The sequence below is a fragment of the Amycolatopsis sp. NPDC049868 genome (assembly GCF_044461365.1).
In the GTDB taxonomy this organism is placed as follows: Bacteria; Actinomycetota; Actinomycetes; order Mycobacteriales; family Pseudonocardiaceae; genus Amycolatopsis.
The window spans coordinates 114343-170814 of the sequence record NZ_JBITKV010000015.1; the positions used below are offsets into that span (position 1 = coordinate 114343).

Consider the following 56472-nt stretch of genomic DNA (forward strand, 5'->3'; position numbering starts at 1 on the left):
AAACTGGAGCTCGTCAACGTGCTCGGTCACTTCGACGACGCGCCCGCCATTGTGGACAAGGTGTGCGCGATCCAGAAACGCGGTATCGTTGACGAGTACTCGTTTCACCTGCTGGCGGGGACCGCGCTCGCACGAATACACGCACGTCAACGACAAGCCGTATCTCACCTCAAGGACGCCGAAATCATCAGTCCGCACATGCTGCGTGCCGACCCCTATGCCCGCCGAGCCATCTCCCACCTGCTCGCCGAACCCAGTTACGAAAGCGTCAATGCCACCGTGCGTGGCCTCGCCTATCGGATGGGGACTGTTGTGCCGTTGGCGTAGCTCCAGAGATGGAGGAACACGCCTGTGGCTGAAGTAGCGCCCAACTGCTGCTAGGTGCAGGAGACGGCCGGGATGGGGGTCGCCTGGTTGAGCCATTGGCGGACTGGACTCGGGATGGGACTCATCTGGGCCGCCATCATGGTGGCGTGGTCGTCCTCGCCGGCACGTCTCTGGTCCGGTGAGGGGCACCTCGAGGTCCGTGATGCTGTCCACTCCTCGACCTCGACGGCTGGAGGTACGTGGTGGAGCCCAGTCGACACACCAGCAGTGGTGAGGTTGTGGTGACCGAGCCGCTGACAATCGCGTGCCCGTCTTCGAGACTGAACGTGACTCCTGGGACCGCATGCGGGCTCACGTCCGCGGCCGCGACCTCGACTCCGAACGCCACGACTTTCCCGCCGAGCCGGTCGAACACCACCTGGTCCAGCTCTGGCCGGCGGTCCAAGTCGCCGCCATCGACCATCGACTCGACGACCACGTCGGCTTCCCGCACCGCCACAGCTGACCCTGCAAGAGCCGCTGAGCTTCAGAAGGATCATGTCGGTAGGTTGTGGCCACCAGGCACCGTCCGTCAGGGCCGTGTGATCGATCGAGTCGAAGCACGCCTCGATGTCTGCGTCCAGCGCCCACTAATAACTGCGGGAGCCGAGCATGTGAATCTCGGCGATCGTGTCGTCCGTCCGCCGCATCGGCCGGAAACCATATGAGGCCGGCGTAAAAGAGAATTGCTGGCTTGTCACCCTTGAAGGATTGAATTAAGCGACAGTGATCACCAGGTCAAGTTCGCGGCAAGCACGTTCACGACAGTGAATACCGACGCGGCGTCTCGTCGTATAGTTGGTGTCTTAGAGTCTTGGAGGGCAGTGTGCAGAACATGTCGAGGTAATTAGCTTACTGCAAATCGCGTAACGCATCCCTGCCGGATGCGAAAACTGGATCGTTAGGCACGTGCAGTAGCACATGCTGGAGGCCCTGAGATTGGAGCGTGCATGCGAGCCTTGGGTGAGCTTTCTGAAGTGTTACGTGAATCTGGTTCGGGAAGACGGTCGCGACATCGCGCGCGGCTGGGCAAGCCATGCGAGGGCTGCCGTGGGGCGCTGTTCGCCTATGCGCTGCAGTTGGCTTGCAACGACGATCGGCAGGCCAGGCAGGTGATGGCGCAAGCTTGGGCTCACCTGGGGTCTCGTTCTGGTGTACGTGCTCTCGAGCCGGCTGTGGTGCAGGCATGGCTGCATACACTGGTTCGTCATATTGTCAAGGGCGGGCGGCCTGCGCGAAGATCGGCATCAGGCTCGAGTGGGGGCACTGCGGCAGGGCCAGTGTGCGCTATGGTTGTGAACCCCGATGAAAGCTTGCAGGAGATGTGCGACGAGGGAGTGGAGTTCCCCTGTCTGTGCAAAAATTCGGGCTGCGAAACCGGCAATGGCTCGAATATGTGGTGACGGAAGTCCTACGCTAGATTTCTGGGTCTCGTACCCGAACGGCAGGGAATTCATCGGAGCGCGGCTGCTGAAGGCTGTGAGCGCCTGGCATTAATAATGCTGCGACATGCTATTCAATGGTATGGTAACTCTTGGAGAAAGAAGAAATGGACTACCGGTTCATTTACTTAATCTTGGTAAATCTATCACTTCCGATAGTGCCGGACTCCGATCGCCGTCCCATGCTGCTCGATGACACTTCTCTTCGGAGGTACGGGTTCGACGCTCTGGCGCAGCTTCGGCTCATTGCTGCAATGGAGCATCACTTCGGGATTACGGTCTGTCATGCCGAACTGCAAATGATGAACACGCCACTGAAAGTTGTCGCCATAGTGGAGAGAAAGCTCGCGGCCGAAAGGGGCGAGTGAACAAGGTAACGACGTTCTGTCGATTTTGCGTCAATACGAGTGCTGATGAGACAAGTTCCGGCGCGATTCCCTGATACTTTCGACGTTGCGGGCACGTTTCGTGCGACCGGATCGTTCGACGACGATGCCTTAATGAGCCTCGGTACCCACTGGCTTCGACGAGCGGCTGCGCCACGATGTGGCCGCACGGCCATCGGCCACTGCGTGGAAGAACTGGTTGAACGACTCCTGACTCTGATCTTGAAGCGCAACCATGTGATAGTGCTTCGGTGTCCTCTGATCACCTTCGCAAGACGGCTTTCCATCCCGTCGCGAGCCAGTTGGTAGCAGGAGCCGAGATGGTCAACCGGGCGTGGGGCGCGCCCTGTGTTACCGCCATCTTCGCGGGCGAAAGCTCCAGCGAGGGCGGCATGGAAGAGCTTGATGCGGAATTCGCCCTCACTGGAGACTTTACTTTCTAGTTGATCTGATAAACCAAAACGAAGCCACAGCTATCGATAGCGCTGCTGCCGCCACGAAGATCGGCACGGCGATTCCTGGCGGAACGACCTTCGAGGTCAGCAAGAAGGTGGCGATCGCCATGACGGCGAGGGCCGCCAGTGACGCGCTCCGCTCAGCTTTCGACCTGGATCTGCCGGTCTCACGTAAGATCGACCGTGCAAGGAAGGATTTATGTCTCGACATTTGGCACTTCGCGTACTTCGTGATCAACAGGTCGCAGCGGCGGCGATCCCGGTGCCGATACCGAAGCCGGCTCCGACCGGACCACCCAGTATTCCGCCACCCACGGCGCCGGAAATCGTGGCGGCCGTGCCACACAAGAAACTTCCCCAGCTGAAATACGGGACGAGTCCGTCCTTGGTGGTGAAACTGAACTCGTCCGGTCCTTCGACGGCGAACTTCCCGGTGATCTTTCCGCCGGATTTAGTGGTCAAGGTTGGCGGAACATCCTCGACAGTCTTTCCTGCTTGATCAATGACCCGCAGGTGACCGTCGGTCGTCGCGGTCAGCCGATAGGGCTTTTCGAAGGTGATCTGAAAATGGGCCGTCAGGCCTTCGGTTGAAATCATCCGCAACGCATAGGAGCCGTTATCGTTGAGGTCCGCCCGTGCGACCGCTGATGCCGTGGTAGCGGAAGCAATTCCGGTGCTGATGTTCGATAGCAAGCCTGCAGTCGCGATTGCCAGTGCGATGGTCACGACACGCCCACCACTCTTTACTCTTTTCACGGCTTCCTTTCGAGTTTGCTGGTTACCTTGTCAGCATCGTGCGAGCAAGATCTGGGCGTAAGTACAAAACCCCACGCTGTGCCCGTGACTATTTCACTCTGGGTGCGAGCGGCGAACTCGTCGAACAGGGGCGACGCGTGTGCGGTGCTGGTAGGCGGGCGACCGGCACCCTACGAGAGGTCGCTGCATGTTGTTGCCTGGTCGAGCAGCCGTGGCCATTTGTCCTGGTTACGGCCGGGGCGACACGACGGGGGACACCGGCTTCATGCAGCATCGTCGTGGTGGCGCGCTGCTCATGGTGTGGTTTCCTGGGACCTACTACGACGGGAAGTTGACCCTTGGGTGACAAGCTGCTCGTTGGCAAGCCCGAGATAGTCGAAGCTAGCCGACTCGCCGGATGCGGTGTTGTGTGCCGATGGCCCGGTACGGTCGCTGGTCGCTGGTCGCTGGTCGCTGGTCGCTGGTCGCGTTGTCGCTGGCGCCTGCGCGGGCATGACGCGGTGAACTGTGGCCGGAACGGCTTCGCTCGGCTGTGCGCTGGGCTCCGTGGCTTGCCGTTGCCACGGGGTTAGCTGGTGCTGGCGGTGGAGGTGTCACCGTGGTTGCGACTGCACGGCGCGACTTGTCTGGAGCGCGCTCGTTCTGCCACGCCTATGGCCGCGGCGAGGAGGAGCACCGGATGAGCCCGAACGGCCGTATTCGATCGTGGCCGCACTGGAGATCGGCTGCACCCCCTAGACCGCGCTACTGGATGCGATCCGCCTGGCGCCAGGCGCGGATGTCGCGGAGGCGACTACCGCGCAGATCCGCGGGGCCGCGGAACACCTTGTCGCCGCGGGCCGTGGCGCGAAGGCGTTTCGGAGATCTTCGTGGTGCTCGACGCTGGTTATCACGCTCAGCGTATCGCCTACCTGCTGGGCGATCTGGCAGTGCAGATTCTTGGCCGGATGCGCTCGGAAGCTGCCGCCCTGGGTGACGGTCCTCGCCAAAGTCGGCAGCAGAGCCATCCCGTACCTCGGATGGGCGCTGCTCGGATTCGACATGCTCGACACAGTCAAGTTCACCGGGGGCGCGGCTGGTCGAGATCCCAGCCGGCGCAAAGCGGTACGTCATTCCGATCGCCACTCCCCGGGCCGCCACTGTGCCACTGCCCCCGACGATCGTCATGACGGTGACCAAGCGGGTCCTGGTCTCCCTGGATGGAACCGAAGAACGCAAGGTGGCCGTGGCGTCGTGATCTTGAGTCAGTTTCACTGTCCGTGATCGGCGTGACCCCTTTGCTGGTCATGTCGGTGGAGGACGAGTTCGCGGACAAGGATCGAAGTTGGCGCGCCTGTACATCTGCGCTTCATCATTTTGATGCGGTTGAGGGGGTCTTCGACCGCGCCGGACCTGTATGGCAGCGTCAGTCCATCGAGGGCAGCGCCGCAGTCACGTTTGATCCGCCCTGGTGAAACGGCGCAGGTGCGAAAGGTCATTGGCCTCGGCTACTGTGTCGGAGGCCGAGGGGACACCGAAGGAGCCTGCGGAGGAGAAGGTGTTTAGGCTGGTCTCTAACCTCCCTGCACGGTCGCCTTCCTGTTGTATTAGGGACCTTGCCGGGGAGGGGGAGCTCGTCGAGCACGACGTCACGAAGGACGGCCCGGAGGCGGCCGGCATGAAGCGGCGTCAACCAGATGGTTTCACCTCGCGGGAACCGGATTTCAACGGTATCGGCAACCCTTCGAACCCACACCCGCCCGGGCCGACCTCGGCCGCTGCGGCAGGGAACATATCGTTCGCGCCGTGAGCGCGCAGGACTCGGATCTCTGGTCCGTGCTTGAAAGTGTGTGGGGCAAGCAAGCAGATTCACCAGGTTCACGCTCCTTGTCGACTATGATTCAGGGCATCTGGAACCAAGTGCAGAATCGTCTGCTTCTCGCGAAACCGGGAGACTGAAATTACTTGCGATTCTTCCTGGTTCATAGCTGTAGGTCATAACGTGAACGAAACTGCACCGTTTCTGACTGTGTACAATTGCTGAACCCTGTGTGCAATGTCTGGTTGTGTCATATGCGTGCTATGTGTTCCGATAATTTGTGTCAGCAAGTTTTTGATATGCTGTCGAGCTTCGGCGGGGTCGGCACTATTGCGACCGACTTAGTTCTGACAGCTGACATAGTACAAGCGGATGGCTGACTTTGCCACCTTCGAACACTTGATTGATTCAGTGATGATCATTGACTCGGCTCCGCATCGAAAGGTGTTCACGACAGTGAATGCCCGCGTGAAGTTTCGACGTACAGTTGGTCATCTTGCCGTCCGGGAAGGGGTACGCGAAACACGTCGAAGGAATGGGTTTAGTGCAAAGTGCGTAATGCGGTTGAGTCAGATGCAAGAACTGGATCGTTATGCACGCGCAGTAGCACGTGCGAAGCCGAGTGGAGATCGGAGCCTGTATGCGTTTCCTGGGTGAGCTGTCGACTGTAGCGCATGAACCTTGTTCGATGGAGCGGACGCGGTGCCGCACGCGGTTCGCCGAGTCGTGTGCATGCTCCAGTGGGGTGCTGATCGACTATGCGCTGCAGGTGACTCGCGATGGTAGCCGAGCCAGGCAAGTGGTGACACAAGCCAGAGTTCACTTGCTGTCTCACGCGGGTGGCTCCGCCCTCGAGCCGACGGTGATGCGGATGCACATGCTGGTCCATCGTGTTGCAACGGGCAGATGGCCTGCGCAAAAGTTGGCGTCAAACTTGTATGGGAACACTGCGGTGGCAGTAGACGCGGAGCGTGTGACCTCTGGTGGAGGCTGTAGGAGGTTGGCGACGGGTGCGTGGAGTTCTGCCGTCTGTGCAGGAAGACGGGCAGTGGGATCGCCGACGTTCCAAGGGTGTCGTGATCGTACGTCTGCGCTGCATGCGGGCGTCCCATGCTCGAATGATATCGAGTATCTCGGCGCGTGGCTGTCTGGCTTCGAGGATGGGCTGGCCGTAAGAAATTGCGACACTTATTCGATGTTTCGGTAGTTCCTTGGAGAATAAATGAAACGCCAAGTCATTTATTTTATCCCGGTGAACTTATCGCTCCCGATAGTGCCTGGCTTCGATCGGCAACCTATGCGACTCGACGAAACGTCACCTCGGGTGTGTGGGTTCGATGAACTGGCGCGACTGCGACTCATCGCTGCGATGGAACACCATTTCGGCATCGCGGTCAGCCTTGTCGAGGCGCAAATGATGACCTCGCCGCAGGAAATTGCTGGCGTAGTGGAGTGAAAGCTTGCGGCCTTGCTCGGCTAGTGCGGCAGTTGCGCTTGAGTGATCTTGGCTGGTGAGGAATTTGGCCGGGTGCAGTTGCCATGGTCGAGGGTGAGTGAGCGAGCGGTGTCGAATCTGGCTGAGCTGCACCGGCGGTGGAGGTCGTCGTTCGGCAGGTCGGAGCCCTATCGTCGGGCTGAGGAAGCTATCGCAGCGTCCATGAGTGATCTGCCGCGGAAGAATGGGTGGCTCAGATCGATCTGGAGGCAGTTCCCCGTGTCCGCTCATCGGTCGTCTGGTTGACGATGAGCGCGAATGCTTGCCCAGTCGCGCGATCCTCGGCGTGGTCGCGCCGAACTCGGACCCGCACAACTCGTCGTCAGCCTGTTCCGGAACAGCAACAGGTGTCGGCTGCAGGTTGCTGAGGAAGGACCGGCGCTTCGCGTCGTTGGGTGCGCAAGATCCCCAGGAGCTTGCTGATCGTGGGTGTTGTGGTGCTGTGATACTCCGGCCGGGGATGAGCGCTTCGATCGCGGCGGCGATCACCACGGCGAATAGTGGCGTCAACAGCGGCCAACGAAGTCGATCCCAAACACTCATTGCCCGGCGCTTTTGTCAAGGAAATACCGGGTTTCCGGCGAAGGCCTGGCGAAATATAAAGTCCGCACCGGTAGAAAAGATTGTTGTCGATCCGTCGTGCGGATTAGCCAACTTACCTGGCGATCGCGCCCGGTAAAACCAGCAACTATTTTATGGAGTTATACGTGGCCGGGGTAGTCGATAGAAAGTCCAGGTTGGAACGAGCCCTTGAGGAACAGCTACCGGAAAGTGGTTTCCCTGCTGGCGTCGGCGTCCCGTCCGCGATCGCTCTGGTGTTGTTGACGGCGCTCGCCATTCTGTCGTGGCTGCTGCTCGGAGTGCAAGATTCCGGTCCAGTACCGGATGCTGTAACCAAGAGCCAGCAGGAGCTCGTGGACGGCACGGGTCAGGCCATTGGCGGTGCTATCAGCCAGAACGTCGGTGATCTTCGGGCTGTGACTGCGGTGCCAGCAGTTACCCCGAACGATCTGCTTGCCAGGCTGGCCAAGCTGCGCAAGTGGCGCGGTGCTGTCGTCATGAATGCGCGAACGCGGACGCTGCTTGCGTCAATCGGTGACCAGGTTCCCGTCGAGCTGCTGCCACGGTCGTTCGCTGACACGACTGTCATCCCGGTCGCCAGCACCGATGGCACAGCGCTAGCCGTAACAGCCATTGCTCTCCCTGGCGACCAGGTACTGGCCGTGACGAGAGGCGTATCGCTGCCCGACGTGGCTCTTGGCAGCGACCTGCACCAGGCGCTGCTGCTCACCACCGCGACCGGCGAGATTGTCGACTCGCACGGCAAGCGTCCCGGCCCGCCCGAAGTCGCGGCGACAGGATTGGTCAGGCGAGCCAGTGTTGACGCAGCTGCCGGTAGGCGGGAGGCGATATTCGGCGTACCAGTACAGAGGGCCGGCGGTACCGAGCACGCGGTGGTGACCTACACGCCGGTACGTCTGAATAGCCTCGGCGCATTCGGGCTGTCCGTGGTCGGTATCGCGTACGTGCCGGCCGCTGGGCCTGCGACAGACGGTGATGGTCTGGTGCTGGGAATTGTCTTGTCAGGTGTCGCGATTGTCGGCTTTCTGCTGATCAGGGGGACGCTCGTGCTGCCGACCAAGCGCCTGCGTGCCGACGCACTCAGAATTGCGGGAGGCAACTTGACCCTGCCGGTGCGCCAAGCACGCATGCCTGAACTGCGTCGGGTCGGGGCTGGTTTCGAGCACTGTCGGCGCACCATGACCGGAATCTCCGCGGCGCCTCACCGACGTCTGCACGCGCTGTCAGCGCGGCTGACGGTCATCCTTGTTTCAGTATCCGTGCTTGGTTGGAGCGTGGGCGTGGTGCTGACCACTGGCGGCCAGGATGCGTTGGCCCCGGCCTCTGTGGTGACGAGCATTCGCGATCTAGCGGCGAGTAGCGCCGCGGCCGCTCAGCACGGCCTCAACGATGGGCTGGCCGACCTCAAAGCGATCACTACGTTCACCGACGGTCTGACTTCGGAGGCGGTGCAGCCCGTGCTCGAGCGAGTGCACGAGGCGCAGCCGCGCTACCGCAGCGTATACCTGGCCGGCAAGGACGGCGCTGTCGAGCGCTACGCAGGCCGTGCACCGCTACGAACGCTGACTCCGCCGCCGCCTGGGGCAGGAGTCCGACAACACTTCGATCACGGCCGGGTCGCTGTGCTCTACGCCCATGTTCCGCTGTCGGCGGGTCGAGCATTGATCGCCGAGTTTGACACTGACTGGCTCGTCGAGCTATTGGGGAGGACGCCGGCCAAGACCCGTCTGCTCGACGCGGGACTACGTACGCTGGCCGCGACTGGCGGCTACGTTGCGTTTGAGCAACCGTCGGAGGCCATCGTACGGCGGGTGGTCGAAGATGCCCGCGCCGGTGAATCGGCCGCCAGAGTAGTGGATCGCTTTGACGGCACCGCAGTAGTCACCGCGATCGCGTTGCGTACAGGCGCGACTGGTGAGCACGCCTGGTCGGTCGTTGCCGAGTACGCGGTCGACGACCTCGCGCTGGCCGCAAACAAGATGCGGCGTAACGCGCTCGTTGTGGCGTTTGTCGCGGTATTGCTCGCCTTGCTGGTGTTCGGCTGGCACCACCTCGTACTGGTCAGGCCGCTGCGTGCACTCGCTGCCCAGGCCGATGGGCTGGTCGCGGGCGATCACAGCACCGTGCTGTATCCGCAGCGCCATGACCAGATCGGCACCATCGCGTCCTGCCTGGAGATCAGCCGCCAGGGCCTGGCTGACGGAATCGACCGGTTGGGTCCTATTCGCGGACCACAGGCCACCGCATTGGAGACCACCGAGTTGATCCACCGGACCGACGACTCCCCCGCTACGCCCGCGATGGATCAGATCGAGGTCACGCAGCCATGACCACAGCCTACTGTGTGCTGTTGCTGGTGTGCGTGTGCCTCCTGGCCGGAGGTGTGATCGAGCAGCGCAAGCACTACGTCAACCTGAGCCGGATCGAGCATCGCGTACTGGTCAACGGGATCCGCGGAAAGAGTTCTATCACTCGGTTGTGTGCGGGCGCGCTACGCGCTGGGGGGCTGGTCACGGTTGCGAAGACCACTGGCACTGCCGCCAGGCTGATTCATCCCGATGGCAGTGAGGAACCGGTGTACCGCAAGTTCGACATTGCCAATGTGGTTGAGCAGATCGGTGTCGTGCGAAAGGCGTCGGCATATCGCCCCGACGCACTGGTAATCGAGTGCATGGCCGTGACGCCCGAGTTGCAGGAAATCAACCAGCGCAAGCTGGTGCGCTCGACCGTCGGCGTGCTGTGCAACGTCCGTGAAGACCACCTCGCCGCGATGGGACCGACCCTTGGCGACGTCGCGCGGTCGCTCAGCAGGTCGATGCCGATCGGCGGCATCTGTGTCACTGCGGAGCGAGAGCGGATTGACATCATCAAACGAGAGGCTGCCAAACGGAACTGTGAGCTGATCATCGTCCGACCAGAGTCGGTGTCCGACATGGAGATGGCTCGATTCAACTGGATCACCTTCAAGGAGAACGTGGCGGTCGCGCTAGCCGTAGCCGAACTGCTAGGTGTCAGTCGCCAATCCGCGCTTGCCGGCATGTGGTCAGCTCCGCCGGACCCGGGGGTGCTTGCCGTCCAACGTTACCGGCACAACGACGCCGTTCTTCGCGTCGCGAACGTTTTCGCCGCCAACGACCCGGAGTCAACGCTGATGAACATCGAACAACTTCTCGCGCGACGCGCGATCCAACGACCACTTCATGTCGTGATCAACTGCCGGCCGGACCGGATCGAGCGCAATGCCCAGATGGGCGGCCTCGTCGCTGACATTGACCCCGAGCGGGTGGTGCTGATCGGCGAGCCGACACGCAGCGCCCGGCAATCAATTTCCAAGCAGTGGCAGGGAGATCTGGCTGACCTCGGTGGGAACCGTAACCCCGCCGAACTGGTGGAGGCGATTGCGGCCGACGTTCGTACGGAAATTTCGATCGTGGCGATCGGCAACGTTCATGGCCAAGGCGAACTCCTGCTTGGGCAACTGGCGAAGCTCAGTATCACCTCCGTCGAGGGGCCGCGGTCGTGACCGGACTAGGACTTAACGGCGAGTTGCCGCCCGAACTCGCAACGATCGGACTTGCCATCGGCCTGGCGTTCTCACTGCTGTGCTACCTGACGACCAACCTGTCGCCCGGCGGCATGATTACGCCGGGCTGGCTCGCTCTGACGCTGGTCGAGGACTATCGCAAGGCGGGGATCGTTGCGGCCACGACCGCATTGACGTTCGGTGCTAGCAAGGTATTGCAACGGATTGTGATTCTCTACGGCAAACGTCTGTTCGCGGCCGTCGTGCTGACCGGCGTCCTTCTGCAGACCACCCTGGTGGTGCTTATCCAACGAGACTACCCGTTCTTGTTCGATCATCAGACGCTCGGCTTCGTAGTGCCTGGCCTCATTGCCTATCAGCTGGTTCGGCAGCCCCCTGCCACGACCTTGCTGGCCACCGGCATCGTCACGTTCGCCAGCTACGGACTGCTCGCCAGCGGGGTCCTACTCGGCATCGTGCCCACCGTTTGAGGAGACCGGATGACAACACCACGCATGACGGTGATCAAGGTTGTTCGTGCGGTTGCGTTCATCGCGACGCTCGCGCTTGCCGCGTGGGGCGTGCAGCACCTAGCTAACCACGGCAGCGACGCGGTGCCTACTAAGGAGGCTCCCGTCACAGTTGTGACATACCAACGTGATGGCGCGGTCGATGCTGGACAAGCCCTTCGCTATGAACGGCTGACTGGGCCGAGTCGCACGATCGTGCGCGACAGTTCCGGCGCAGTGCTCATGACCCTTACCGACGGGACACGCACGGTGCTGCTCACCGGGCCCCGGCGAACCTTCGCCGAACCCCAGGCCACTGACGCCTCCGTGGTGACTTCGGCCTGGGTACGCCTGCTCAGCACCGAGTGGAGGGCAGGAGACGAGCAGGCACCGTGGTTCGGCCCCTGGTTTGCGCAGATTCGCGCCGACCGAAGCCCGGACGTCCTCGCCGCAACTCTGCAGTACCAGGATGGCGCAGCTGACGAGCGCGATGCCCGTGGCATTCGGTTCCGTGGTGATGCTGCCTTCAGCCTCACAGCGGCGGACTTCGCCGACTATCTCGGAGTTCCGTGGAGTTTCCCCGACGGTATCCTGCACAAGTCGTCCGTCCGCGACTACGGGACAATCGATAGCTCAGGTTTCATCCGACTCGTCTACGGATATCGATTCGGTTACCCGCTTCGCGGCGGCAACTCCGTGGGGCCCGGCCTGCCACGCCGGGCCAGTGCCATCGCTGAGCTGAGTCCAGGCACGATTCTGATTCCTAATGCACGCACAACGGCGACCGACTACGCCGCACTACAGCCTGGCGATCTACTCTTCTTCGACGTGGAACCTGCTGACCCCGAGCTTGATCACACTGCGATCTACCTAGGCATCGACACTGAGGGCCATCACCGGTTCATCTCCAGCAGAGAGCGTGCCAATGGGCCCACGCTGGGTGACATCGGCGGCGCTTCCGTGCTGGATTCAAATGGTCTGTATGCCCAGTCCTGGCGTTCGGCACGCCGGATCTGATCGACGTGGTAGGTCCGCACGCTGCGACGTCCAGGGGAGAACTACCGGTCGGGTTACATCGGTGGAGCAGAAGATGAGACCCTAGCTGGCCGGATGAGGGCTCGTGCTCCAGTTTTGCTCCAGCTACTGAACAGTAACTGAAGTTCGCCACGTCAATTTCTCAAAGTGAGAACGAGAAAACCGCCTTAGCTTGGCAAAGTTGCCAGGTGGACGGGCGCTCCCAATGAGCGGCGGTCTCGCGGATCGGCGTCCGCAGGTATCGGTCCAGGTGATGGTCGCCGGCCCCGCGTCGGTGCAGAGCCCGACGCCCATGACGGCGTGATGCCAGGTGCCGTAGTCCCATCGCACGGGTTCGGAAGAGAAGTTGTGGACATCCCAGTAGTCCACCGCCAAGAGCTGGCGGCCCTGAAGCCCGCTCAGCCTTGCCTCGAATCGCGCGCGCAGATCGTCAACCTGCTCCGTCGTTTTCACGCGATGATCCTTCCCGGTTATCCGGTCAGACGCACCGTAGTTATGGAGGACGAGGTACCGCCGCAACAGTCACCGAGCGTCCGGTCATGCCGCTATGAGGACCCTTAGGGCAGGCGGCTGGACCCGACCACACCGCCCGGTCGTCGCAGCCGTCAGGCTCACACCTAGCTGAGGAAATGCTACGAAACTGAGACTGACCACTGTCGTCTCCGATTGGGCTCCGTTGCCGACGTAGAGCCTGACATAGGCCGACACGCAGCGACACTCAGCTCTGACGGAAATGGGGTGCTGACCTGCGCAAACTGGTAGAAGCTGGTATCCAATGGCACGGGCCGACATGTCGGAGCTGCGGTCTCATAATCCCTTGGCCGTCGGTTCGAGCCCGACCCGGCCCACCACGTCAGTATCATTGCCGACCTGCGGGGATGTTGGTCCTTCGGCGGCAATTTCGCCTCGGCGTTACTCGTGACTGGTCTCCGTTTGCTCCGGTGTGCCGATAGTAGGAGAAGTGCTTTGCGGAGCCGGTTGGTGGCGTAGCAGCCTTTCTCGTCACAACCAGATCGCCGTGCCCGGAAGAGCGCGATCCCGGCTGCTGTGCGCTCACTCCCAGCTGGATTCCGTCGGTGTGTTCCAGGGGTGCGGAACCGGTCAGCGGGGCGAAGACGGCGCCGAGGCTCATCGACCTCGCTGGAGACGGTTTTCCGTTGCTGGAGAACGGTTTTCAGGCTGTCGGCGCTTCTGGGCAGGATCTTGTCCGCGGCGGCGGTGCCAACAGGGGCAGCTCCGCCCCTGTTGGCGTCACATCACTCACGGGTGGTCGTCGGACACGCGATCATCCTCTTCGCGTGTCGCCGACACGCTCCCAGCCTGTTCGCAACCGCAGTCCTGGTAGCCTCTGTGCACTTTGCATGGGGGAGATGAGCGCAAGATGCCAAACGTGGAGTGCCTCGGCTATCTGAGAGCCGGTCGAATCGCAGTGTTTGTCGCCGCGTCGGCAATGCTATGGCTGGTCGGGTGTTCGTCGGACAAGTCTGGTTCGGCGCCGCAAGGCAAGGTCGCCGAGGGCGTGGCCCCGTCGTCCGCTGACCCGGCTACCAAGGCATCCACTCCGGACGCTTTGTGTGAACTTCTCACATCGGCTGACCTGTCGACACTTGCCGGAGAGGTGTCCGATCCGAAGTCTTTGGCTGTCGGCGGATTGCCCGCGTGTCACTGGGATACGCCTGCCGGGGGTCGCGTCCAGGTGATCGGTGCGTCAGCGGAGAAGTGGGCAAAGCAATTGCCTGCGGCAATAGAGCAGGTGAAGAAGTCGGGACTGCTCGACGATCCGGAGACGGCTCGCAAACTGGAAGCAGCTCGCGACCTGATCGCCTCAGGCAAGGAGATCGCGCCGGATCGTGCCTGTGAGCTGTTTTCTACGCTGCTGGAGGTTCAAGGACTACCGGCCGGCAGCTCCCGCACCGTGAATCTGATTCCCACTCGGGAGAACCCCAAAGCCATCAACGGACAAACCTGTAGTGGAGGAAGATTTACGTCCGTCCAGCTCGTCGCGCCGAACCTGAGTGGATCCGACGATGAGGCCTCGAAACTGTCGAGCGTGCTGACGAGGGTACACGAACGCAACCACGGCTAAGCGCCATCCAGCCGCGGTTGCGTGCAACATGGCGGCGCGTTTCCACCTTATCGAGAATCCCGACGTCGAACTCCTCCACCTGCGGTGCCGATGTCATAGTCGAGGAACGGCACGAACTCGTCCCAGGCGTTACGTCACAGCCTAATCATCGCCCGATATTTCGCCCCCATTTCTCTTCGAGTTCGTCCAGTGCGGCCCTCGCGGCGTCGGGATCGGGGCCGTATAGATGGGTTTGATATCTCGTTTCACCGCATCCCAATCCCGGCGAGAAGCGAGCCGGAAGGTGTTCCGGATCAAATGGACGATGCACGTTCGGACGATGGTTGCGGCCACACGTTCGTCACGACCTCCGTTGCCACGGGATTCGGGTCACTCGTGCTGACTTCGCCGTCACCGGACTTGTCGGAGGCGCCTGCGAAGATGGCGGCATGACGGAAGAACCCCTTGAGGTTGATTCGGATCGCCGGTTCCGGCTGGAGACGCTGTGCGATGTCGTCCAGGCTGAGCTGGCGGCAGCCGGGTTGCCGGTGGCCCCCGGCGGCCTTTCGACCGGCGTCGCCGGTACGGTCGTGTCGGTCGACTTGCCCGATCTGCGCGGAGTGCTTGTCGACTGGCGGGAGCACGCGATCCTTCTTGACGCGGGGCAGGAAGCCTGGGCCGACGACCCGCATCGGGAAGGCGAGGAATGCGCCGCGTTCTCGCAGTTGATGTCTGCGATCGGCGAGGCGATGGCCGAGGCGATCCGGAAGATCCTCACTGCTGCCGGGCTTGAGGTAACTAGCACTGACAACGACTACGCACCTCACGAACTCCTGGTCACCCGCAGAGTGACCCCGTCGGTGTGGAGCGCGCGACGGGATGCCCAGTTCACCCGGCGGCATGACTCGATGCTCGCAGCCTGGAACGCGCGGAACGCTGCTCAATGCCCGAACCCCGACTGCGAGACCCACCACAGCAAACATTAACGAGACTCGAACCCCTGACACACGCCCAGCCAGTCAGGTCCAAGCAGGCGCTGACCTGCGATTTTCGAGACTCTACTGGTCCGCTGGAGCAGCTGTGGCCAACCGCCCACCTCGGCAGGCACGGTTGCCTTGTTCCTCAATAGAGCGTGAGCGCCTTTCTTTCGGTGGACTGCCGCGGCTTCCGGCAGACGAGGAACAGGCTTCCCTCGTCCCACGGCACGTCGAGCCGGCCCGGGTGTTGCCCGTACCCGACGGCGCGCACCGATTCGACTACGAATCCAGCCCTCTCCGCGAGGACCGATATCTCTCCCAAGGAGAAGTAGTGGACGTACGCTGTGGCCCGCCGGCCCGCCTTCCCGTAGATGACGTCGCGCCGCTCGCCGAGTCCGGCGTCGAGGAGGTGTGTTCCCCACTCGTGCCGGTCATGGAGGTTGAACACGTCCAGTAGCAGCACACCATCGTCTCGCAGCAGCCGGAACAGTCCGCTCAAGGTGGCGAGTCGCAGCTCGACGGTCGGCAGGTGCCCGAACGACCACAGGCACAGCGCGGCGCTCATCCTGTCCGGCGGCGAATCATCGAGGTCGTCCAGGGACTGCGCCGTCCGGATCCCACGCTGCGCCGCACGAGCCATCATCCCCGGGGCGTTCTCGATGCCGGTCAGCTCGACCGGGGTCGCGAGTGCGGCGGCGATCTTCACCTCGCGCCGACCGGTACCGCATCCGAAGCTCACCACCCGGCACGGTGACTCCAGCCGCGCGAGCCGCTCGATCACCAGACGGTCGATCGCGTCGCAGTAGAGCCGGCGTTTCGTCGTTCCGGCGTCGAAATCGTCGTATCCGTGGGACTCTTGGTCGAAGTAGTCGAGGCACATGTGGACGAGATTCTGTGGTGTGAATCCGTCCACATTGGTCACGAAGTTGTAGGCGGCCTTCACCGGTCGGCTCCTCTCAGCCGCGGCGCCGTGGACGCGGGCCCGGCGCTTTCGGACAGATACGGCCGCCCACGAAGCGCGGCCAGACCGCCGACACAACCCAGCAGCCCGGCGACCGCGGCGGCGATCTGTGGTTCGACGATCTGCGCGGCCATACCGATCAGCCCTATGGCGACTCCTTGACTCAGCATGAGCCCGGCCCCCGCAAGAACCATTCCGTGCCCGCGCAACCCTTCGGGCAGGTTCTCTACGTACACCTGGTCCGCGGCGATCGTGTAGGCGCTCGCCGCGCCGGCGACGACGAGCGCGGCGAGGACCACCGGGAGCGGAGGATCCACGACCAGCGCGCACAGTGGAAGACACATGCCGACGGTCAGCCACGGGACCAGCCGCTGTCTCCGGCGTGAGCTCAGGAATCGTCCGACCAGGATGTCACCGGGAACCATGCCGCACGCCGGTGCGCCCATCAGCAACCCCACCGCCACGGTCCCGGCACCCAGGTGCTCGGCGTAGGGCGCGGCGAGCGCCCCTGGACTCATCGCGCAGGCAACGGGAACCCACTGCAGAGCCAGCAACCGGCGCAGCCTCGGGCGAGCGAGGATGACTCTGTTGCCCCTCCAAGTCCGCCTGACCGTCCCGTTCGGACGCTCCACCGACATAGCCGGTCGTGACTTCATCCCCAGCGCGACGACGACGGCGGACACCGCGAAGGTGGCGGCATCGATCGCCAGCGCGGTGCGTGGTGTGACCGCCAGAAGCAGGAGCCCACCGAAACCGAATCCCGCCACCTGGCCGACCTGGACGGTGATCGACATCAGGGAGCGTCCGATGACATAGCCCTCCGGCCCGAGCAGATCAGGCAGGACCGACTGGCGCGCGCCCCGGAAGACCGTGGCCACCGTCCCCGAGCAGAAGACCAACACGAGCAACATCGCTACCGGCATGCCCGGCAGGATCATCGGCACGACACAGCACGCACGCGCGCAATCGCCGAGGATCATGACCCGCCGGGGCGGCAGGGAGTCGACGATGGCCGCGAACGCGGTGATGGCCAATACGCTGGGCAGGAAGCCCGCTGCGGTTGCGGCCGCGGTCAGCAACGGGGAGCCGGTACGGTCGTAGACCAGTACCGCCACCGCCACCTTGCTGAGGATGTCTCCGGCGATCGACACGACGTGTGCGACGAACAACGCGCGGAACTCGCCATTGCGCAGCACGTCGCCATACGTCGGCCCGCGTGTCACTCGGCTGCCTCGACCTGCCGGGCGGACGGCCCTGTGCCAAGGGAGCCCTTGCGCTCGGTGAACCGAAGCCGCAGCCCGCTCGGGGTGATCTCCCTGCTGGCATCCGGCGTGACGACACATCCGGGGACCGCGTTGATGCGGAACCTGCGCACGACCATGGCCGTCAGCAAGGTCATCTCGATCATGCTCCAGGCCAGGCCCATGCAGATCAGCGGTCCGGCCCCGAACGGTGCGTACGCACAGTCCGGCAGGTCTTCGGTCTCCCCGCCCTTCTTCCAGCGGTCCGGCTTGAACGTCTCGGGATCGCTGAACCAGCGCGAATCGCGGTGGATGACATACGGGGCGACCATCATCATCATGCCGGGCAGCACGTCGTACTTCCCGACCGTCGTGCGTCGCACCACCTGCCGTCCGGACAGCCAGTTGGGCGGCCACAGCCGCAGTACCTCTTTGACAACCTGCTCCGTGAACGTCAGTTTCCCCGACTGCTCCCACCGAATGTCCGGACCATCCGGCAGTACACGTAGCGCTTCGGCCGCCACCCGGTCCTGAACGCCGGGATACTCGGCCAGGAGATGGAAGATCCACGCCATGCCCGGAGCCGGCGCGCCCTGGGCGGCCAGCATTGTGGCGATGAGCGTCTCGCAGATCAGCTGGTCGTCCAGCTGACCAGACCGTCCGGTGGGCGTCATCACGATGCTGAGCAGATCGTCCTCGGCCGACCGCTGCTCGGCGCGGCGCCGATCGATCACCGTCTGGATCCGCCGTTCGAGTTCTCGGTTGGCCGCGGCCACCTTGCGGTTGCGCCGGGTCGGCACCCACGGTGGTACATCCACCGGGCTGGCGATGACGGGCAGCAGCGCCCAGAACAGATCCTGCTCGCCGCCCGCCACGATCGCGGCGTCGGTTTGCCCGAAACAGAGTCGCGCTCCCAGCTGTGAGGTCAGTTTGCGCATGTCCGGCACGACGTCCAGCGTGCCGTCCGCCGCCCACGTATCGAGGTGCTCGGTGATGGCGCCGGCCAGGATCGGAACCTTGGCCTGCAACGCCTTGGGCCGCATGCCACGCATCCGAGACGCCCGGGAATGCGCCCACTGCTCCTGGAGCTTGGGGTCTTCTTTCTGCCTGCGGTGGAGAAAATTTCGGTCCGGCACGAAATCCTGGTACGTCCGGCGGTAGACCTCGTCGGCCGCTCCCGGGGCCGCCGCGACGGCGATGCGCCGGTCGAACATCCAGACGTCGCCGAACTCACGGCTGGATTCGACGATGAAACCTAGCCGGTCTTTCTCGTAAGCGGAAATATTCCCGCTCAGCAGCTTTCCCCTGGGTCCTGGCGGAAGCATTACGATCTCCCCTTCGAATGCGGCGACAATCGAGTGTTCGCGTCGAGTGCGGTGGGCGCCCACCGCACTCGACTACCGTGGTACGAGAACTACCTGTCGGCTCAGTACTTGTAGAAACCGGCCATCGTGGCGCGGCCGGTGAGACGGGCAAGGGTGAACTTCAGCGTGGTCATGCGATACCTCCTGATATGAAAGGAATTTCTACCGCGCCAGAGAGAAGTTCCGGAGCTGCCAGTGAACTCCTCGACGCTCCGATGACGGTAGGCCGCAGTGGTTCGTCCTCGCCAAGCTTTTTCGCCACAGCGAAAAAGTGCAGGCCCAGCGTCCGTACGGCAGTCCGATGGCGAAAGTTCCTCAATCTGTTTGGTGCTCCAGCTACAGTTCGTGAACTTGGTGTCATCGCTGGTAGTGGCTTGGTGCTGGTGACGGCGTCGCCGTTGTGACCACCCAAGGGTGACGAGAGTGTCTTGATCATTTTTTTGGGGGCTGGGGGCCGGCGACGCATCCGGCGACACTGGCTGACATGCCGGATCTGCGGTCTCGTAATCCCTTGGCCGTCGGTTCGAACCCGACCCGACCCACCGCAACTGTCCAATAAGGACACAAGAGTCCGCCATGTTCGGCTTATTCAAGGGGTAGGGCAAAGGTGGCGGGAGCCAGGCATGTCGCGAAAGCCACTTTCGAGACGTCTGATGTCCCGAAAGTGGCTTTCGCGACATGGCCGCGCGCCCGACCTCGTCAGAACGGCCAGTCCGCGCTCCGCCCCGCTTCGAGGAGCGGGATCATCGTGAAAGCGGCGTCCGTGAGGCCGCCGAAGGTGTGCCGGTTACCGCGCCCGGACGCCGAGTGGCCCCGCTCGTAGCCCGCGAGGTTCCACGTGTACAACGCCGTATCCTTCGGCACCGCATGGTCGACGTTGCCGGACGAGTGCTGCTCGTCGGTCAGGATCACCACCCTGTCGTGGTAGCCCGGACGCAGGTGGCGTTGGATCGCGCCGACGGTGTCGGTGCCCGCGCCGATGAAGTAGCCGCCGTTCTTCCACCGGTCGAGTCCTCGCAGCAGCGACTCACCTCCGGGCATGCCGAAGGCCTTCGAACCGGTGCCGCCGTAGTAACCGTCCGAGAACGACACGACATCCGCCGTCTCGCAGCGGGCGCCGAGCGCGATCCCGAATATCGCGGCCGCGTCCCAGCGCATCAGTGTGCCGTCCTTGCTGAAACCCGCGTTCATCGAACCCGAGGTGTCGACGAGGATCAGTGTCCTTCCGGCGAGCCGAGGTACGTTCGCCAGCGACTCGGAGATCGCCTTCTCCAGGGCATACGACCAGCGAAGCGACGGCGCCGCTCGATACGCGGAGAGGAACCTCATCGGGAACTGCCGCGACTTCGCGACCTGTTCAGGATCGGCCAGCCGCGCCGCGACACCCCCGGCCACCTCGTCGGACACGCCGGCCTCGTCGAAGTTCCGGAGGTTCCGCAGCAGAGCCATGTAACCCATGGAAGGGATCACGGCTTCCCAGGCACGCGCGTCCATCGGGCCCTGGAGCCAGCCCGCCAAGGACTCCCACGTCATCCCCGCCCGCCGGAGAACGGTTCGCGCGGTGTCGAGTTCGGGGCGGCTGAAGAGGACGCGCCGCTTCTCCTTGTCCCATGCCATGAGTTCCGCGCGGGCGGCGAGGACCGCCAGTTCGGCGGGGATGTCGCGGCCGGGGTTGAACCGGACGTCGACGATGTGCTTGAACAGGGCGTCCTGCACCGGGTCCTTCGGATCCGGGTGGGCCAGGCCGAGGACGTCGGCGAACCGGAAGGCGCGCGCGTCGGAGTCCCACTTGAGGAACGACTTCTCGTTGAAGAGCCGGACGGCCGCGTCCGCGATGCCACGCTTGAGCGGCTTCGGGATCTTCTTGCCGTACAGCGAGGTCCAGTACGCGAGCAGCTCGCCGGGTTCGTCGGCGCGCTGGAGCACCGAGCCGACGACGGCACGGTTCGCGATGGGGGCGGCATACGACGGGGCACCGGCGAGCCGGGCGCGGACGTATTCGGCGGCGCCGACGATCGCGGCGGTACGCATGTTCGCTTCCGTGCGGAGCCAGCGCAGGAACCGCGCGGTCCACTCCGGGGCGGCGAGCGCCGTCTCGTGGACGAGGCCGGCGTACCGCGTGTCGCGCTTGTCGCCGGTCTCGTAGAAGGTGTTCTCGCCGACCATGTTGGTGACGGCGAGCAGGAACAGTTCGGACTTGGTGTCCCGCGCGTAGCCGTCTCCGCCTTCGTAGGTGACGCCGCCGGGACTCGGCTGTGTGCCGGTGGTGTTGAACTTCGACACCCTCGACCCTCGTTTCGTTCGAGGGGAGCTGTGATTCCGGATGAGGCCCGAGAAAAAGTCGGTGACGGTAGCTGTCCAATGCTCTACCGACTGAGCTACCGGCAGGATGGCTGCCGGGCGGGGCTCGAACCCGCGACCCTTGGGTAATCGAAGTAACCGTCGCCTGCGCACCGGGCACATCCGAAATCGTGGCTCCCGAGAAATAGTCGGTGACGGTGACGTATCGGAGAGGAAGTAACCGTTACCTGCGCACCGGGAGTGCTCACTCAACCTAACAGAGCGCTCGTGCGCACGTCTCCGGAATTACCGGCCCGCCGCCTCAGAAGCGGGGAAGCTCCAGCAGGTTGTCCTTCCAGATCCCGTCCGCGCGCGTGCGGAGGAATTTCGGGCCGAAGGTCGGCTTGATGATCTCCACGGCCACCCGGCGGATCCCCTCGTCCACGTAGGCCTTCCCGTCGTCGTCCTCGAGCCACGCCACGATCGCCGAAACGAAACTCTCGCCGGTCTCGCCGCTGCCGGGGTTGATCCAGCGCAGTTTCGTGATGCTCTCGTGGAACTTCCCACCTTCGAGCCGCGCTGCGATGATCTTGATGGCCATGGTGCTTACCTCTTCGGCTGGGTCCCCTCGAAGCTAACCGGGGTAAAGCGGTACTCGCCACCTGCCCGCACCCCGTTACGCCGTCCGGCAGCCGTGCCTCGAACGTTACGAGTTCGAGCGCGGGGCGTCGTTCTGAGTCAGATGACGCAGACCGCGCGCGTTCCGCCATGTCACTGTCCTCGCGCCGCCGGGAGCACCGGACGGCGGAGAGGGGAACGGACATGTGCGCTGCCCACAAGAGTCCGGCCGCGGCGGGAATCGCGCTGGCCGTGGTGGTCTTGGCCGGTTGCGCGCCGGATCTGGCACCGGCGGCCCGGCAGGTGGCGGTTTCGCCGTCCGCGGCGGTGGCCTGGATGAACGGCTTCTGCGGCGCGGTCAAGGACTTCATCGACGGCAACAACCAGATGCCGTCGGCGAGTGGCGAGACCGTGGAGGCCGTCAAGAAGAGTACGAGCGATCAGCTCGGGCACTACGCGGAGATTCTGGCCAAGACGGTCGACGGCCTCGGCGCGCTGCCCGCCGCGCCGGTTCCGGCCGGAGACGCGGCGAAGCAGGAGTTCCTCGCGAAGTACACCGCGGCGCGCGACAAGACCGTGAAGGCGAAGGCGGGTCTGGACGCCGCGGGGAAGAACGACACCGCGGCGCAAAGCCGTGCGGTCGAAGGGCTCATCGCCGCCCAGAAGGACACGCACAGCGCGCTCGACCCGGTCGCGGCCGTCAGGAGCGCTCCGGAGCTGAAGACGGCCGCGGCGACCGCGGAACGCTGCCGTCCGTGAGCGGCGTGGCCGTCCTAGCCGACGCCGCCCAGCCGGGAGGCCTCGGCCAGGACGGAGGGCGGCGCGGTGGCGATCACCTGGTCGAGGGTGCCGCGGGCGGTGGTCAGTTCGGCGATCGCGGCACTGAGCCTGGCGCGTTCCCGGTGGAGGTCCAGCAACAGCTCCGGGCAGTCGGCGATGAGCCGGCCGCCCTCGGAACCCATACAGGGCAGCAGATCGGCGATCGTGGTGGTGGACAGTCCCGCGGCGAGGAGGTTGCGGATGTGCTCGACGGTGGTGACATCGTCTTCGGCGTACACGCGATAGCCGCTCGGGAGACGCTCCGGCCGCAGCAACCCTTGTTCCTCGTAGTAGCGCAGAAGACGCTGGCTGACACCGGTCCTGCGTTCCAGCTCGCTGATGCGCACGGCCCCTCCGGAAACTCGCCCTTGACTCTCACATTCATGTGAGACTTTAGCGTCACGGCATGTCCGACCGAAAACTCGAAATCTCCGCCGGCCCACGGGAATGGCTCGGCCTCGCCGTGCTCGTCCTGCCGACCGCGTTGCTGTCCATGGACGCCACGGTGCTGTACCTGGCGCTTCCCAGTCTTGCCGCCGGGCTGGCCCCGAGCCCGGGCCAGCTGCTGTGGATCTCCGACGCTTACGGCTTCCTGGTCGCCGGTTTCCTCGTCACCATGGGCACGCTGGGCGATCGCATCGGCAGGCGACGGCTCCTGTTGATCGGCGCGGCGGCCTTCCTGGTCGTCTCGGTCATGGCGGCCTACGCGCCGTCGGCCGAACTGCTCATCGTCGCCCGCGGCCTGCTCGGCATCGCCGGTGCCACGCTCATGCCGTCCACCCTCGCCCTGATCGGCGACATGTTCCGTGATCCACGGCAGCGTGGGGTCGCGATCGGGCTGTGGTCCGCGGGCCTGTCCGGCGGCGTGGCGCTCGGTCCGGTGGCGGGTGGGCTGCTGCTGGAGTGGTTCTGGTGGGGGTCGGTGTTCCTGCTCGCCGTCCCGGTGATGGTCCTGCTGCTGATCACGGGCCCGTTCCTGCTGCCGGAGTACCGCGACTCCGAGCCCGGTGAACTGGACCTGGTGAGCGTGGCGCTGTCGCTGGTGGCCGTGCTGCCGCTCGTCTACGGCATCAAGCATCTCGCGGAGGGCGGATCGGCGGTGGCGGGCGGGACCGCTCTGCTGCTCGGCTGCGTCGCCGGAATCGTGTTCCTGCGACGGCAGCGGGGGTTGAGCGTGCCTTTGATCGACCTCCGGCTGTTCGCGGAGCGCCCGTTCCGGAACGCGCTGGTCGTCCTCCTCTCCGCGCTCGCCTGCGTCGCCGGGATCTACCTGTTCGCCGCGCTCTATCTCCAGCAGGAAGCCGGATTGTCGCCGATCGCGGCCGGTCTGTGGTTGGTGCCCTCCGCGGCCGCGATGGTCCTCACGTCGGTCGCGGCTCCGGCCCTGGCTCGCCGGATCCCGGTTCACCGCCTGTTCGCTTCGTCGCTCGTGGTGTCGGCGCTCGGCTTCGGCGTACTGGCCCTGATCCCGGCGGAAGAGGGGATCGCGCCGCTGGTCGCCGGTCTTGTGCTGATCTATCTGGGCCAGGGGCCGGTGATGGCGCTGAGCACGGAGATCGTGGTCGGCGCGGCACCACCGGGCCGGGCCGGTGCGGCATCGGCGTTGTCGGAGACCAGCGTGGAGTTCGGGCTGGCCCTGGGGGTCGCGGTACTCGGCAGCGTCGGCACCTTCGTCCAGCGCGGGCACGGTTTCACCGCCGGGCTCGCGGTGGTCGCGGCGATCGGCGTGGTGGTGCTGTGCGGGCTCGCCGTACTGGCCGGCCGGCGACCGGATGCCTGAGCGGTGACGACTCAGGTATCCGCGAGGATCCTCCGCAACCGCGTCAAAGCCCGGTGCTGCGCCACCCGCACGGCGCCGGCCGTCGACCCGACCACACCGGCGGTCTCCTCCGCGGACAAGCCCACGACGATCCGCAACACGACGATCTCCCGCTGCTTGTCCGGCAGGATCCGCAGCAGTTCGCCCATCCGGTCGCTCAATTCGTTGTGCAGCGCGTGTTGTTCCGGGCCCGCGGAATCCGAGATCCCGTCGGGGACTTCGGCGACCGGCTCGGTGCGGTTGCGGGCGGCGGCACGGCGGGCGTCGGCGACCTTGTGCTGGGCGATGCCGTAGACGAAGGCGAGGAACGGCCGTCCCCGTTCGCGATAGGTCGGCAGCGCGCGGAGGATCGCCACGCAGACCTCCTGCGCGACGTCGTCCGCCGAGGCGTACGTCCGTTCCTGTCTGCCGATCCGCGACCGGCAATACCGGATCACGAGCGGGCGGACGGTGGACAGCAGCTGGTCCAGCGCGCGCGGGTCGCCTTTCCCGGCGGCCGCGACGGGTTCGTCGAGGGTGTACCACTGCGACGGCGCCACCTGTTCGGGTTCCGACTCCGCCGGGGCCCCGGGCGCCACCAAGGCGAGTTCCCTGACCATCGCGCGGTTCTTGATCCGGGCGAGGGTGTCTTCGGCGTCGAGTCCCATCCGCAAGGCGTCGAGGAAGGCGCCGTTGGCGCTGTCCAGCCGTCCGACGAACTCGGGATCGTGTTCCGCCAGCCGGCCACGCGCGTGGCGCAGGGTCGCGCCGACCGCCTCGTCCGCGATCCCGAGCACCCCGGCGATCTCCCGCGCCGAATAGCCGTCCATCGTCCAGGCCATGGCGAGTTGCTGGCGTTTCGGCAGCCTCCCCAGCATCGTCAGGACGGTCGACGCCTCGTCGGCGAGAGCGGTGAGTTTGTCCTCCCGGCCGGCGTCGGAGGAGGCCCAATCGGCCCGGACCGCGGTCTGCTCCTTCGCCCGCCGATGCCCGACGCGGCGGACCCACGCCTTCGGATGGGTGATGCCCTGCCAGTCTTCGTAGGCGTTCAGCATCGCCTCCGCGGCCGCGTCGCGCGCCGGGTCCAGCGCGAAGCCCGCCTTGCACAGAAAGCCGGTGAGCAGCGGAAATTCGGCGTGGAAGAACTCCTCGAACCCCTCGTGGCCCATCACCCGCACTCACCGCTCTCAGCCGCCTGACGCGAATGCCCTCACAGGACAGGTGCAGTGAGCGGGCCGCTGAGTGTAACGATTCGGTCAAGGTGATGTTTGCGGTGCGTACCCGGCCGGATACCCGGAAGTCGTTTGACGTGGAAGGGAAAATCGGAAAAAAGGAGGTGATAGGAAAATGGAAATGAGGATGGCGGGTGACCTGAGTGAGGCCGCTTGCCGCGGTGAGGATCCCGAACTGTTCTTCCCGGTCACCGAAACCGGCCCCGGCGCACGTCAGGCTGCCAGGGCGAAGGCCGTCTGCGCGCGGTGCCCGGTCGTATCCGCCTGCCTGGCCTACGCCGTGGACAACGGATTGGCCCACGGCGTTTTCGGCGGGCTGACCGGCGGTGAACGGCGCCACCTGATTCGCGTCGGTAATGCCGCCTGAAACCGCTTGATCGTGTTCATCGAATTTCCACCGTGTTCTTCGTGCGCGCGAAAAGAGGGGCCCGGTTCCGTGAACCGGGCCCCTCTGTCACGGCGATCAGGCGGCGGCGGTCTCCTCGGCCAGCCGCTCGTTGCCCGACTGGGTCTTGAGCGGCTTGTGCTTGAGGAAGGCGACGGCGACGATCACCAGCAGGGCGATCGGCGCGCTGATCAGGAACAACTCGCTGGTCGCCTCCCCGTAGGCCTCGCGGACGACGTTCGCGACCGGTTCGGGCAGCGTCGCGATGTTCGGCACCGCGCCGCCTTCGCCGCCGCCGGGCAGCGGTCCGAGCTTTTCGGTCATCAGCGCGAGCACCCGGTTCGCGAGCACCGCGCCCAGCGCGCTCACCCCGATCGAACCGCCGAGGCTGCGGAAGAACGACAGCGTCGAGGTCGCCGTGCCGAGGTCGTGCGCGTCGACGTCGTTCTGCGACACCAGGACGAGGTTCTGCATCAGCATGCCGACGCCGACACCCAGCAGCACCATGTACGCGCCGAGGACGACGAGGTTCGTCTTCGCGTCGATGGTGCCCAGCAGCCCCAGGCCCGCGGTCATCAGCGCCGCGCCGACCAGCAGGTGACTCTTCCACTTGCCGGTCCGGCTGATCAGCTGGCCCGAAACCGTGGACGACACGAGGATGCCGAAGATCATCGGCAGGCTCAGCAACCCGGCCACCGTCGGCGACTTGCCGAGCGACAGCTGGAAGTACTGCGACAGGAACACCGTCCCGCCGAACATCGCGACACCGACGAGGAAGCTCGCGAGGGTGGTCAGGGTGACCGTGTGGTTGCGGAACAGGGTCAGCGGCAGGATCGGCTCGGCCACCTTCGACTCGACGTAGACGGCGAGGGCGAGGATGACCACGCCCGCGGTCACCAGGCCGACCGTCCACCACGAGCCCCACGCGAACTGGTGCCCGGCCAGCGAAGACCAGACCAGCAGCGTCGAGACACCGGCCATGATCAGGAACGCGCCGAGATAGTCGACCTTCACGTCACGCCGGATCGTCGGCAGGTTCAGGGTGCGCTGCAGCAGCAGGATCGCCGCGATCGCGAACGGGACCCCGAGGAAGAAGCACCAGCGCCAGCCGAGCCACGACGTGTCCACCATGACCCCGCCGATCAGCGGGCCCGCGATGGTCCCGACGGCGAACACGGCACCGAAGATCCCCGAGTACTTCCCGAGTTCACGCGGCGAAACGATGGCCGCCATGATCACCTGCGCGAGCGCGGTGAGCCCGCCCGCGCCGATGCCCTGCGCGACCCGGCTGCCGATCAGGAGCTCGATGTTGCCCGCGAACCCGGCGACCAGCGAACCGACCACGAACAGCCCGAGCGAGAGCTGGATCAGCAGTTTCTTGTTGTACAGATCGGAAAGCTTGCCCCAGAGCGGCACCGTCGCGGTCATCGCGAGCAGTTCGGTGGTGACCACCCAGGTGTAGGAGGCCTGCGAGCCGCCGAGTTCGGAGACGATCCGCGGCAACGCGTTCGCGACCACCGTCGAGGCGAGGATGGCGACGAACATGCCCATCATCAGCCCCGACATCGCTTCGAGGACCTGTTTGCGGCCCATCGAGCCCGCCGGGGCCTCCGGTTCTCGTGGTTCGGTGGATACGGACATGGGGGTCCCCCTTCGTGTTCCTGTGGTGCCGGGCGCGTCAGCGCGCGCGGCCGCCGGGCTCCGGGAGCCCGGCGAGAAGCAGTTCGACGGCGTCGTCCAGCAGATCGAGCGCGGACACCCGGCCGTCGTGCTGGTACCAGAGCATCAGCACGGCGTTGACCGCGCCGCCGAGCGTGGACAGCAGCAGCGTCGGATACAGCTCGGCCTTGGGATCCACGCCCGTGCGGCGGGCGATCGCCTCGATCAGCGGCGCGATGGTGTCGTGGTGCATGGCCACCGCGCGCGAATGCAGGGTTGCGTTTTCCTGGATGGCCTTCATTCGGCCGAGCCACTCTTCGCGGTTCTCGTCGACTTGGGCGAAGTCTTCCTTCAGCGCGTCGACGAAAGCGCGGGGCGTGCTGACTTCCTTCGGCGTGGCAAGGAACTTGTCGATGGTGCGCTGGGTCCGCTCGGCGCTGTCGGCGTACGCGATGACGACAGCGTCCTCTTTGGACGCGAAGTAGTTGAAGAAGGTGCGCGGGGAAACCCCCGCCGCCGCGCTGATGTCCTCGACCGTCACCTGGTCCAGACCGCGTTCGGCGACGAGCCGGACGGCGGTGGTCGCCAGCGCGCGGTGGGTTTCCAGCCGTTTGCGCTCGCGGAGACCTTTGACGGGTTCGGGCATGAGCACCACGATACGCGCAAAGGTGCAGATACTGCAAAATTGCAGTTTGTGAACCGTGCCACTTCCGGTCGGCGCCGGGCCGCCTGGCAGACTGCGGCGGGTGAGCGGAACGGTGCTGGTACTGGGCGGACGCAGCGAGATCGGCCTCGCGGTCGCGGAACGGCTCGCCAAGGGCGGGGCGCGCCGGATCGTGCTGGCCGCGCGACGGAGCGCGGACCTCGGCGCGGAGTCCGAGCGGCTGCTGGCCGCGGGCGCGGAGACCGTCGACGCCGTCGAGTTCGACGCCGACGACCTCGCCGGGCACGGGCCGTTCCTGGAGAAGGTGGTCGCGGAACACGGGCCGCTCGACGTCGTCGTCACCGCGTTCGGGATCCTCGGCGACCAGACGCGCGCCGAGGCGGACGCCGGGCACGCCGTCGCGATCGTCCACACCGACTATGTGGCTCATGTGAGTGTGCTGACGTATGTGGCCAATGTGCTTCGTGAGCAAGGAAACGGCAGCCTCGTGGTCTTCTCTTCGGTCGCCGGGGTGCGGGTCCGGCGAGCGAACTACGTCTACGGCTCGGCGAAGGCGGGCCTCGACGGTTTCGCGAGCGGGCTGGCCGACGCCCTGCACGGCACCGGTGTGCATCTGCTGCTCGTCCGGCCCGGATTCGTGATCGGCCGGATGACCGAGGGCATGTCGCCGGCACCGTTCTCCAGCACTCCCGATCAGGTCGCCGACGCGACGGTCGCCGCGCTCCGGAAGCGCCGGGGAACGGTGTGGGTGCCGGGACTCCTGAGGCCGATGTTCGCGGTGATGCGCGTGGTGCCACGCGCGATCTGGCGCCGGATGCCCCGCTAGGGAGCGCTGCGCGGTCGATCCGGCACTCGGTGTCGCCGCCGCCTGTCTGCTTGATCACTTCGAATGGTCCGAACGGGCTTTAAGACCCGGTTATGACACGTTTCTCAGGTAATTCCCAGCTAACGCGGTGATCCTCGATCGCGGGGGATCATTCACGGAAGCGGGGAGAAGGTCGTGCTGCTCACGTCGCGAGGACGGCGGATCGGCGGCCGCGTCGCACTGGGCCTGGTGTCGACGGCCGTACTGGGGGTCACGGGTTTCGCGTGGACCCAGTTGAGCCGTTTGGACGGAGCGATCGTCACGGCCGACGTGATCGCCCCCTCCGCGCAGGTGCCCGTCGGCCCGGCGGGTGAACCGCTGAAGGTGGCGCAGAACATCCTGCTCGTCGGAATCGACTCCCGGACCGACACCAACGGGAACCCGTTGCCGCAGAACGTCCTCGACGCTTTGCACGCCGGAAGCGGCGACGACGGCGGCGACACCACCGACACCATGATCGTGGTCCACATCCCGGCGGGCGGGGCGGGTGCGACGGCCATCTCCATCCCACGCGATTCCTATGTGGACATCGCGGGCGGATTCGGCAAGCACAAGATCAATTCGGCGTACAGCCGCGGCAAGAACGCCGCGATGAACACGCTGCGCGCCCAGGGGCTGTCCGGTCCGCAGCTCGAGGTCAAGGCCAACGAGGCGGGCGCCAAGCTCACGATCCAGACGATCGAGCAGTTCACCGGGCTGTCCATCAACCACTACGCCGCCGTCAACCTCGCCGGCTTCTCCGCGCTGAGCGAAGCCGTCGGCGGTGTCGAGGTCTGCCTCAACGCGCCCGTGCAGGACAAGTTCTCCGGTGCGTCCTTCCCGGCGGGCAAGCAGTTGCTGTCGGGCCCGCAGGCGCTCGCTTTCGTGCGGCAGCGGCACGGCCTGCCCAGCGACCTGGACCGCATCGCGCGGCAGCAGGCGTTCCTGTCGAGTATGGCCAAGACCGTCCTCGACGCCGGGACCTTCACCGATCCCACCAGGCTGAGCTCCCTGATCGGCGCGATCCAGGGATCGGTCGTGCTCGACCGCGGCTGGGATGTGCTCAGCTTCGCGCAGCAGTTGCGGGGGATGAGCTCGGGGGCGCTGAAGTTCCAGACGATCCCGGTGCAGAGCCTTTCCCTGCCCACTCCGTCCGACGGCGACGCGGTGAAGGTCGATCCGGCCGAGGTGAAGGCGTTCGTGAAGTCCGCGCTGAACGCGACGACCGTCGCCGCGGTGGGGGACTCGACCGGCGGGATCGGGATCAAGCCGGTGGCGGCCACTTCTTCGATCGCCGCTCCGCCTTCGTCGTCGAAGTCTTCCGTGCCGCCGGCGACGGCCGGCTGTGTGAACTGAGGCTTCCCGGCCGCCGCGAGTAGGTGCCCGGAAACTCTCCCAAGATTCTTTTGAACCGCACCGAGCCATCGTCCGTGTCGATGGCGTAGGGGAGTTCCAGAGAGCCTGGAACCCAAGGGTGCAGGGGAGAAAGAAGCATGCTTCGCAACCGAGTTCTGCCGATCGCCGTGCTCGTCACCGCCGGGGCGTTGTCACTCGCCGCCTGCGGCACGCAGAACACCGCGCTGCCGACGGAACATGCGCCGGTCGAGCAGGTCTCCGAGGAGTTGTCCTTCCTCGCCGGGACCGCGAAGGCCAACAACGCGCAGCCCAAGACCGGTGACTGGGCAACGGGTTCCGACGGCACGGCCAACACCGCGGACAAGAACGTCGCAGGCAAATGGGTGCAGCTCAAGGCTTCCAAGGCGGGAAACCTCGATCCGGTGGTCGTCAACGGCGCCGGCCTGACGTTGTACCGCTTCGACAAGGACACCGCGAAGCCGCCGAAGTCGACCTGCAACGGTGAATGCGCCAAGACCTGGCCGCCGGTGCTCGTCACTCCCAGCAGCAAGGTTTTCCTTGCCGGGATCCGGAAATCCGCCGTCGGCACGGTCAAGCGAGACGACGGGACCCTTCAGCTGACCGTCGGCGGCTGGCCCGCCTACCGGTTCGCGAAGGACACCAAACCCGGTGACACGCTCGGACAGGGGGTCGGCGGAACGTGGTTCGGTCTCGCCCCGAACGGGCAGAAGGCGCAGAGCGGGCAGCCGGAGGAGACGACACCGCCGCAGAAGCCGGCTTCCAGCGCGATTCTCTTCGACGGCAAGAACTTCAGCGACGACGAGCCGTCGCAGGGGCTCGCGGGCAAGGGCTGCCGGGACGTCGCCCGGCCGGACGTGACGTCGTCGGTCTCCGCCTCCGGCTCGGTCAAGCTGTGGTCCGAAAAGGGCTGCAAGGGCAAGTCTCTCGTCATCGACGGTGACGTCAGGGACCTCGCCAAGCTCAAGTTCGACGACACGGTCGGTTCGCTCTTCTTCGGTTGACAGACAGCAGAGACGGGAACGGTGTGATGAAGCGTCGGTCTGGCTGGGCGGTTCTGGTGAGCCTTTCCCTCTGTCTCACCGGTTGTGCCGCGACTGTAGGGGGAGCGGCACAACCGGTGGACCCGACGCGGGTCGCCGGGCTCGAGATCACCGACGGCCCCAGCGGTCTCAAACCCGGCGTGGTCGACGCCGGACTTCCGGTCGTCGGTGGTGACGGCGGCGAGATCGACCGGCTCGCGGCCAACGCCGTCGCCGACGTCCAGCGGTATTGGCGCGAGCATCTGCCCGCGACCTTCGACCGCGACTTCCGGCCGCTGACCACTCTCGTCTCCTACGACTCGGGCGGCCGCGGGCGCGAGATCTGCGGTGCCTCGACCGCCGGGCTGGTGAACGCCTTCTATTGCTCGGGAGAAGACGTCGTCGCGTGGGACCGCGGGGAGTTGTTGCCGATGCTCAACGATTCCCTCGGCCCGGCGGCGGTCATGGCCGTGCTCGCCCACGAGGTCGGCCACGCCGTCCAGTTCCGGCTGGGCCTGCCGGCCGCGGCGCCGTCGATCGTCAAGGAGCAGCAGGCCGACTGCTACACCGGGGCGTACCTCCGCTGGGTCGCCGAGGGCAAGTCGCCCATGTTCCAGGTCTCCACCGGTCGCGGGCTCAACGAGGTGCTCACCGCCCTGTTCCAGATCCGGGACTCCGCGGGGGTCGCCTTCGACGACGACGGCGCGCACGGCAACGCGTTCGACCGGGTTTCCGCGTTCCAGTTCGGCTTCACCGACGGGCCCGCCCGGTGCGCGAAGATCGACGAGCGCGAGATCGAAGGCCGGAGCACACAGGGCGGATTCGGTTCGGCCGCGGCGAACGTCCGCCTCGACGACCGCCAGGCCCTGGCCGACCTCACCACCAGCCTGCGGCGGGCCTTCCGGCTCGCGGCCACCCCGCCGACGCTCATCACCGGAGCGGCCTGCGGCGTGACGACGGAGGACGCGCTCGCGTCGTACTGCTCGGAATCCAACCAGATCAACCTCGACCTCGACGGTCTCGTCCGCATCGGGACCCCGCCGCGCAGGGGGCGGCAGGGCGGAATCGGCGACTTCGCCGCGTTCGCGGAGGTCGCGTCGCGTTACACCCTCGCGGTCCAGCAGGAAGGCGGGTTCCGGCTCGACGGGCCGGTGGCCGCGCAGCGCACGGCTTGTCTCACCGGCTTCTGGGCCTCGACGCTCGCGGACGGCGGGGCGCTCACGTTGTCGCCGGGCGATCTCGACGAGGCGATCGCCGAGATGCTGACGCGGAACAGCCTGATCGCCGCGGACGTCCGGGGCCGGACATTGCCTGCCGGGTTCGCCAGGGTGGCCGCCTTCCGCGACGGCTTCTCCTCCGGCACCCAGGACGCCTGCGGCAAGAAGTACCGCTAGCCGCAAGTCCGTGAAGGCCTCCTTCCCTACCCTCAAAGTAGGGAAGGAGGCCTTCACGGACTTGGCCCTCAGGTCACACGAAGGCGCTCTGGCCGGTGATCGCCTTCCCGACGATCAGCGTGTTCATCTCCCGCGTGCCTTCGAACGAGTAGATCGCCTCGGCGTCGGTGAAGAACCGCATGATGTCGTTGTCCAGCACGATCCCGTTGCCACCGAAGATCTCGCGGCCCCAGGCGACGACCTCCCGCATCCGCGAGGTCACGAACGCCTTCGCCAGCGACGAGTGCTCGTCCTTGAAGATCCCGGCGTCCTGCAGCCGCGCGAGCTGCACCAGCATGCCCCACGACGCGGTGATGTTGCCGAGGCTCTTCACCAGCAGGTCCTGCACCAGCTGGAACCGTGCGATCGGACGGCCGAACTGCTTGCGCTCCTTGGCGTAGTCCAGCGCGAGTTCGTAGGCGCCGATCATCACGCCCAGCGCCTGCCAGGCCACGCCGCCCCGCGTCGCGCGCAGGATCTCCGCGACGTCGCGGAACGAGCCGATGCCCTGCAGCCGGTTCGCCTCCGGCACCCGGATGTCGGTCAGGGTGATCTCGGCGTTCTCCACGATCCGGAACGCGAACTTGTTCTCGATCTTGACCGGCACGAATCCGGGTGAGTCCTTCTCGACCACGAAACCCTTGACGTTGTTGTCTTCCTCGTCCCGCGCCCACACGATGACCAGGTCGGCGAAGGTCGCGTTGCCGATCCATTTCTTGGCGCCGTTGAGGATCCAGGTGTCACCCTCGCGCCGCGCCGTGGTGCGCATGCCGCCCGCGACGTCGGAACCGCCGAGCGGTTCGGTCATCGCGAAGGCGCCGATCTTGTCCATCGCCGCCATCGACGGGAGCCAGCGGTCGCGCTGTTCCTGGTCGCCGCCGGAGTAGATGCTGTACATCGCGAGTCCGTTGTGGACACCGAAGAACGTGGCCACGGAAGGATCCGTGCGGGTCATCTCCATCGCCATCATGCCGCTGAGCAGGTGGCTGGTGGCCGGAAGGTGTTCGCCGTAACCCTCGTAGGGCAGCCCGGCGAGGCCGAGTTCACGGAACTTGCCGACGAGTTCGTGCGGGAACTCGCCCTTGGCCCAGTACTCGTTCACGAGCGGCTTGACCTCGGTGCGCATGAAGTCGCGCGTCTTGAGCAGCAGCTTGCGCTCCTCCTCCGGCAGCAGGTCCTCGTAGGCGTAGAAGTCGGCGGTCATGTCAGTTCTCCTCCCTGGCGGCACTGTCCAAAGCGGACAGCACCGCGAGCTGCTTGCGGTCGCGCGTCTCGGCGAGTTCCGAGTACGTGGAGGAGCCGTAAGCGGATTCCACGGCTTCGATGAGCCGTTCCTGTTCTTCGGGGTCTTGCGAAGGCTGACCGAGGCCGGCCCACATCTTCTTCATCGACTTGCCGATGTGCTCGGCCATGTGCCGGTAGCCGCCGGGGCCGCCGCCCAGATGCGAGCCGAGGAACGGCCCGACGGCCGACCAGCGGATGCCGAGCGAGTTCGTCATCACCGCGTCCAGTTCGGACGGTGACACGACGCCCTGTTCCACCAGGTAGATCGCCTCGCGGCTCAGCGCGTTCTGCAGCCGGTTGCCGACGAACCCGGGGATCTCCTTGCGCTCCACCACCGGAGTGCGGCCGACGAACCGGTAGAACTCCACGGCCCGCTCGACCGACTCGGCACTGGTGCGTTCACCGGGCACGACCTCGACCAGCGGGATCAGGTGCGGCGGGTTGAACGGGTGTCCGATGAGGACTCGCGACGCGTCGTCCAGCTCCACCGCGAACGCCGTCGAGGGGATCGCGGAAGACGAGCTGAGCAGCAGCGCGTGAGACGGTGCTTCGCGGACAAGCGTCGCGAACAGGTCCTTTTTGAACTCGACGTTCTCGGGTCCGTTCTCCTGCACCACATCCGCGTCGCGGACGGCCTCCGCGACGTCGGCGGCGAGGTGGACGCGAGAGGCGAGGTCCGCGACGGTACGGCCGAGATGCGGGGCGAACGCCTCCAGCGCGTCTGCGACGGCGTCAGCGAGATCCGGCCGCGGATCCGAGACCTGGACCTCGATGTCGTGCGCGGCGAACAAGGCCGTCCACGACAGGCCGATGGTGCCCGCGCCGATCACCGCGGCGGTGCGGAAAGTCATGACCGTGCTCCCTTCAAGTAGTCGAAGACCGGCTTGACCGGGGCGAGCGTCAGGTCGGTGAGGATGTGGCTCGCGGAAACGACCTCCAGCACCGGGAGATCGGCGAGCGGGGCGAGGACGTGCTGGAACAGTTGCAGCCGCGCGGGTCCGGTCCACGCTTCCTTGACCGTCACGTCGGTGATCTCGGTCCGGACCAGTTCGAACACCCGGGGCGAACCGTCGTAGTCCGGGATGGTCTTGAGCATGAACGTCGGGACGGTGATCTGCGCTTCGGCCTCCCGCACGTCCAGCCGGTGGTGTTTGTAGCCCATGGTCGCGGTCGCGACGCGCTGGCTGCCGTAGTCGAGCGTCCCGACGAGCGCGCCGTTCTCGGCGAACAGCTCCGGCGAGCCGATGGTCTTCGGGTAGGCGCTGATCTCGCGGCCGGACGCGGTGGCCGGGAAGTTGTCGAGGTACATCGCGTGCAGGTACTCGCCGCGCTCGCCCTCGAAGCTCACCGGGATCGCCTGCCCGGACTCGGTGTAGGGCCCGTAACCGCTGACGTCGCCCATCTTCATCACCTCGAACCGCACGAGCGGCTCGTCGATTCGCAGGGGCTCCGGCACGACGGCGCGCAGGGCGTCGGCGTCGGTGCGGTAGACGATGTTGAGGTACTCGCGGTTCGTGAAGCGCGGCACCACCGGTGCGTACGCGGGGTTCGCGAGCGGGGTGGTCACATGCCGGAGAACGTCTTGCCGCTTCATCTCACTCTCCAGTCCACTGTGGAGCGCGGCGCTCGGCGAAGGCCTGCATGCCTTCGCGGACGTCGGCCGTCTTCATCAGCGCCGGCAGCTCCGAACGCTGGGAGGCAAACGCTTGCGCGTCGGGGACGCCGTCCGCCGCGCGGACGATCTTCTTGACCAGTGCCAGCGCCAGGGGAGCGTTGGCGGCGATCCGCTCGGCCAGCTGCAGGGCGACCGCGGCGGCCTCGCCGCTCGAGACGACCCGGTTCACCAGGCCCAGGCTTCCGGCGCGTTCGGCGCCGATCGGTTCGCCGGTGAGTAGGAACTCCATCGCCAGGTGATACGGGATCCGCTTCGGCAGCCGGATCACGCCGCCACCGGCGGCGACCAGCCCGCGTTTCACTTCGGGCAGCCCGAACTTCGCGTCCTCCGCGGCGACGATCAGGTCGCAGCCCAGCGCCAGCTCGAACCCGCCGCCCATGGCCCAGCCTTCGACGGCCGCGATCAGGGGCTTCGACAGCTCGGCCTCGGTCAGCCCGCCGAAACCGCGGCCGGGGATCTCGGGCGACTCGCCCTTCAGCGCCGCCTTGAGGTCCATGCCCGCGCTGAACGAACCGTCCGCGCCGGTCAGGACTCCAGCCCGCAGCGTGGGATCGGACTCCAGCAGGTCCAGCGCTTCGCCAAGGCTTGCCGCGACGGCGGCGTTCACCGCGTTGCGGGCCTGCGGCCGGTCGATCGTGATCAGCAGCGTGCCGCCGACCCGTTCCGTGCGTACTTCGTCGGTGCTCATGGTTTCTTCCTCAGCGAATGGTGGCGAGTTCGCGCAGCACGTCTTCGGTGTCCTGACCCGGCAGGGGAGCCAGGCGCCGGACGGAACCGGGGGTCGCGGAGAACTTCACCGGGATGCCGATGGTGCGGATCGAGCCCTCGCTCGGGTGCTCGACGACGTCGAGCAGGTGGCCGTCACGGACGTACTCGTCGTCCTGCGCGGTGTCGAGTTCGAGGACGGGGGCCATCGGGATGCTGTGCTTCGCGCAGACCTCGGTCCACTCCTCGGTGGTCAGCGCCGGGGCGCATTCGGCGATCATCCCGGCCAGCGCCTCGTGGTCGGCGCCGTCGATCGCGTCGCCGTTGACCCGCGGGTCCTCGGCCAGTTCCGGCCGTCCGGCGGCGTGGAAGAAGTCGCGGAAGTTCTGCGGGTTGTAAGGGATCACGCAGGCCATGCCGTCCTTGGTGTGCACCGCCTGGTGGCCGGGGTTCATCGACGGGCCGAAGCCGGTCGGGCCTTCCGCCGGCTCGAAGACGTGCCCGGCGAGATGCTCGACGAGGTTGAACGCGATCAGCGTGTCCGTCATCGGGATCTCGACCCGCTGGCCCTCGCCGGTCCGGTCGCGGTGCACCAGCGCGGCGAGCACGGTGTAGGCGATGGTCAGCGAGGAGACCTTGTCGCCGATGATCGTCGGCAGGTAGACCGGCTTGCCCAGCGCGCGGTTCGCGACGTCGACCAGCCCGGAGGACGCCTGCACGGTCTCGTCGTAGGCGGCGTGACCCGCGCGGTCGGAGTCGCCGCGAAAGCCCTGTGCGTGGGCGTAGACCAGGCCGGGGTTGCGCGCGGCGAGGTCGGCGTAGTTCATGCCGAGCCTGCTCAGCGCGCCGGGACGCATGTTGGTGATCAGCACGTCGGCGGTGTCGATCAGCTTGAGCGCCTGCTCGCGTTCCTCTTCGTCCTTGAGGTCGAGGGCGACGCTGCGCTTGTTGCGGTTCACGTTCAGGTTGAGCGGGGTCATGCCCGGCGTCGTACGGAACCTGCCCACCCGCACGGTGTCGGCGGGGGACTCGATCTTGATCACGTCGGCGCCGAGATCGCCGAGGATCTGCGCGGCGTACGGTCCCATGACGACCGTCGAGAGGTCGATCACGCGAACGCCGTCCAGTGGTCCGGTGGCGGTGTGAGTCATTTTGCTTCCCTTCGCCGTTGTTCGCTCTACAACCGAAGTTAGGCGCGAATAGCGATAAAGGGAATGATCAAGAAACGAAGAATGGTATGACCGCGGTGGTCATACCATTTATGTCGAAAGCGGTTCGGCGAAGATCTCGCGCACCCCGGCCACCAGCTCGGCGAGGTCGCCCTGCTCGGCGCGGTCGCGCCGCCAGACCAGGGCGGTCTCCAGCTGAGGATGGAAATCGGCGAACGGCAGGATGGTCGCGCCGTCGACCAGGAATAGATGCATCGGGCTGGCCGGATCGAGCATCGTGATCGAGAACGACGAACCATTCGCCACCAATTCGGAAATGCCCGAATATTCGGTTCCGCCGACCTTGAGCCGTTTCTTGATGCCCGCTTTCGACAGGGTGTGGTCCATATCGTCCGAATAGGCCGGAATACTCGCCGACGCCGACGGGATATAGGACAGATCGCGCAATTCGGCGATGTCCACCGTCTCCCGTCCGGCGAACCGGGCGGCCGGGACGACGGCGCCGAGCCGCTCCACCTGCACCGGGACGATCTCCAGCGCGGGATCGGTCACCGGCATCCGGACCAGCGACAACGCCAGCTTGCCCTCGTGCACCGCGGCGACCAGATCGGGGGTCGTACCCGGCCAGCGTTTGAGTTCGAAGCGGTCGTGACAGCGTTCTTCGAGCCGTTTGACCCGTTCGCGCAGGGCCGGGTGCACGCCGGCGGGGATACCGACGAACACGGTGCTCCGCCGGGGTTTCACCGCTTCCTCCAAGCGCCAGGGGATCGCGTTGACCTGTTCGAGGACGTCCCGCGCGATGGGCAGCAGCGCCGAGCCCGCCGCGGTGAGCGTGACGTGATGCGTGCTGCGGTCGAACAGCTTGTGGCCCAGTTCGTGTTCGAGGTCCTTGATGCGCTGGCTCAGCGGGGAGGCGGCCATGTGCAGCTTCCGGGCCGCCTGGGAGAAGTTCAGCTCCTCGGCGACGGCCACGAAATACCGCAGGTGCAACATCTCCACGTGCTCACCCTAACCGCAGGGCCACGGTGAACGCGGCTCCGCCTTCCGGCGCCGGGCCCGCTGTCAGCGTGCCGCCCATGCGGGTGACCAGGCCGTGCGCCAGCGCGAGCCCGATACCCGAACCGACCGGGCGGCTGTCGCGGTAGCGCCGGTTCAGCACCCCGCGCTCGAACGCGACCGGGTAGTCCTCCGGCGCCAGGCCGGGCCCGCCGTCGCGCACCGCCAGCCGGGCTTGGCCGTCGGCCGCGACCAGCGAGAACACGATCGGCGCCCCCGCCGGGGTCACGCGCAGGGCGTTCTCGGCCAACCCGTCGACGACCTGGCGGAGCCGCCGCGGATCGGCGATCACCGGCACCTCGCCGGGCGGCCGCTCGACCACCAGCGTGACGTCCTGCCGCGCACAGCGCAGCCGCCAGACGTCCGCGCATTCGTCCACCAGCGCGGCGAGATCGAGCCGTGCCGCGTCGAGGCTGAACTCGTCCGCACCCAGCCGAGCCAGCTCCAGCAGATCGCTGACCAGGCGTTCCAGCCGTTCCGCTTCGCGATGGATGGTCTGCCCGGCGCGGCGCGCGTCCTCGCCTTCGGCCACGCCGTCACCGATCGCCTCGGCGAATCCGGTGACGGCGGTCAGCGGCGTCCGCAGTTCGTGCGACACCGAAAGCAGGAACTCACGCTGCCGCGCCTCGCTGTACCGCAGGGCGTCGGCCAGTTCGTTGACCGATTTCGCCACGTCCGCGACCTCGGACGGGCCTTCCACCGGAACACGCAGGTCACGCCGCCCGGAGCGCATCCCGCTCGCCACCGACGCGACCCGGCGCAGCGGCCGCGACAGCATCCGGCTCAGCACCAGTCCCGCGATCGCGGCGACCGCCAGCCCGGCGCCGAGCGCGAGCACGATGTTGCGGACCAGCGTCCGGCCGCGGGCCTCGCCGATCTCCGTCGCCTGGACGAGCGCGAACGCGGCCCCCTTGGTGCCCACGGTGCGGACTTCGACGAGGTACTGCTTGCCCTCCACCGACACCGTGCCCGAGCGCGTGAATCCCGTCCGGGCGGCGGCGATCGCCGCCTCCGTTCCCGCGCCGCCGAGTGTCCCGTTCGGACGGCGGACGACGACGTCGATCCCTTGCCCGCGCACGACTTCGGCGACCTTGCCGACGCCGAGCCGGTTCCCGATGCCGGTCTCGTCGAGCTGGCTCGCGACCACGTCGGCCTGCGCCGAAAGCGACTGCCGGAGCACGTCGGTGCCGGTGGTGCGGATGAGCCGGGCCGCGACCAGGCCGGCGACCACCACCGCGACCGCGGCGATCGCGAGGCACACCACGGTGATCCGCAGCGCGAGCGACGTCCGGTTCATCCGGCGTCCGCCGCGTAGCCGATCCCGCGGACTGTCCTGATCGGACTGTGCTCGCCCAGTTTCCCGCGCAGCTGGGCGATGTGGACGTCGACCGTCCGCGTGCCCGCCGACGCCGCGTACCCCCAGACGGAACTGAGCAACTGCTCGCGGCTGAACACCTGGCCGGGCCGTCGCGCCAGATGGGTCAGCAGATCGAACTCGGTCGACGTCAGCGCGATCTCGGTGCCCCCGGCCCAGACACGACGCTGGGTGACGTCGACCCGGACGCCGCCCGCGGTGTAGGTCTCGGCCGGCGACGGCGCCCCGGCGGCCCGGCGCAGCACGGTCCGGACCCGCGCCGAGAGTTCACGCGGGCTGAACGGTTTCGTCAGGTAGTCGTCCGCGCCGATCTCCAGGCCCAGCAAGCGGTCCAGTTCGTCGTCGCGCGCGGTCACGAACAGCACGGGCGTCCAGTCGCCGTCCGCGCGCAGGGTCCGGCAGATCTCGATACCGTCCATTCCGGACAGTCCGATGTCGAGCACGATCGCGACCGGGCGCAACCGCCGGATCGTGGCCAGTGCCGTGCCGCCGTCCGCCTCCACGTGCACGCCGAACCCGTCCCGCCGCAAGTACAGCGAGGCGAGTTCGGCGATCGCGGGGTCGTCCTCGACGACCAGCACCAGCCCGCGTCCCGGTTGTGTCGTCACCGGCCGATCCTGTCACGGGGCCGGGTCGCCGGCCATGTCCTGCTCGATCGAGTCGAGGGTGTGCTGGACGTCGCTCAGCTCGCCCGGCGCCGGGCTCGACGCGGGCTCGTCGTCCGTGCACGCGGCCGTGCCGAACAACGCGAGCGCGGTCAAGCCCGCGGCCAGGAGGCGTTTCACTTGCCCGCCTCGCAGTGCGCGCCGGCGAACGCGTCGAGCTTCTGCTTGGCCGCGGTGAGTTCGGGAATCCGTCCACTGCGCTTGTCGGCACGCTGCTGGAGCCTGTCGGCGGTGTCGTTGTGGCCTTTCTTGCGCTGGCCCTCGGCCCTGGCCTTGAGGTTCGCGACCGAGCCGCGGACCTCGGGGCCGCCGTTGATGCGTTCGGTGAGCTTCGTGGTGCGCTGGGTGAGCTTGGGCAGCCATTCGGCGCACAGCGTTCGGGACTCTTCGGGGCTCAGGGTGATCGGTGCCTGGGCCGAGGCGGCGGGGGCGAGCACGATGAGACCGGCCGCGGTGAGGCAGACGGCGATGGTGTGTTTCAGCATGCGAAGAGCGTGGCGCGGCCGGATACGAGGAATGTGGGGGAAATGTTCGGGTTTGGTAAGCGATACTCGGACGATGGGGCTCAAGACCTTGACCGCCACCGTCGTGGCGACACTGCTGCTCACCGCCGCACCCGCGGTCGCTTCACCCGCGTTCGTCCTGCGTGACGGCGTCAGCGAGCCGGTGTTCTCCTACGAGAAGGCCATCCGGGAGACCGCCTGGGTGGAGACCGGCCAGGACCTCGATCGCGACGGGCAGGTCGATCGCGTCGCCGCCGACATCATCCGCCCGGCGGAACCGGCCGCCCGCGGGCAGCGCGTTCCGGTGATCATGGACGTCAGCCCGTACTTCGAAAAGGTCGGGCGCGGCAACGAGCGGCAGCCGAAGACGTACCTCCCCGACGGCACGCCGTCGCAGTTCCCGCTCTTCTACGACAACTACTTCGTCCCGCGCGGATACGCGGTCGTCCTGGTCGACGTCGGGGGCACCAATCGCTCTTCCGGGTGCTTCGACGACGTCGCGTCCGGCAACGGCGTCGTGAACTGGCTCAACGGACGCGCGCAGGCCTTCCGCACGCCGTTCGGGTTCGAGCGGGTCCGCGCGGGCTGGGCGAACGGATCGGTCGGCGCGATCGGGAAGTCGCAGGACGGTGCGACGGCGATCGGGATGGCGGCGTCCGGGATCGAGGGTTTGAAGACGATCGTGCCGATCGCGGGGGTCAGTTCGTACTACGAGGTCCACAACTCCCACGGCGCCTACTTCGGCTGGGCGGGCGGTGCCGGGTTCTACAACGAGCGTGCCGAGAAGCTGTGCCGTCCGTTCGAAGAGGACAACGCGCGGCGCGCGGGGACGGACGGGAACTTCAACGAGTACTGGCGCGGGCTCGACTTCGTCGCGAAGACCGGCAAGGTGCGCGCGAGCGTTTTCGCGTCCATGGGCTTCCATGATCTCAACGTCAACCCGATCCAGTTCGGGCCATGGTGGGAGGCGCTGAACGCCTACGGTGTGCCACGCAAGGCGTGGCTGCACCAGGCGGCGCACGTCGACCCGTTCGACCTCGACCGGTCGCTGTTCGTGCGGACGTTGCACCGCTGGTTCGACCGCTGGCTGCTCAGCGTCCGCAACGGTGTCGAGACCGAACCCGCGATCCGGATCGAGCACGCCCCGGACCGCTGGACCGAAGAACGCCGCTGGCCGCCTGTCACGCGGTCGCGCGTGTTGTGGCCGTCGGTGCAGGGCGGGCTGGGGGATCGCCCGTCGGCAGGCACGGCGTCGGTGACCGACGATCCGGCGCGCGGGGCGTCGCAGTGGGTGGAGGACCCGTCGCGGCCCAGCCCCGATCGGGTCGTCTTCGCAGGTGAACCCATGCGGGCGGACACGCGCGTCGCCGGGACCGCCACCGTGACGGTGACCGCCCGTTCGGACAAGCCGAGCGCGCGGCTCGGCGCGGTGCTGGTCGACTACGGGCCCGCGACCGTGCGGAACACGAAGTTCCCCGCGCTCGGCACGAAGAACCTGACCACCCGCTCCTGCTGGGGCGCGGGTACCGCCGCGGACACCGGCTGCTTCCTCGACACCGTCGCCGATCTGACCACTGTGGACAAACAGATCGTGGCGACCGGCTGGGCGGACCTCGGCCACCACCGGTCGCTGTGGCGGGGTGAACCGCTCGTGCCGGGCAAGGCGTACACGATGACGTTCCGGCTGAGCAGCCTCGACCACGTCGCCCCGGCGGGGCATCGGCTGGCGCTCGTCCTGGGCGGGACCGATGGGGACATGTTCGATCCGGCGCTGCCCGCGCTCGGGGCACGGGTGACGTTCGAGCTGGGCGGGACTTCGCTCTCGGTGCCCATCGCCCGCGTTTAGTCCTCTGAATGCGCGAGGGGAAGGGTGTCGCGTGGCTAAGGTCGGCGTCATGAGCCTGCCCGACTATTGGCTGCGCCGGCCGGTCATGCCGACGTCGGCCGCGTTGCGTGAGCGGTTCGACGAGATGCTGGACGAAGCGATCGCGGCGGGCCCCGACCGGCCCGCCGGCTATCACGTCGACGCTCCGAAATGGCAGTTCCTGTGCCATGTCGCCGACCGCGCGGACTTCGTCCTGCATGGCTCGGGCGACCCGGATATCGCCGAATTCGTTCCGCGCCGTCCGCCGGACATCACGGACTTCGGAAGCCGTCACGCGGTGTTCGCGGCGGCCGACGGGATCTGGCCGATGTTCTACGCGATCCTCGACCGCGACAGCGCGCCCGTGTCGATGTGCAACGCGTGCGTGCGGGCCGGTGGTGAGGCCCGCTATCACTTCTCGATCAGCGCGCCCGCCTTGGCACGACGGCCATGGCGGGCGGGCACGGTATATCTGCTGCCCGCCGCGACGTTCGAGCTGGAACCGGCGGACGGGGACATCCGGCCGACCCAGGCCGCCAGCCCGGTACCGGTCCGGCCGGTCGCCAAACTCACCGTCCGGCCGGAGGACTTCCCCTTCCTCGGCGACGTCCACGGCCACGTCGACGCGGAGCTGCTCGCCAGGGCGGCCGCCGCCCCGGACGGCTTCCCCTGGCACGAACCCCGCTGAGGAGAACGTATGGCGAAGATCCAGCGCATTTCCGTCCACGGCCACACGAGCGCGAGCCCCGAAGCCGTCTACGCCCTCCTCGTGGACCGCGAGCACTGGCCCGACTGGTCGCCCATGGGCGCGTTCCGCCTGCTCGAAAAGGGGGACGACAACGGTCTCGGCGCCATCGGCGTCTTCAGCACCAACGGCGTCAACAGCTGCGAAGAGGTCATCGCGCTCGAACCCGGCAAACGCTTCGGCTACTCCCTGAAGAAGGGGCTCCCGGTACGGGACTACCGCGCCTACGTCGACCTCACCCCCGAGCGGAACGGCACCGGGATCCACTGGCATTCCACGTTCACCGCCAAGATCCCGGGCACCGGCTGGTTCTATCGCCGGTTCCTCGGCCACTTCATCGGGCGCATGGTCGAGAGCCTCGTGGCGCGGGCTTCGCGCGGCGCACCATAAAGTAGGCGCATGGCAGCCCCACGACGCACGCAGGAGGAACGCAGCGCTGCGATGCGCGTCAGGCTGCTCGACGCCACGATCGACTGTCTCGTCGAGTACGGCTACGCGGGCACCACGACCACCCGCGTCGCGGATCGCGCCGGGGTGACCCGCGGCGCGCAGGTGCACCACTTCCCGACCAAGACCGACCTCGTCACCTCCGCGATCCGGCATCTCGCGGCCAAGCGCACCGAGGTCGCGATGGCGGAGATCGACCGGCTCAAGGCCTCGGCCGACCCGGTCGGGGACGCGTTGCAGCTGCTGTGGGAGATGCACCAGGGCCCGGTCTTCTCGGCGACCGTCGAGCTGTGGGTGGCGTCGCGGACCGACGCGGAACTGCGCGCCCAGATGGCGGTGGTCGAGCCGATCGCGACGAGCAGCCTGGTCGAGTTCGGCAAGGCACTGCTGCCGGACCATTCGGCGCATCCGGAGTTCCTGCACGCGGTGTACACGGCGATGGACGTCGTCCGCGGCATCCTCATCGCCAGCTGGGCGACCCGTGACCAGGCCGAACTGGAGGCGCGCTGGGAGCGTGGCCGCCGTCATCTGATCCTGCTGTTCGAGGCGTTGATGCAGCCCGCCCCCTCTCGCTAGGCGTGTTACTCTCCCCGGGAGAGTGAGGAGGTCACGTGCTCGGAAACCCGTACGACCCCGACTGCCCGACCCGCGCGCTGCTCGACCGCATCGGCGACCAATGGACCGTGCTGATCGTCGGCGTGCTCGGCGACGGCCCGCTCCGGTTCACCGAGATCGGCAAACGCGTGCGCGGTATCTCGCAGAAGGTCCTCACCCAGACTCTGCGCAGCCTCGTCCGCGACGGGATCCTGACGCGCACCGCGTACCCGGAGATCCCTCCGCATGTGGAGTACGAGCTGACCGCGCTCGGCCGCAACCTCGCCGAACCGCTCGACATGCTCGACAAATGGGCTCGTGTCCACATGGGCGAGGTGCTCGACGCCCGCAAGAACTACGACGGGCAGCTCACCGCTTGACCGAACAGCCGGTCGAGGTGGTAGTCCACAGTGGACACCGCCTCGTCCGGCGTGCGGTGCTTCATCACGATGTTGGTGCCCTGCGAATCGGCGAGCGCCCAGAGGATCGCGGACTCGTGCATCGGATCGGCCGACTTGTCGACATCGCCCGCGTCCTGGCCCTGGCGGATCAGCACGGCGAACAGTTCGAACAGCTGCGGTACGCCTTCGGTGAGCGCGACCCCGAAGGAGGGGTCGGAAATCGAGCGGATGAAGAACGCGACGCCCATCAGCCAGTCGCCGCGGCGGCGCTCGTCGAGCGGCAGGATCTCGAGCATGATCGCGCGGATGATGGCCTTGGGTGTCGACGGCAGTTCGCCGGCCTCCAGCTGAGCCTTGATGCGCTCTTCGTACACCTGCGATCGGCGTTCGACGGCGAACAGCAGCATCTCGTCCTTGGTCTTGAAATAGTGCTGCACCAACCCCATCGACATGCCCGCCTCGGCGGCGACGTGCCGCAGGCTGACTCCTTCGAGGCCTCGCGTGGCCGTCAGCCGCGTCAGCGCCTCGGCGATCTCCACGCGTCGCGCGGCGTGATCCACCTGCTTCGGCACCTTCACCATCCGTTCCGCCGTTTGCAATGCGATCGCATTGCCACTACTGTCCCACGCTATTACGATGCGATCGCATTGTAAACGAGCTCGGGGGTGAACTCGGTGGAAGCCGAACGGGGGAAGGTGCGGCTGAGGCCGCCGCGGAACGCGCTGGACCAGCGGGTCGTCGGCTGGTGGCGGCTGCAGGGAACGCTTTTCTGGGGCGCGCCGGTGCTGGTGCTGGTGGTGCTCGGGCTGCTCATCGCGCCCGCGCGGTTCTGGCTGCTGACGCCGGCGGTGGTGATCGCGGTGATGGGCCTCGTCTGGGTGATCGCGATGCCGCTCTGGTGGTTCAAGGTGCATCGCTGGGAGGTCACGGAGACGGCGGTGTACGCGCGCTCCGGGTTCTTCTGGCAGGAGTGGCGCGTCGCGCCGATGTCACGGATCCAGACCGTGGACACCCTGCGCGGGCCGCTGCAGCAGGTGTTCAAGCTCGCGACCGTCACGGTCACCACGGCGTCGGCGCGAGGCGCGGTCAAGATCCGCGGGCTCGACCACGAACTGGCCGCGAGCCTGGCGGAACAGCTCACCGAAACGACGCAGGCGACGCCAGGGGACGCGACATGACCTCGGGCGAATTCGAGGGCTGGAGCAAACTCGACAAGCGGACGCTCGCCGTCACCGCGGTGATGATGACCGGCGCGGCCGTCGGTGCCGCGATCCCGACCACGGCCGCGATCGTGGGCGGCGGTGCGAGATTCTGGGTGGCGCTCGCCTGGGTCGTGGCCGGCGGGGTGGTCCTCGTCGCCGGCGGCGTGCTGGCGGACCTCTTCTACTGGAAGGGGGTTCGCTACCGGGTCACGCCGGAACGCCTGGAGACGGCGTTCACGCTGGTCTTCCGCTCGCGGAAATCCCTGCAGCGCGAGCGGATCCGCAACGTCGATCTGACGGCGAACCCGCTGCACCGGCTGTTCGGCGTGGCGGTGGTGACCATCGGCACCGGCTCGCACGAGTCGGGCGGGCAGGGCCGGATCAAGCTCAACCCCGTCTCGCGCGCCGAAGCCGAACGGCTGCGCGCGGATCTGTTGCGCCGCGCGGAAATCGCGGAGACCGACGAGGACGCGCCGCTCGCGGAACTCGACCGGAGCTGGATCCGCTACGCGCCGATGTCGTTCCTCACGCCGACCTTGGGGCTCGCCGCGGGCGGCGGGCTCATGCAGGTCTCCGAATGGGCGGGCCTGCAGAAAGGCCTGATCGACTGGGTGATCGGCCTGTTCCGCGGTATCCCGCTGGTGGTGGCGATCCTGATCCTGCTGGCGATCGCGATGGTCGTCGGCCTGATCGGCGCGCTGGGCCTGTGGGTGGAGATGTGGTGGAACTACCGGCTCGACCGCGAACCCGGCGGCACGCTCCGGGTGCGCCGGGGCCTGTTCACCACGCGCTCGATCTCGATCGAGGAACGCCGGATGCGCGGCATCGACCTCGTCGAGCCGCTCGGGAACCGGATCTCCGGCGCGGCGCGCGTCGACGCGATCGCCACCGGTATGCGGCAGAGCGACGACAAGGACAAGACCGACTACCACACACTTCTGCCCGCCGCGCCGGTCGCGACGGCCAACCGGGTCGCCGCCGCGGTACTGCGCGAACCGGTCTCGCCGACCGAAGCCGTCCGGCTCACCGGGCATCCGCGCGCCGCGCGGGGACGGCTGCTGCGCTGGTGGATCGGCTCGGTGGTGGTCCTGCTGGCGATCTTCGCGATCCTCGGTTTCCTGCTGACCGGCGTCCTGCTGGTGATCGGCGCCGCGCTCGGCGTCGTGCTGCTGCCCGCGTCGGTCCTGCTGGCGCTGGACGCCTATCGCAACCTCGGGCACGGGATCACCGGGAAGTACCTCGTCGGGCGGCACGGGACCGTGCGGCGGAGCACGTTCGCCCTGGAGCGCGACGGTGTGATCGGCTGGACGGTGAAGCAGTCGATCTTCCAGCGGCGCAAGGGTCTGCTGACCGTCGTGGCGACCACGGCCGCCGGTTCCGGGGCGTACTCGGTGTACGACGCGGGGGAGGAGCAGGGGCTGCTGTTCGCGGAGGAGTCCGTGCCGGAGCTGCTGACGCCCTTCCTGGAACGGGCCTGACGTTTCGGCCGTCACCGAAGCATCGGGTGGTTACCGTCGTGCCATGACCGCATTCGCCGCACTGCACGTCCCCGGTTCCCCGCTGCTCCTGCCGAACGTGTGGGAGTTCGGCACCGCCGCCCTCCTGGCCGCGCGAGGCTTCCCGGCGCTCGGCACGACGAGCCTCGGGGTCTCGGCCGCCGAGGGCGAGCCGGACGGCGCGCCGTCCTCGAAGGACGCCACCGTCCGGCTGGCGCGGCGGCTCGCCGGGCTGGACGCGCTGATCAGCGTCGACCTCGCCGACGGGTTCAGCGAAGACCCGGGCGAGGTCGGCGCGCTGGCGGCGGAGCTCGCCGAAGCCGGCGTCGCGGGCATCAATCTCGAAGACGCGCTAGGCGACCCTGTGCGGCACGCGGCCAAGATCGCGGCCGCGAAGGACCGCGCTCCCGGTCTCTTCGTCAACGCCCGCACGGACACGCATTGGCTGGGAACGCCCGACATCGGCACCGCGATCGACCGCTCTCTGTCCTATGTGGACGCCGGGGCCGACGGGGTGTTCGTGCCGGGGCTCGCCGAGGCCGCGGACGTCGAACGGCTGGTGAAGGCCGTCGGAGTGCCGGTGAACCTGCTGTTCCTGCCCGGCAAGGTCACCGTCCCTGGGCTCGCCGGGCTCGGTGTCGCCCGGATCAGCCTCGGGTCGCTGCCGTACCGGATGGCGCTGGCCGCGACGCTGCGCACGGTGGAGGCCGTGCGCGACGGCGGGGAACTCCCGCTGACCCCGCCGTCCTACGCCGACGTCGCGGCCCTGCTCCCGGAATCTCACTAACCTCGGTGGCATGCACACCTTCGGAGCCGAATTCGCCGTCCCGCCCGGATATTTGAACACGCCCAGCATCGGCATCCCGCCGTCGCACGTGGCCGACGCGGTGGCGGAGGCGGTCGAGCGGTGGCGGCGCGGCGAGGCCCGTCCGGCCGACTTCGACGAACCTGTCGCGCGGACTAGGGCGGGCTTCGGCGCGCTGATCGGAGTCCCCGCGGAACGGGTCGCGATCGGGGCGTCCGTCTCGCAGCTGATCGCGAACGTGGCCGCCGGACTGCCCGACGGCGCCAGTGTGCTGGTCGCCGCGAACGACTTCACGAGCGTCACCTTCCCGTTCGCGGCCCAGGCGTATCGCGGCGTGAAGGTCACAGAAGTCCCGCTGGCCGACTTGACCGAGCGCGTCGAAGGGCACGACCTCGTCGCGGTCAGCGTCGTCCAGTCCGCGGACGGCGCCCAGATCGACCTCGCCGCGCTCCGGGCCGCGGCCGAGGCGGCGGGCGCGGCGGTCCTGCTCGACGCCACCCAGGCCGCCGGATGGCGGCCATTGGACCTCGGCTGGGCCGACTGGGTGGTCGCCGCGAGCTACAAATGGCTGCTCGCGCCGCGCGGGGCGGCGTGGCTGGCCGTGCATCCGCGGGTGCTGGAGCGGGCCTTGCCGGTCGCCGCGAACTGGTACGCGGGCGAGGACCGCTGGCAGACCGTCTACGGTCTCCCGCTGCGCCTGGCGGAGGGCGCCCGGTCGCTCGACCTGTCCCCGGCCTGGCTCGCGTTCGTCGGCGCCGCCGCTTCGCTCGACTACCTCGCGTCCTTGGACCTGGAGGCCGTCCGAGCGCACTGCGTGGGCCTCGCCGACTCCCTTCTCGAAGCGGTCGGCTCACCCGGTCAGGGGAGTGCGATCGTCTCGCTCGACGCAGACGCCCGCCGGGTGGCGGAAGCGGGCATCGTGGCCGGTACCCGGGCCGGGAGGCAGCGATTCGGCTTCCATCTCTACAACACGGCTGACGACGTCGAACGGGTGATAAGCACGTTCAGGTGAACCGCCGGACGGGCGTGAACTACCGTATGTTCCCGTGGTTGGTGCGCAATTTACCCCGGGACCGACGGAAACGGCCCGGCTTCAGCCGGTGCGACCGGCAGGGCCGGGCGGGCCGCCGTCCGCGCCGAAGCCGCCGAGGGACACCAAGGCCCTGGCGCTCAAAGGCGGCGGTCTGGTCGCCATCGCGGTCGTCTCGGCCCTGCTCTGGTGGCTGATCCGGCACGAGCCGGAGCCGACGCCGGTCGCGGACCCGCCGTCGAAGAGCGGCCAATTCCAGTACACGCTGGTCGAAGGCCCGCAGGTCACCACCGACTGCGCGAGCAAGGCCTATGGCGACACCAAGAAGTTCTTCACCGATACGCCGTGCACGCGCCTGTCGCGGGCGCTGTACACGACCGAGACCGGCGGGAAGAAGGCACTGGTCTCGGTCGTCCTGGTCACCATGCCGGGCGAGGTCACCGCGACCCAGCTCAAGGCGCTGACCGACAAGGACGGCACGGGCAACGTGTCCGACCTGGTGCGCGACGGGACCTACAAGGCGCAAGGGGCCCCGAAGATCTCGGGGGACGACGCGGCCTACGACTCCCACGTCACCGGGCCCGAGGTGGCCATCGTGCTGGCCGGCTTCTACGACAAGCACAAGGACAAGCCGGTGCTGGAGCGGATCGCGACCGACGCTTTGCGGCTTTCGGGCGATCTGCGCCGCTGACCGGAACTTCCGCCTCCGGATGCTAGGAAAGGACCGTTCCTTGCAAATTTTGCAAGGAACGGTCCTTTCCTAGCGTTTGAAGGGACGCGAAGAGCCTCAGACCGACTGGCCCGGCATGGCGATCGCCACCGGCTTCGCGCCGAACTCGGCCCGCCACGCCGTCCCCCGCCGCGCCGACCCGATCAGCGCGTTCAGCGCGGTCGTCCGCAAGGCCGCGTCGTCGGTCCGGTCGAGCACGCCGAGCCAGGCCGCGGACGCGTCCGACTCCGCGGTCGCCACCAGTTCCATCGCCGAGTTCGCCTCGGTCACCGGCCTCGGCGGCACGTACGCGGCCTCCGGTCCGGTGGGCGTCTGGCCCGCCGCGGAAAGCATCCGTTCGCAGACGTCCCGCCGTTTGACGTGCTCGGCGGTACCCCGGGACACCGCGCCGCCGAACGCCGCGGGCAGGTATGCGCTGACCAGCCCGTACACCCAGATCGCCGCGTGTTCGGCGGCCAACGCCTGCTGGACGGCCTCCGCCGCCTCCCCGCCGAGCCGGACCCCCGCGGGCACTTCGACCGGTCCGGCGTCGTCGCCGCGGCCGAGCTTCTCCGAACTCTGTTGCAGCGCCGCGCAGCCCGCCGCGATCGAGGCGACCATCCCGGCGCGGTAGCGGGGCAGCGAAGGCACGAGCCCCTCGGCCTGCTTGCGGGCCTGGGCGAGCCGCTCCTTGAGCCCGTCCACCGACGACGGCGGGTTCTCCGCCGGTCCGGACTGCTCCGGCTTCGGCCGGTTGAGCCGGTCGACCTCGGTCTTGAGCGCGGCCGCGTGCGCGGCCCGCGCGGTGGCGACCGCTTCGCCCTCGGCGCCCAGCGCCTTCGCGCCCGCCGCGTCGGCCTCCGCCGCGCGCAGCAACGGGCCCAGCGGGTCGGGGCTTTCGTCGAAGCCGGGGGAGCAGGCGGACGCCAGCGGCACGGCCAGCACGGCCAGCGCTCCCATCCGCAGGAAAGTGCGACGGCTCGGCGAGGTGGGCTCTGTCGATCTTCCGGTCACGCCGCCCCATCCTGCCAGTACCCCGCGCGGGGCCGCCGCTCGCGCGTCACGCGGGGGTGACCGGATAAGCTGGTCCACTACCGAACCCGGATCCACGCCGCCGGGTCGCCCACAGCCGAACAGGAGCGCTCCACCGTGCCCAACGACCTCGCCAGCAGGCTGGAGCCCATCGTGGCCGAAGCCGTCAAGGCCGCGGGTTTCGACCTCGATTCCTTCGAGGTCCAGCAGGCAGGCCGCCGCCAGCTGGTCAAGGTCGTCGTCGACGGGGACGACGGCGTCGGGCTGGACGAGGTGGCGGGCGTCAGCCGCGCCGTCTCCGCCGCGCTCGACGAGAACGAGCACGTGATCGCGAGCGCGTACACGCTCGAAGTCACGTCGCCGGGTCTCGACCGGCCGCTGACCGTGCGGCGGCACTGGCGGCGCGCGAAGTTCCGTCTCGTCAAGGTCACCCCGGCCGAAGGTGCGGCGTTCATCGGCCGGGTCGGGCACGCGGGGGAGAAGTCCGCACGCGTGCTCGTGGACGGCGAGATCCGGGACGTCCCCTACGCCTCGGTGACCAAGGCGGTCATCGAGATCGAGTTCAAGCAACCACCTGCCGAGGACCTGAAACTGTTGGAAACCGATGCGTCGGCCCTGAACGCCGCCACCACGGAGCCGAAGGAGGAGCCGAAGTGAACGTCGACATCGCCGCGCTGCGCGCGATCGAACGGGACAAGGACATCCCCTTCGAGACGGTGATCGAAGCGATCGAAACCGCGCTGCTCACCGCGTACAAGCACACCGAGGGCCACCAGCCGCACGCCAGGATCGACATCGATCGCAAGAGCGGGCTGGTGCGCGTCCTCGCGCACACCCTCACCCCGGACGGCCAGACCGACGAGGAATGGGACGACACTCCCGAAGGCTTCGGGCGGATCGCCGCGACCACCGCGCGGCAGGTCATCCTGCAGCGCCTGCGCGACGCCGAGCACGAGAAGACCTTCGGCGAGTTCTCCGCCAAGGAGAACGAGCTCGTCGCCGGTGTGGTGCAGCGCGACGCCCGCGCCAACGCCCGAGGCATGGTCGTCATCCAGGTCGGCGACATCGAAGGCGTGCTGCCCGCGATCGAGCAGGTGCCCGGCGAGACCTACGAGCACGGCGACCGGATCAAGGCCTACGTCGTCACCGTTTCGCGCGGCAACCGCGGCCCGCAGATCACGCTGTCGCGCTCGCACCCGAAGCTGGTGAACAAGCTGTTCGCCCTCGAAGTCCCCGAGATCGCCGACGGCACGGTCGAGATCGCCGCCGTCGCGCGGGAACCGGGACACCGGACCAAGATCGCGGTCCGCTCGACGGTGCCCGGCGTCAACGCCAAGGGCGCGTGCATCGGCCCGGTCGGCGCGCGCGTGCGGAACGTGATGAGCGAGCTGGCCGGCGAGAAGATCGACATCATCGACTTCTCCGAAGACCCGGCGAAGTTCGTCGGGAATGCGCTGTCGCCCGCGAAGGTTGTGTCGGTACGGGTCGTCGACGAGCGGGCCAAGACCGCTCGCGTCGTCGTCCCGGACTTCCAGCTTTCGCTCGCGATCGGCAAGGAGGGGCAGAACGCCCGTCTCGCCGCCCGGCTCACCGGCTGGCGGATCGACATCCGCAGCGACGCCGCCCCTGAGCAGGGTGACGAAGCACACGCCGGGCAGCCGCGGCCCGCCGCGGCAACCGGTTCGGCTGAGTGAAGGTCGAAGCGCTAGACTTACGAGTGGTTCAGAGCCCGCGGCCGGGAACCGACCTCCAGCATGACCGGGAAGTCCCGGTTCGTACCTGTGTGGGTTGCCGTAAGCGGGCCTTGATCGGCGAGTTGCTGCGAGTGGTCGCGGCGGACGGTCGGTTGGTCGTCGACGAACGTCGGCGGTTACCGGGCCGGGGTGCCTGGTTGCACCCCGTGCCGGACTGTCTGGCCAAGGCCGAGCGGCGCAGGGCGTTCCCCCGAGCACTTCGTGTTCCGGGGTCGCTCGACGCCCAGGGTGTCCACGAACGCCTGGAGCGGCACGCCGAAGGCTAAGGGCGCCGGGACATCCCCGGTGCCGGATGGAATCAGGAAGCAGGTCGACCCGTCATGAGTCAGCCGTGAAGCTGAATCAATGAACGCGCGACAATAGGACGAGGTCTGCGGGTCTGCCGCCGGCCTCCCCAGATGAGGAGAGCTGTGCCAGGCAAGGCCCGAGTACATGAGCTCGCGAAAGAGCTCGGCATCACCAGCAAGGAAGTTCTCGCCAAGTTGAAGGATCAGGGCGAGTTCGTGAAGTCCGCGTCGTCGACCGTCGAGGCACCCGTGGCCCGACGTCTTCGTGACGCTTATTCGTCCAAGGACGGCCAGAGCAAGAAGCCCGTCCCGACTCCCGGCCCGCGCCCGCCGGCGAAGCCCGCTGCCCCGGCTCCGGCCGCGAAGCCCGCTCAGCCCGCGCCCGCGGCGAAGACCGAGGCCCCGGCCGCCCCCGCGGCGTCCGCCCCGGCCCCGTCGGCTCCGGCTCCGGCCCAGCAGCCGTCTCGCCCCTCCACCCCGGGTGTCCGCCCGGGTCCGCGCCCCGGCCCCCGGCCGCCGGCGCCCAAGGAAGAGGTCGCTCCGGCGGCGAAGGCCGCTCCGGCCGAGCCGAAGAAGGAGACCCCGGCAGCACCGGCCACCCCGCCGGCGTCCCAGACGCCGTCGCAGGGTTCGGTCGTGCCGCCCAAGCCGCAGGGCCCCAAGCCCGGCGGTCCGAAGCCCGGCCCGCGCACCCCGCGCGTCGGCAACAACCCGTTCGGTGTGGGTTCCGGTTCCCCGGCCCCGCGTCCGTCCGGCCCCCGTCCCGGTGGCGGAAACCAGCAGGGCGGCGACAACCGTCCGCCGCGTCCCGGTGGCGGCCAGGGCGGCGACCGTCCGGCTCCCCGTCCCGGTGGCGGCGCGCCCGGTGGTAACCGGCCGAGCCCGGGCAACATGCCCCCGCGGCCGAACCCCGGCATGATGCCGGGCCGCCCGGCCCGTCCGGCCGGTGGTCCCGGTGGCGGTCGTGGTGGTCCCGGTGGCGGAGCCCGCGGTGGTCCCGGTGGCGGCGCTCGTGGCGGTCCCGGTGGCGGCGGCGGAGGTTTCCGCGGTGGTCCCGGTGGCGGTGGCGGCGGTGGCGGCTTCCGTCCCGGCGGTGGCGGTGGCGGCGGTTTCCGTCCCGGTGGCGGCGGTCCCGGTGGGGGCGGCGCCCCGGCCGGTGGCGGCGGCTTCCGCGGTGGCGGCGGCGGTCGTGGCGGCCCCGGTGGCCGCGGCGGTACCGCGGGTGCCTTCGGGCGTCCCGGTGGCCCCTCGCGCAAGGGCCGCAAGTCGAAGCGGCAGAAGCGCCAGGAGTACATGGACAACATGCAGGCGCCCAGCGTCGGCGGCGTCCGTCTGCCCAAGGGGCAGGGCGAGACGATCCGTCTGCCGCGTGGTGCCTCGCTGACCGACTTCGCCGAGAAGATCGACGCCAACCCGGCTTCGCTGGTGCAGGTGCTCTTCCACCTCGGTGAGATGGTCACGGCGACGCAGTCGGTGTCCGACGACATCCTGGAACTGCTCGGCGGCGAAATGAACTACAACGTTCAGGTCGTCAGTCCCGAGGAAGAGGACCGGGAGCTGCTCGAGACCTTCGACATCACCTACGGCGAAGACGCGGGTGAGGAAGAGGATCTGCAGGTCCGTCCGCCGGTCGTGACCATCATGGGTCACGTCGACCACGGTAAGACCCGCCTGCTCGACACGATCCGCAAGACGAAGGTGCGCGAAGGTGAAGCCGGTGGCATCACCCAGCACATCGGCGCCTACCAGATCGAGACCGAGCTCGAAGGCAACCCGCGCCTGATCACCTTCATCGACACCCCGGGTCACGAGGCGTTCACCGCCATGCGTGCCCGTGGTGCCAACTCGACCGACATCGCGGTGATCGTGGTGGCGGCCGACGACGGTGTGATGCCGCAGACGGTCGAGGCGATCAACCACGCGCAGGCCGCCAAGGCGCCGATCGTGGTCGCGATCAACAAGATCGACAAGGAAGGCGCGAACCCGGACAAGATCCGGCAGCAGCTGACCGAGTACGGTCTGGTCGCCGAGGAGTACGGCGGCGACACGATGTTCGTCGAGATCTCCGCGCGGCAGAACATCAACATCGACGGCCTGCTCGAGGCGATCCTGCTGACCGCCGACGCCGCGCTGGACCTCCGGGCCAACCCGGACATGGAGGCCCAGGGTGTCGCGATCGAGGCCCACCTCGACCGCGGCCGCGGTCCGGTGGCCACGGTGCTGGTCCAGCGAGGCACGCTGCGCGTCGGTGACTCGGTCGTGGCGGGTGACGCCTACGGCCGCGTCCGCCGGATGGTCGACGAGCACAACGTCGACGTCACCGAGGCGTACCCGTCGCGTCCCGTCCAGGTCATCGGGTTCACCTCGGTGCCGGGTGCGGGCGACACCTTCCTGGTGGTCGACGAGGACCGCGTCGCCCGGCAGATCGCCGAGCGCCGCTCCGCCCGGACGCGCAACGCCCTCAACGCGTCGCGTCGCAAGCGGGTCAGCCTCGAGGACCTCGACTCCGCCTTGAAGGAGACGAACAGCCTCAACCTGATCATCAAGGGTGACAACTCCGGTACCGTCGAGGCGCTCGAAGCCTCGCTGGT

The 56472-nt window shown here is 67.3% G+C and carries 56 protein-coding genes and 2 pseudogenes (2 of these 58 cut by a window edge); 33 read left to right on the forward strand and 25 right to left on the reverse strand.

Annotation, left to right across the window (positions count from 1 at the left end; translation table 11 throughout):
- The 4 genes from ACIBTM_RS39690 to ACIBTM_RS39705 all read left to right on the forward strand — a co-directional run.
- Positions 1-327: the 3' portion of a helix-turn-helix domain-containing protein gene (locus tag ACIBTM_RS39690; protein ID WP_395882377.1), read on the forward strand. Its footprint begins 948 nt before the window's first position; the window shows 327 of its 1275 coding nt (coding positions 949-1275); the start codon falls outside the window, past its left edge; the stop codon is at positions 325-327.
- A 304-nt stretch (positions 328-631) separates the two neighbouring features.
- The gene (locus ACIBTM_RS39695; protein WP_395882290.1) at positions 632-832 is read left to right on the forward strand and encodes a hypothetical protein; all 201 of its coding nucleotides are present in this window, start codon (positions 632-634) and stop codon (positions 830-832) included.
- A gap of 1068 nt (positions 833-1900) precedes the next feature.
- The gene (locus ACIBTM_RS39700) at positions 1901-2176 is read left to right on the forward strand and encodes an acyl carrier protein (protein WP_395882291.1); all 276 of its coding nucleotides are present in this window, start codon (positions 1901-1903) and stop codon (positions 2174-2176) included.
- 269 nt (positions 2177-2445) lie between these two features.
- On the forward strand, positions 2446-2637 hold the full coding sequence (locus ACIBTM_RS39705; protein ID WP_395882292.1) for a hypothetical protein: 192 nt from the start codon (positions 2446-2448) through the stop codon (positions 2635-2637).
- A gap of 246 nt (positions 2638-2883) precedes the next feature.
- On the opposite strand, the gene ACIBTM_RS39710 is transcribed toward ACIBTM_RS39705, so the two are convergent.
- Complete coding sequence (locus tag ACIBTM_RS39710; RefSeq protein WP_395882293.1) at positions 2884-3375, reverse strand: hypothetical protein; 492 nt, start codon at positions 3373-3375, stop codon at positions 2884-2886.
- Positions 3376-4664: 1289 nt separating this feature from the next.
- Here ACIBTM_RS39710 and ACIBTM_RS39715 point away from each other — a divergent pair.
- The 6 genes from ACIBTM_RS39715 to ACIBTM_RS39740 all read left to right on the forward strand — a co-directional run bounded on the left by ACIBTM_RS39715 (position 4665) and on the right by ACIBTM_RS39740 (position 12329).
- Positions 4665-4859, forward strand: a complete 195-nt coding sequence (locus ACIBTM_RS39715; RefSeq protein ID WP_395882294.1) for a hypothetical protein — start codon at positions 4665-4667, stop codon at positions 4857-4859.
- A gap of 1566 nt (positions 4860-6425) precedes the next feature.
- Positions 6426-6659, forward strand: coding sequence for a hypothetical protein (locus tag ACIBTM_RS39720; protein WP_395882295.1), 234 nt, complete (start codon positions 6426-6428; stop codon positions 6657-6659).
- A gap of 746 nt (positions 6660-7405) precedes the next feature.
- Positions 7406-9610 (forward strand): hypothetical protein, encoded by a 2205-nt coding sequence (locus tag ACIBTM_RS39725; RefSeq protein WP_395882296.1) that lies wholly within the window; start codon positions 7406-7408, stop codon positions 9608-9610.
- Entirely contained in the window at positions 9607-10803 is a 1197-nt protein-coding gene (pgsB, locus tag ACIBTM_RS39730; protein WP_395882297.1) for a poly-gamma-glutamate synthase PgsB, read from the forward strand. Before ACIBTM_RS39725 ends, pgsB begins: the two co-directional genes overlap by 4 nt.
- A complete protein-coding gene (locus ACIBTM_RS39735) occupies positions 10800-11294 on the forward strand; it encodes a poly-gamma-glutamate biosynthesis protein PgsC/CapC (RefSeq protein WP_395882298.1) in 495 nt (164 codons plus the stop codon). The genes pgsB and ACIBTM_RS39735 overlap by 4 nt, the downstream gene beginning before the upstream one ends.
- 9 nt (positions 11295-11303) lie before the next feature.
- A complete protein-coding gene (locus ACIBTM_RS39740; RefSeq protein WP_395882299.1) occupies positions 11304-12329 on the forward strand; it encodes a hypothetical protein in 1026 nt (341 codons plus the stop codon).
- Positions 12330-12452: 123 nt separating this feature from the next.
- Here ACIBTM_RS39740 and ACIBTM_RS39745 read toward each other — a convergent pair whose 3' ends face one another.
- Complete coding sequence (locus ACIBTM_RS39745) at positions 12453-12800, reverse strand: hypothetical protein (RefSeq protein WP_395882300.1); 348 nt, start codon at positions 12798-12800, stop codon at positions 12453-12455.
- A 928-nt stretch (positions 12801-13728) separates the two neighbouring features.
- On the opposite strand from ACIBTM_RS39745, the gene ACIBTM_RS39750 reads away from it, so the two are divergent.
- Positions 13729-14433, forward strand: a complete 705-nt coding sequence (locus ACIBTM_RS39750; protein WP_395882301.1) for a DUF3558 family protein — start codon at positions 13729-13731, stop codon at positions 14431-14433.
- 137 nt (positions 14434-14570) lie between these two features.
- Here ACIBTM_RS39750 and ACIBTM_RS39755 read toward each other — a convergent pair.
- Positions 14571-14783: pseudogene (locus ACIBTM_RS39755) on the reverse strand (transposase); the annotation flags it as partial.
- Between the two features lie 78 nt (positions 14784-14861).
- On the opposite strand from ACIBTM_RS39755, the gene ACIBTM_RS39760 reads away from it, so the two are divergent.
- Complete coding sequence (locus ACIBTM_RS39760) at positions 14862-15398, forward strand: hypothetical protein (protein WP_395882302.1); 537 nt, start codon at positions 14862-14864, stop codon at positions 15396-15398.
- A gap of 136 nt (positions 15399-15534) precedes the next feature.
- On the opposite strand, the gene ACIBTM_RS39765 is transcribed toward ACIBTM_RS39760, so the two are convergent.
- The 5 genes from ACIBTM_RS39765 to ACIBTM_RS39785 form a co-directional block, all read right to left on the reverse strand.
- Positions 15535-16332, reverse strand: coding sequence for a methyltransferase domain-containing protein (locus ACIBTM_RS39765; RefSeq protein ID WP_395882303.1), 798 nt, complete (start codon positions 16330-16332; stop codon positions 15535-15537).
- On the reverse strand, positions 16329-17573 hold the full coding sequence (locus ACIBTM_RS39770) for an MFS transporter (protein ID WP_395882304.1): 1245 nt from the start codon (positions 17571-17573) through the stop codon (positions 16329-16331). Before ACIBTM_RS39770 ends, ACIBTM_RS39765 begins: the two co-directional genes overlap by 4 nt.
- Positions 17570-18916: a cytochrome P450 gene (locus tag ACIBTM_RS39775; protein ID WP_395882305.1), complete on the reverse strand. Its 1347-nt coding sequence runs from the start codon at positions 18914-18916 to the stop codon at positions 17570-17572. The genes ACIBTM_RS39770 and ACIBTM_RS39775 overlap by 4 nt, the downstream gene beginning before the upstream one ends.
- 738 nt (positions 18917-19654) lie before the next feature.
- Positions 19655-21238, reverse strand: coding sequence for a TROVE domain-containing protein (locus ACIBTM_RS39780; protein ID WP_395882306.1), 1584 nt, complete (start codon positions 21236-21238; stop codon positions 19655-19657).
- A gap of 319 nt (positions 21239-21557) precedes the next feature.
- A complete protein-coding gene (locus ACIBTM_RS39785) occupies positions 21558-21836 on the reverse strand; it encodes a DUF3892 domain-containing protein (protein ID WP_395882307.1) in 279 nt (92 codons plus the stop codon).
- 221 nt (positions 21837-22057) lie between these two features.
- Here ACIBTM_RS39785 and ACIBTM_RS39790 point away from each other — a divergent pair, with 221 nt between their 5' ends.
- Entirely contained in the window at positions 22058-22612 is a 555-nt protein-coding gene (locus ACIBTM_RS39790; RefSeq protein WP_395882308.1) for a hypothetical protein, read from the forward strand.
- Between the two features lie 14 nt (positions 22613-22626).
- Here ACIBTM_RS39790 and ACIBTM_RS39795 read toward each other — a convergent pair whose 3' ends face one another.
- The gene (locus ACIBTM_RS39795; RefSeq protein ID WP_395882309.1) at positions 22627-23019 is read right to left on the reverse strand and encodes a MerR family transcriptional regulator; all 393 of its coding nucleotides are present in this window, start codon (positions 23017-23019) and stop codon (positions 22627-22629) included.
- Between the two features lie 59 nt (positions 23020-23078).
- On the opposite strand from ACIBTM_RS39795, the gene ACIBTM_RS39800 reads away from it, so the two are divergent.
- A complete protein-coding gene (locus ACIBTM_RS39800) occupies positions 23079-24452 on the forward strand; it encodes an MFS transporter (RefSeq protein ID WP_395882310.1) in 1374 nt (457 codons plus the stop codon).
- 11 nt (positions 24453-24463) lie between these two features.
- Here ACIBTM_RS39800 and shbA read toward each other — a convergent pair whose 3' ends face one another.
- Positions 24464-25090 (reverse strand): RNA polymerase sigma factor ShbA, encoded by a 627-nt coding sequence (shbA, locus tag ACIBTM_RS39805; RefSeq protein WP_395882378.1) that lies wholly within the window; start codon positions 25088-25090, stop codon positions 24464-24466.
- Positions 25091-25219: 129 nt separating this feature from the next.
- A pseudogene (locus tag ACIBTM_RS39810) lies at positions 25220-25639 on the reverse strand (RNA polymerase sigma factor); the annotation flags it as partial.
- Between the two features lie 178 nt (positions 25640-25817).
- Between ACIBTM_RS39810 and ACIBTM_RS39815 the strand changes: the two are divergent.
- Positions 25818-26069: a WhiB family transcriptional regulator gene (locus tag ACIBTM_RS39815; protein ID WP_395882311.1), complete on the forward strand. Its 252-nt coding sequence runs from the start codon at positions 25818-25820 to the stop codon at positions 26067-26069.
- Between the two features lie 96 nt (positions 26070-26165).
- Here the strand turns inward: ACIBTM_RS39815 and ACIBTM_RS39820 are convergent, their stop codons facing one another.
- Entirely contained in the window at positions 26166-27728 is a 1563-nt protein-coding gene (locus ACIBTM_RS39820) for an MDR family MFS transporter (protein WP_395882312.1), read from the reverse strand.
- 37 nt (positions 27729-27765) lie between these two features.
- Complete coding sequence (locus ACIBTM_RS39825) at positions 27766-28392, reverse strand: TetR/AcrR family transcriptional regulator (protein ID WP_395882313.1); 627 nt, start codon at positions 28390-28392, stop codon at positions 27766-27768.
- A 100-nt stretch (positions 28393-28492) separates the two neighbouring features.
- Between ACIBTM_RS39825 and ACIBTM_RS39830 the strand changes: the two genes are divergently transcribed.
- The 4 genes from ACIBTM_RS39830 to ACIBTM_RS39845 all read left to right on the forward strand — a co-directional run bounded on the left by ACIBTM_RS39830 (position 28493) and on the right by ACIBTM_RS39845 (position 33044).
- On the forward strand, positions 28493-29236 hold the full coding sequence (locus ACIBTM_RS39830) for an SDR family NAD(P)-dependent oxidoreductase (RefSeq protein WP_395882314.1): 744 nt from the start codon (positions 28493-28495) through the stop codon (positions 29234-29236).
- A gap of 174 nt (positions 29237-29410) precedes the next feature.
- Positions 29411-30610, forward strand: a complete 1200-nt coding sequence (locus ACIBTM_RS39835) for an LCP family protein (RefSeq protein WP_395882315.1) — start codon at positions 29411-29413, stop codon at positions 30608-30610.
- A 137-nt stretch (positions 30611-30747) separates the two neighbouring features.
- Entirely contained in the window at positions 30748-31632 is an 885-nt protein-coding gene (locus ACIBTM_RS39840; RefSeq protein WP_395882316.1) for a hypothetical protein, read from the forward strand.
- The gene (locus ACIBTM_RS39845; protein WP_395882317.1) at positions 31629-33044 is read left to right on the forward strand and encodes a neutral zinc metallopeptidase; all 1416 of its coding nucleotides are present in this window, start codon (positions 31629-31631) and stop codon (positions 33042-33044) included. The genes ACIBTM_RS39840 and ACIBTM_RS39845 overlap by 4 nt, the downstream gene beginning before the upstream one ends.
- Before the next feature lie 73 nt (positions 33045-33117).
- Here the strand turns inward: ACIBTM_RS39845 and ACIBTM_RS39850 are convergent, their stop codons facing one another.
- The 10 genes from ACIBTM_RS39850 to ACIBTM_RS39895 form a co-directional block, all read right to left on the reverse strand.
- The gene (locus ACIBTM_RS39850) at positions 33118-34287 is read right to left on the reverse strand and encodes an acyl-CoA dehydrogenase family protein (protein ID WP_395882318.1); all 1170 of its coding nucleotides are present in this window, start codon (positions 34285-34287) and stop codon (positions 33118-33120) included.
- A gap of 1 nt (position 34288) precedes the next feature.
- On the reverse strand, positions 34289-35218 hold the full coding sequence (locus ACIBTM_RS39855; protein WP_395882319.1) for a 3-hydroxyacyl-CoA dehydrogenase NAD-binding domain-containing protein: 930 nt from the start codon (positions 35216-35218) through the stop codon (positions 34289-34291).
- Complete coding sequence (locus tag ACIBTM_RS39860; RefSeq protein WP_395882320.1) at positions 35215-35961, reverse strand: acetoacetate decarboxylase; 747 nt, start codon at positions 35959-35961, stop codon at positions 35215-35217. The genes ACIBTM_RS39855 and ACIBTM_RS39860 overlap by 4 nt, the downstream gene beginning before the upstream one ends.
- Before the next feature lies 1 nt (position 35962).
- On the reverse strand, positions 35963-36730 hold the full coding sequence (locus ACIBTM_RS39865) for a crotonase/enoyl-CoA hydratase family protein (RefSeq protein WP_395882321.1): 768 nt from the start codon (positions 36728-36730) through the stop codon (positions 35963-35965).
- A gap of 10 nt (positions 36731-36740) precedes the next feature.
- Positions 36741-37898 (reverse strand): CaiB/BaiF CoA transferase family protein, encoded by a 1158-nt coding sequence (locus tag ACIBTM_RS39870; protein WP_395882322.1) that lies wholly within the window; start codon positions 37896-37898, stop codon positions 36741-36743.
- A 108-nt stretch (positions 37899-38006) separates the two neighbouring features.
- The gene (locus ACIBTM_RS39875) at positions 38007-38915 is read right to left on the reverse strand and encodes a LysR family transcriptional regulator (RefSeq protein WP_395882323.1); all 909 of its coding nucleotides are present in this window, start codon (positions 38913-38915) and stop codon (positions 38007-38009) included.
- A gap of 4 nt (positions 38916-38919) precedes the next feature.
- Complete coding sequence (locus ACIBTM_RS39880; RefSeq protein ID WP_395882324.1) at positions 38920-40269, reverse strand: histidine kinase dimerization/phospho-acceptor domain-containing protein; 1350 nt, start codon at positions 40267-40269, stop codon at positions 38920-38922.
- Positions 40266-40955 carry a response regulator gene (locus ACIBTM_RS39885; RefSeq protein WP_395882325.1) on the reverse strand — a complete coding sequence of 230 codons (690 nt, stop codon included), beginning with the start codon at positions 40953-40955 and terminating at the stop codon, positions 40266-40268. The genes ACIBTM_RS39880 and ACIBTM_RS39885 overlap by 4 nt, the downstream gene beginning before the upstream one ends.
- Before the next feature lie 12 nt (positions 40956-40967).
- Positions 40968-41132: a hypothetical protein gene (locus ACIBTM_RS39890; protein WP_162836901.1), complete on the reverse strand. Its 165-nt coding sequence runs from the start codon at positions 41130-41132 to the stop codon at positions 40968-40970.
- Positions 41129-41497, reverse strand: a complete 369-nt coding sequence (locus ACIBTM_RS39895) for a hypothetical protein (protein ID WP_395882326.1) — start codon at positions 41495-41497, stop codon at positions 41129-41131. Before ACIBTM_RS39895 ends, ACIBTM_RS39890 begins: the two co-directional genes overlap by 4 nt.
- 73 nt (positions 41498-41570) lie before the next feature.
- Here ACIBTM_RS39895 and ACIBTM_RS39900 point away from each other — a divergent pair, with 73 nt between their 5' ends.
- From ACIBTM_RS39900 to ACIBTM_RS39920, 5 genes are read left to right on the forward strand one after another with little or no spacing between them, the layout of a single operon-like run.
- On the forward strand, positions 41571-43361 hold the full coding sequence (locus ACIBTM_RS39900; RefSeq protein WP_395882327.1) for a CocE/NonD family hydrolase: 1791 nt from the start codon (positions 41571-41573) through the stop codon (positions 43359-43361).
- A gap of 49 nt (positions 43362-43410) precedes the next feature.
- A complete protein-coding gene (locus ACIBTM_RS39905) occupies positions 43411-44067 on the forward strand; it encodes a hypothetical protein (RefSeq protein ID WP_395882328.1) in 657 nt (218 codons plus the stop codon).
- Positions 44068-44076: 9 nt separating this feature from the next.
- Positions 44077-44514: an SRPBCC family protein gene (locus tag ACIBTM_RS39910; RefSeq protein WP_395882329.1), complete on the forward strand. Its 438-nt coding sequence runs from the start codon at positions 44077-44079 to the stop codon at positions 44512-44514.
- 51 nt (positions 44515-44565) lie between these two features.
- Complete coding sequence (locus tag ACIBTM_RS39915; RefSeq protein ID WP_350578546.1) at positions 44566-45147, forward strand: TetR/AcrR family transcriptional regulator; 582 nt, start codon at positions 44566-44568, stop codon at positions 45145-45147.
- 35 nt (positions 45148-45182) lie between these two features.
- Positions 45183-45545 (forward strand): helix-turn-helix domain-containing protein, encoded by a 363-nt coding sequence (locus ACIBTM_RS39920; protein ID WP_191254618.1) that lies wholly within the window; start codon positions 45183-45185, stop codon positions 45543-45545.
- Here the strand turns inward: ACIBTM_RS39920 and ACIBTM_RS39925 are convergent.
- On the reverse strand, positions 45521-46147 hold the full coding sequence (locus tag ACIBTM_RS39925) for a TetR/AcrR family transcriptional regulator (RefSeq protein ID WP_395882330.1): 627 nt from the start codon (positions 46145-46147) through the stop codon (positions 45521-45523). The genes ACIBTM_RS39920 and ACIBTM_RS39925 overlap by 25 nt on opposite strands.
- An 84-nt stretch (positions 46148-46231) precedes the next feature.
- On the opposite strand from ACIBTM_RS39925, the gene ACIBTM_RS39930 reads away from it, so the two are divergent.
- From ACIBTM_RS39930 to ACIBTM_RS39950, 5 genes are all read left to right on the forward strand, one after another.
- On the forward strand, positions 46232-46744 hold the full coding sequence (locus ACIBTM_RS39930) for a PH domain-containing protein (protein WP_395882331.1): 513 nt from the start codon (positions 46232-46234) through the stop codon (positions 46742-46744).
- Positions 46741-48246: a PH domain-containing protein gene (locus ACIBTM_RS39935; RefSeq protein WP_395882332.1), complete on the forward strand. Its 1506-nt coding sequence runs from the start codon at positions 46741-46743 to the stop codon at positions 48244-48246. The genes ACIBTM_RS39930 and ACIBTM_RS39935 overlap by 4 nt, the downstream gene beginning before the upstream one ends.
- A 43-nt stretch (positions 48247-48289) precedes the next feature.
- Entirely contained in the window at positions 48290-49051 is a 762-nt protein-coding gene (locus ACIBTM_RS39940; RefSeq protein WP_395882333.1) for an isocitrate lyase/phosphoenolpyruvate mutase family protein, read from the forward strand.
- A gap of 10 nt (positions 49052-49061) precedes the next feature.
- Positions 49062-50081 carry an aminotransferase class V-fold PLP-dependent enzyme gene (locus ACIBTM_RS39945; RefSeq protein WP_395882334.1) on the forward strand — a complete coding sequence of 340 codons (1020 nt, stop codon included), beginning with the start codon at positions 49062-49064 and terminating at the stop codon, positions 50079-50081.
- Between the two features lie 88 nt (positions 50082-50169).
- The gene (locus ACIBTM_RS39950) at positions 50170-50790 is read left to right on the forward strand and encodes a hypothetical protein (RefSeq protein WP_395882335.1); all 621 of its coding nucleotides are present in this window, start codon (positions 50170-50172) and stop codon (positions 50788-50790) included.
- Between the two features lie 96 nt (positions 50791-50886).
- Here ACIBTM_RS39950 and ACIBTM_RS39955 read toward each other — a convergent pair whose 3' ends face one another.
- Complete coding sequence (locus ACIBTM_RS39955; RefSeq protein ID WP_395882336.1) at positions 50887-51822, reverse strand: ferritin-like domain-containing protein; 936 nt, start codon at positions 51820-51822, stop codon at positions 50887-50889.
- Positions 51823-51957: 135 nt separating this feature from the next.
- On the opposite strand from ACIBTM_RS39955, the gene rimP reads away from it, so the two are divergent.
- The 4 genes from rimP to infB form a co-directional block, all read left to right on the forward strand.
- Complete coding sequence (rimP, locus tag ACIBTM_RS39960; protein ID WP_395882337.1) at positions 51958-52497, forward strand: ribosome maturation factor RimP; 540 nt, start codon at positions 51958-51960, stop codon at positions 52495-52497.
- Positions 52494-53534: a transcription termination factor NusA gene (gene nusA / locus ACIBTM_RS39965; RefSeq protein WP_395882338.1), complete on the forward strand. Its 1041-nt coding sequence runs from the start codon at positions 52494-52496 to the stop codon at positions 53532-53534. The genes rimP and nusA overlap by 4 nt, the downstream gene beginning before the upstream one ends.
- Positions 53535-53557: 23 nt before the next feature.
- Positions 53558-53860 carry a YlxR family protein gene (locus ACIBTM_RS39970; protein ID WP_395882339.1) on the forward strand — a complete coding sequence of 101 codons (303 nt, stop codon included), beginning with the start codon at positions 53558-53560 and terminating at the stop codon, positions 53858-53860.
- 144 nt (positions 53861-54004) lie between these two features.
- Positions 54005-56472 carry the 5' portion of a translation initiation factor IF-2 gene (gene infB / locus ACIBTM_RS39975; protein ID WP_395882340.1) on the forward strand. Its footprint extends 547 nt past the window's final position, so only the first 2468 of its 3015 coding nucleotides appear in the window; its start codon is at positions 54005-54007; its stop codon lies off the right edge, out of view.

Excerpts from the sequence above, each read along its gene's own strand:
- ACIBTM_RS39750 (WP_395882301.1), top strand. The coding sequence starts at position 13,729 with ATGCCAAACGTGGAGTGCCTCGGCTATCTGAGAGCCGGTCGAATCGCA.
- ACIBTM_RS39815 (WP_395882311.1), top strand. The coding sequence starts at position 25,818 with ATGGAAATGAGGATGGCGGGTGACCTGAGTGAGGCCGCTTGCCGCGGT.
- ACIBTM_RS39940 (WP_395882333.1), top strand. The coding sequence starts at position 48,290 with ATGACCGCATTCGCCGCACTGCACGTCCCCGGTTCCCCGCTGCTCCTG.
- ACIBTM_RS39855 (WP_395882319.1), bottom strand. The coding sequence starts at position 35,218 with ATGACTTTCCGCACCGCCGCGGTGATCGGCGCGGGCACCATCGGCCTG.
- ACIBTM_RS39945 (WP_395882334.1), top strand. The coding sequence starts at position 49,062 with ATGCACACCTTCGGAGCCGAATTCGCCGTCCCGCCCGGATATTTGAAC.
- pgsB (WP_395882297.1), top strand. The coding sequence starts at position 9,607 with ATGACCACAGCCTACTGTGTGCTGTTGCTGGTGTGCGTGTGCCTCCTG.
- ACIBTM_RS39880 (WP_395882324.1), bottom strand. The coding sequence starts at position 40,269 with ATGAACCGGACGTCGCTCGCGCTGCGGATCACCGTGGTGTGCCTCGCG.
- ACIBTM_RS39865 (WP_395882321.1), bottom strand. The coding sequence starts at position 36,730 with ATGAGCACCGACGAAGTACGCACGGAACGGGTCGGCGGCACGCTGCTG.
- ACIBTM_RS39850 (WP_395882318.1), bottom strand. The coding sequence starts at position 34,287 with ATGACCGCCGACTTCTACGCCTACGAGGACCTGCTGCCGGAGGAGGAG.
- ACIBTM_RS39790 (WP_395882308.1), top strand. The coding sequence starts at position 22,058 with ATGTGCGCTGCCCACAAGAGTCCGGCCGCGGCGGGAATCGCGCTGGCC.
- ACIBTM_RS39820 (WP_395882312.1), bottom strand. The coding sequence starts at position 27,728 with ATGTCCGTATCCACCGAACCACGAGAACCGGAGGCCCCGGCGGGCTCG.
- ACIBTM_RS39760 (WP_395882302.1), top strand. The coding sequence starts at position 14,862 with ATGACGGAAGAACCCCTTGAGGTTGATTCGGATCGCCGGTTCCGGCTG.
- ACIBTM_RS39800 (WP_395882310.1), top strand. The coding sequence starts at position 23,079 with ATGTCCGACCGAAAACTCGAAATCTCCGCCGGCCCACGGGAATGGCTC.
- ACIBTM_RS39720 (WP_395882295.1), top strand. The coding sequence starts at position 6,426 with ATGAAACGCCAAGTCATTTATTTTATCCCGGTGAACTTATCGCTCCCG.
- shbA (WP_395882378.1), bottom strand. The coding sequence starts at position 25,090 with ATGGTCAGGGAACTCGCCTTGGTGGCGCCCGGGGCCCCGGCGGAGTCG.
- ACIBTM_RS39825 (WP_395882313.1), bottom strand. The coding sequence starts at position 28,392 with ATGCCCGAACCCGTCAAAGGTCTCCGCGAGCGCAAACGGCTGGAAACC.
- ACIBTM_RS39910 (WP_395882329.1), top strand. The coding sequence starts at position 44,077 with ATGGCGAAGATCCAGCGCATTTCCGTCCACGGCCACACGAGCGCGAGC.
- ACIBTM_RS39775 (WP_395882305.1), bottom strand. The coding sequence starts at position 18,916 with ATGCTTCCGCCAGGACCCAGGGGAAAGCTGCTGAGCGGGAATATTTCC.
- ACIBTM_RS39925 (WP_395882330.1), bottom strand. The coding sequence starts at position 46,147 with ATGGTGAAGGTGCCGAAGCAGGTGGATCACGCCGCGCGACGCGTGGAG.
- ACIBTM_RS39870 (WP_395882322.1), bottom strand. The coding sequence starts at position 37,898 with ATGACTCACACCGCCACCGGACCACTGGACGGCGTTCGCGTGATCGAC.
- ACIBTM_RS39860 (WP_395882320.1), bottom strand. The coding sequence starts at position 35,961 with ATGAAGCGGCAAGACGTTCTCCGGCATGTGACCACCCCGCTCGCGAAC.
- ACIBTM_RS39895 (WP_395882326.1), bottom strand. The coding sequence starts at position 41,497 with ATGCTGAAACACACCATCGCCGTCTGCCTCACCGCGGCCGGTCTCATC.
- ACIBTM_RS39935 (WP_395882332.1), top strand. The coding sequence starts at position 46,741 with ATGACCTCGGGCGAATTCGAGGGCTGGAGCAAACTCGACAAGCGGACG.
- ACIBTM_RS39900 (WP_395882327.1), top strand. The coding sequence starts at position 41,571 with ATGGGGCTCAAGACCTTGACCGCCACCGTCGTGGCGACACTGCTGCTC.
- ACIBTM_RS39840 (WP_395882316.1), top strand. The coding sequence starts at position 30,748 with ATGCTTCGCAACCGAGTTCTGCCGATCGCCGTGCTCGTCACCGCCGGG.
- ACIBTM_RS39785 (WP_395882307.1), bottom strand. The coding sequence starts at position 21,836 with ATGGCCATCAAGATCATCGCAGCGCGGCTCGAAGGTGGGAAGTTCCAC.
- ACIBTM_RS39740 (WP_395882299.1), top strand. The coding sequence starts at position 11,304 with ATGACAACACCACGCATGACGGTGATCAAGGTTGTTCGTGCGGTTGCG.
- ACIBTM_RS39905 (WP_395882328.1), top strand. The coding sequence starts at position 43,411 with ATGAGCCTGCCCGACTATTGGCTGCGCCGGCCGGTCATGCCGACGTCG.
- ACIBTM_RS39915 (WP_350578546.1), top strand. The coding sequence starts at position 44,566 with ATGCGCGTCAGGCTGCTCGACGCCACGATCGACTGTCTCGTCGAGTAC.